General features: G+C 43.2%; 42 protein-coding genes, 6 tRNA genes, 3 rRNA genes and 6 pseudogenes (2 of these 57 only partly in view). 21 read left to right on the forward strand and 36 right to left on the reverse strand.

The genetic code is table 11. From position 1 onward, the window contains the following. The 3 genes from lipB to crcB form a co-directional block, all read left to right on the forward strand. On the forward strand, positions 1-315 hold the final stretch of the coding sequence (lipB, locus tag PXH59_RS09195) for a lipoyl(octanoyl) transferase LipB (protein ID WP_369813305.1). The gene continues 333 nt to the left of window position 1, outside the view; the window shows 315 of its 648 coding nt (coding positions 334-648); its start codon lies beyond the left edge, outside the window; it ends in the stop codon at positions 313-315. Positions 316-433: 118 nt separating this feature from the next. Further along, complete coding sequence (gene lipA / locus PXH59_RS09200; protein WP_047769191.1) at positions 434-1399, forward strand: lipoyl synthase; 966 nt, start codon at positions 434-436, stop codon at positions 1397-1399. A gap of 15 nt (positions 1400-1414) precedes the next feature. Then, positions 1415-1789: a fluoride efflux transporter CrcB gene (gene crcB / locus PXH59_RS09205; protein ID WP_047769144.1), complete on the forward strand. Its 375-nt coding sequence runs from the start codon at positions 1415-1417 to the stop codon at positions 1787-1789. Positions 1790-1869: 80 nt separating this feature from the next. Here the strand turns inward: crcB and cspE are convergent, their stop codons facing one another. Next, a complete protein-coding gene (cspE, locus tag PXH59_RS09210) occupies positions 1870-2079 on the reverse strand; it encodes a transcription antiterminator/RNA stability regulator CspE (protein ID WP_047769142.1) in 210 nt (69 codons plus the stop codon). Between the two features lie 189 nt (positions 2080-2268). Next, positions 2269-2754, reverse strand: a complete 486-nt coding sequence (locus PXH59_RS09215) for a methylated-DNA--[protein]-cysteine S-methyltransferase (protein ID WP_285811412.1) — start codon at positions 2752-2754, stop codon at positions 2269-2271. Between the two features lie 1488 nt (positions 2755-4242). Here PXH59_RS09215 and proV point away from each other — a divergent pair. The 3 genes from proV to proX are packed head-to-tail and all read left to right on the forward strand — an operon-like array spanning position 4243 to position 7616. Continuing rightward, on the forward strand, positions 4243-5445 hold the full coding sequence (proV, locus tag PXH59_RS09220) for a glycine betaine/L-proline ABC transporter ATP-binding protein ProV (RefSeq protein WP_047769135.1): 1203 nt from the start codon (positions 4243-4245) through the stop codon (positions 5443-5445). Further along, positions 5435-6613, forward strand: a complete 1179-nt coding sequence (gene proW, locus PXH59_RS09225; protein WP_083446786.1) for a glycine betaine/L-proline ABC transporter permease ProW — start codon at positions 5435-5437, stop codon at positions 6611-6613. The genes proV and proW overlap by 11 nt, the downstream gene beginning before the upstream one ends. Then, a complete protein-coding gene (proX, locus tag PXH59_RS09230; RefSeq protein WP_285811708.1) occupies positions 6606-7616 on the forward strand; it encodes a glycine betaine/L-proline ABC transporter substrate-binding protein ProX in 1011 nt (336 codons plus the stop codon). The genes proW and proX overlap by 8 nt, the downstream gene beginning before the upstream one ends. 142 nt (positions 7617-7758) lie before the next feature. Here proX and PXH59_RS09235 read toward each other — a convergent pair whose 3' ends face one another. Continuing rightward, positions 7759-7956 carry a hypothetical protein gene (locus tag PXH59_RS09235; protein ID WP_285811865.1) on the reverse strand — a complete coding sequence of 66 codons (198 nt, stop codon included), beginning with the start codon at positions 7954-7956 and terminating at the stop codon, positions 7759-7761. Between PXH59_RS09235 and PXH59_RS09240 the strand changes: the two are divergent. From PXH59_RS09240 to emrB, 5 genes and pseudogenes are all read left to right on the forward strand, one after another. After that, positions 7868-8600, forward strand: a pseudogene (locus tag PXH59_RS09240) (AzlC family ABC transporter permease). The gene PXH59_RS09235 and the pseudogene PXH59_RS09240 overlap by 89 nt on opposite strands. A 41-nt stretch (positions 8601-8641) precedes the next feature. Beyond that, entirely contained in the window at positions 8642-8977 is a 336-nt protein-coding gene (gene ygaH / locus PXH59_RS09245; protein ID WP_047769133.1) for an L-valine transporter subunit YgaH, read from the forward strand. Between the two features lie 129 nt (positions 8978-9106). Next, positions 9107-9622: a transcriptional repressor MprA gene (gene mprA / locus PXH59_RS09250; RefSeq protein ID WP_047769131.1), complete on the forward strand. Its 516-nt coding sequence runs from the start codon at positions 9107-9109 to the stop codon at positions 9620-9622. A gap of 242 nt (positions 9623-9864) precedes the next feature. Next, a complete protein-coding gene (gene emrA, locus PXH59_RS09255; protein ID WP_285811415.1) occupies positions 9865-11100 on the forward strand; it encodes a multidrug efflux MFS transporter periplasmic adaptor subunit EmrA in 1236 nt (411 codons plus the stop codon). A gap of 9 nt (positions 11101-11109) precedes the next feature. Continuing rightward, entirely contained in the window at positions 11110-12651 is a 1542-nt protein-coding gene (gene emrB / locus PXH59_RS09260; protein ID WP_285811416.1) for a multidrug efflux MFS transporter permease subunit EmrB, read from the forward strand. Between the two features lie 249 nt (positions 12652-12900). Here the strand turns inward: emrB and PXH59_RS09265 are convergent, their stop codons facing one another. The 4 genes and pseudogenes from PXH59_RS09265 to PXH59_RS09275 form a co-directional block, all read right to left on the reverse strand. Beyond that, entirely contained in the window at positions 12901-13383 is a 483-nt protein-coding gene (locus PXH59_RS09265; RefSeq protein ID WP_434223357.1) for an IucA/IucC family C-terminal-domain containing protein, read from the reverse strand. Further along, a pseudogene (locus PXH59_RS20085) lies at positions 13337-13435 on the reverse strand (IS1 family transposase); the annotation flags it as partial. The gene PXH59_RS09265 and the pseudogene PXH59_RS20085, both read right to left, overlap by 47 nt. 5 nt (positions 13436-13440) lie before the next feature. Then, a pseudogene (locus PXH59_RS09270) lies at positions 13441-13530 on the reverse strand (IS1 family transposase); the annotation flags it as partial. 296 nt (positions 13531-13826) lie between these two features. Further along, complete coding sequence (locus PXH59_RS09275; RefSeq protein ID WP_047771406.1) at positions 13827-14867, reverse strand: tRNA/rRNA methyltransferase; 1041 nt, start codon at positions 14865-14867, stop codon at positions 13827-13829. Between the two features lie 134 nt (positions 14868-15001). On the opposite strand from PXH59_RS09275, the pseudogene PXH59_RS09280 reads away from it, so the two are divergent. The 4 genes and pseudogenes from PXH59_RS09280 (at position 15002) to PXH59_RS09295 (ending at position 20488) form a co-directional block, all read left to right on the forward strand. Next, a pseudogene (locus tag PXH59_RS09280) lies at positions 15002-15674 on the forward strand (tRNA-uridine aminocarboxypropyltransferase). Positions 15675-15800: 126 nt separating this feature from the next. Continuing rightward, positions 15801-18443, forward strand: a complete 2643-nt coding sequence (locus PXH59_RS09285) for a bifunctional acetate--CoA ligase family protein/GNAT family N-acetyltransferase (protein WP_285811418.1) — start codon at positions 15801-15803, stop codon at positions 18441-18443. A gap of 204 nt (positions 18444-18647) precedes the next feature. Continuing rightward, positions 18648-20006, forward strand: a complete 1359-nt coding sequence (gene pssA / locus PXH59_RS09290) for a CDP-diacylglycerol--serine O-phosphatidyltransferase (protein ID WP_285811420.1) — start codon at positions 18648-18650, stop codon at positions 20004-20006. A gap of 122 nt (positions 20007-20128) precedes the next feature. Further along, positions 20129-20488, forward strand: a complete 360-nt coding sequence (locus tag PXH59_RS09295; protein ID WP_285811422.1) for a YfiM family lipoprotein — start codon at positions 20129-20131, stop codon at positions 20486-20488. Positions 20489-20574: 86 nt separating this feature from the next. On the opposite strand, the gene rrf is transcribed toward PXH59_RS09295, so the two are convergent. The 7 genes from rrf to rluD all read right to left on the reverse strand — a co-directional run bounded on the left by rrf (position 20575) and on the right by rluD (position 30446). Beyond that, a 5S ribosomal RNA gene (gene rrf / locus PXH59_RS09300) occupies positions 20575-20690 on the reverse strand. A gap of 79 nt (positions 20691-20769) precedes the next feature. After that, a 23S ribosomal RNA gene (locus PXH59_RS09305) occupies positions 20770-23681 on the reverse strand. Positions 23682-23872: 191 nt separating this feature from the next. Further along, positions 23873-23948: transfer RNA gene (locus PXH59_RS09310), tRNA-Glu, on the reverse strand. Between the two features lie 86 nt (positions 23949-24034). Further along, positions 24035-25577 (reverse strand): 16S ribosomal RNA (locus PXH59_RS09315). Together the 16S, 23S and 5S rRNA genes with 1 tRNA gene alongside form the textbook arrangement of a ribosomal RNA operon. A 452-nt stretch (positions 25578-26029) precedes the next feature. After that, the gene (gene clpB / locus PXH59_RS09320) at positions 26030-28603 is read right to left on the reverse strand and encodes an ATP-dependent chaperone ClpB (RefSeq protein ID WP_285811424.1); all 2574 of its coding nucleotides are present in this window, start codon (positions 28601-28603) and stop codon (positions 26030-26032) included. A gap of 129 nt (positions 28604-28732) precedes the next feature. Further along, the gene (gene yfiH, locus PXH59_RS09325; RefSeq protein WP_285811425.1) at positions 28733-29464 is read right to left on the reverse strand and encodes a purine nucleoside phosphorylase YfiH; all 732 of its coding nucleotides are present in this window, start codon (positions 29462-29464) and stop codon (positions 28733-28735) included. A 4-nt stretch (positions 29465-29468) separates the two neighbouring features. Further along, positions 29469-30446 (reverse strand): 23S rRNA pseudouridine(1911/1915/1917) synthase RluD, encoded by a 978-nt coding sequence (rluD, locus tag PXH59_RS09330; protein ID WP_047771869.1) that lies wholly within the window; start codon positions 30444-30446, stop codon positions 29469-29471. Between the two features lie 136 nt (positions 30447-30582). On the opposite strand from rluD, the gene bamD reads away from it, so the two are divergent. The 3 genes from bamD to pheA all read left to right on the forward strand — a co-directional run bounded on the left by bamD (position 30583) and on the right by pheA (position 33577). After that, complete coding sequence (bamD, locus tag PXH59_RS09335) at positions 30583-31317, forward strand: outer membrane protein assembly factor BamD (protein ID WP_285811711.1); 735 nt, start codon at positions 30583-30585, stop codon at positions 31315-31317. A gap of 455 nt (positions 31318-31772) precedes the next feature. Next, positions 31773-32108, forward strand: coding sequence for a ribosome-associated translation inhibitor RaiA (gene raiA / locus PXH59_RS09340; protein ID WP_285811426.1), 336 nt, complete (start codon positions 31773-31775; stop codon positions 32106-32108). 314 nt (positions 32109-32422) lie between these two features. Continuing rightward, positions 32423-33577 (forward strand): bifunctional chorismate mutase/prephenate dehydratase, encoded by a 1155-nt coding sequence (pheA, locus tag PXH59_RS09345; protein ID WP_285811428.1) that lies wholly within the window; start codon positions 32423-32425, stop codon positions 33575-33577. Between the two features lie 46 nt (positions 33578-33623). Here the strand turns inward: pheA and tyrA are convergent, their stop codons facing one another. Next, positions 33624-34745, reverse strand: a complete 1122-nt coding sequence (gene tyrA / locus PXH59_RS09350) for a bifunctional chorismate mutase/prephenate dehydrogenase (protein ID WP_285811429.1) — start codon at positions 34743-34745, stop codon at positions 33624-33626. 5 nt (positions 34746-34750) lie between these two features. Next, positions 34751-35845: a 3-deoxy-7-phosphoheptulonate synthase gene (locus PXH59_RS09355; protein WP_047771878.1), complete on the reverse strand. Its 1095-nt coding sequence runs from the start codon at positions 35843-35845 to the stop codon at positions 34751-34753. Positions 35846-36387: 542 nt separating this feature from the next. Here PXH59_RS09355 and PXH59_RS09360 point away from each other — a divergent pair. Beyond that, positions 36388-37731, forward strand: a complete 1344-nt coding sequence (locus PXH59_RS09360) for an anaerobic C4-dicarboxylate transporter (protein ID WP_047771879.1) — start codon at positions 36388-36390, stop codon at positions 37729-37731. Positions 37732-37845: 114 nt separating this feature from the next. Here PXH59_RS09360 and rplS read toward each other — a convergent pair whose 3' ends face one another. The 5 genes and pseudogenes from rplS to ffh all read right to left on the reverse strand — a co-directional run bounded on the left by rplS (position 37846) and on the right by ffh (position 41370). Beyond that, positions 37846-38199 carry a 50S ribosomal protein L19 gene (gene rplS / locus PXH59_RS09365; RefSeq protein WP_047771881.1) on the reverse strand — a complete coding sequence of 118 codons (354 nt, stop codon included), beginning with the start codon at positions 38197-38199 and terminating at the stop codon, positions 37846-37848. Positions 38200-38264: 65 nt separating this feature from the next. After that, positions 38265-39018 (reverse strand): annotated as a pseudogene (trmD, locus tag PXH59_RS09370) (tRNA (guanosine(37)-N1)-methyltransferase TrmD). Between the two features lie 37 nt (positions 39019-39055). Next, positions 39056-39604, reverse strand: a complete 549-nt coding sequence (gene rimM, locus PXH59_RS09375) for a ribosome maturation factor RimM (protein WP_047771884.1) — start codon at positions 39602-39604, stop codon at positions 39056-39058. Positions 39605-39622: 18 nt separating this feature from the next. Next, on the reverse strand, positions 39623-39871 hold the full coding sequence (rpsP, locus tag PXH59_RS09380; protein WP_047771885.1) for a 30S ribosomal protein S16: 249 nt from the start codon (positions 39869-39871) through the stop codon (positions 39623-39625). A gap of 137 nt (positions 39872-40008) precedes the next feature. Continuing rightward, complete coding sequence (ffh, locus tag PXH59_RS09385) at positions 40009-41370, reverse strand: signal recognition particle protein (protein ID WP_285811430.1); 1362 nt, start codon at positions 41368-41370, stop codon at positions 40009-40011. A 198-nt stretch (positions 41371-41568) separates the two neighbouring features. On the opposite strand from ffh, the gene PXH59_RS09390 reads away from it, so the two are divergent. Continuing rightward, a complete protein-coding gene (locus PXH59_RS09390; protein WP_285811713.1) occupies positions 41569-42360 on the forward strand; it encodes a cytochrome C assembly family protein in 792 nt (263 codons plus the stop codon). A gap of 52 nt (positions 42361-42412) precedes the next feature. After that, on the forward strand, positions 42413-43693 hold the full coding sequence (locus PXH59_RS09395) for an HlyC/CorC family transporter (protein WP_285811431.1): 1281 nt from the start codon (positions 42413-42415) through the stop codon (positions 43691-43693). A 241-nt stretch (positions 43694-43934) separates the two neighbouring features. Here PXH59_RS09395 and luxS read toward each other — a convergent pair whose 3' ends face one another. The 15 genes and pseudogenes from luxS to proA all read right to left on the reverse strand — a co-directional run. Then, on the reverse strand, positions 43935-44450 hold the full coding sequence (gene luxS / locus PXH59_RS09400; RefSeq protein ID WP_047771889.1) for an S-ribosylhomocysteine lyase: 516 nt from the start codon (positions 44448-44450) through the stop codon (positions 43935-43937). 158 nt (positions 44451-44608) lie between these two features. Continuing rightward, the gene (gshA, locus tag PXH59_RS09405) at positions 44609-46168 is read right to left on the reverse strand and encodes a glutamate--cysteine ligase (RefSeq protein ID WP_285811432.1); all 1560 of its coding nucleotides are present in this window, start codon (positions 46166-46168) and stop codon (positions 44609-44611) included. Between the two features lie 194 nt (positions 46169-46362). Beyond that, a tRNA-Arg gene (locus PXH59_RS09410) sits at positions 46363-46439 on the reverse strand. A gap of 81 nt (positions 46440-46520) precedes the next feature. Continuing rightward, positions 46521-46597: transfer RNA gene (locus tag PXH59_RS09415), tRNA-Arg, on the reverse strand. 81 nt (positions 46598-46678) lie between these two features. After that, positions 46679-46755, reverse strand: a tRNA-Arg gene (locus PXH59_RS09420). An 81-nt stretch (positions 46756-46836) separates the two neighbouring features. Beyond that, positions 46837-46913, reverse strand: a tRNA-Arg gene (locus tag PXH59_RS09425). A gap of 7 nt (positions 46914-46920) precedes the next feature. Then, positions 46921-47013 (reverse strand) — tRNA-Ser (locus tag PXH59_RS09430). Positions 47014-47428: 415 nt separating this feature from the next. Next, complete coding sequence (gene csrA, locus PXH59_RS09435) at positions 47429-47614, reverse strand: carbon storage regulator CsrA (RefSeq protein ID WP_010845367.1); 186 nt, start codon at positions 47612-47614, stop codon at positions 47429-47431. 247 nt (positions 47615-47861) lie between these two features. Next, positions 47862-50489, reverse strand: a complete 2628-nt coding sequence (gene alaS, locus PXH59_RS09440) for an alanine--tRNA ligase (protein ID WP_285811438.1) — start codon at positions 50487-50489, stop codon at positions 47862-47864. A gap of 362 nt (positions 50490-50851) precedes the next feature. Further along, positions 50852-51928, reverse strand: coding sequence for a recombinase RecA (gene recA / locus PXH59_RS09445; protein WP_047770457.1), 1077 nt, complete (start codon positions 51926-51928; stop codon positions 50852-50854). A 103-nt stretch (positions 51929-52031) separates the two neighbouring features. Next, positions 52032-52535 carry a nicotinamide-nucleotide amidase gene (gene pncC / locus PXH59_RS09450; RefSeq protein ID WP_285811440.1) on the reverse strand — a complete coding sequence of 168 codons (504 nt, stop codon included), beginning with the start codon at positions 52533-52535 and terminating at the stop codon, positions 52032-52034. Positions 52536-52560: 25 nt separating this feature from the next. After that, positions 52561-53757: a lysophospholipid transporter LplT gene (gene lplT, locus PXH59_RS09455; RefSeq protein WP_285811441.1), complete on the reverse strand. Its 1197-nt coding sequence runs from the start codon at positions 53755-53757 to the stop codon at positions 52561-52563. Between the two features lie 4 nt (positions 53758-53761). Beyond that, positions 53762-55910 (reverse strand): annotated as a pseudogene (aas, locus tag PXH59_RS09460) (bifunctional acyl-ACP--phospholipid O-acyltransferase/long-chain-fatty-acid--ACP ligase). A gap of 128 nt (positions 55911-56038) precedes the next feature. Continuing rightward, positions 56039-56569: a shikimate kinase AroL gene (aroL, locus tag PXH59_RS09465; protein ID WP_285811444.1), complete on the reverse strand. Its 531-nt coding sequence runs from the start codon at positions 56567-56569 to the stop codon at positions 56039-56041. A 165-nt stretch (positions 56570-56734) separates the two neighbouring features. Beyond that, on the reverse strand, positions 56735-57671 hold the 3' portion of the coding sequence (gene proA / locus PXH59_RS09470; RefSeq protein ID WP_285811445.1) for a glutamate-5-semialdehyde dehydrogenase. Its footprint extends 317 nt past the window's final position; the window shows 937 of its 1254 coding nt (coding positions 318-1254); its start codon lies beyond the right edge, outside the window; the stop codon is at positions 56735-56737.

The raw sequence follows: 57671 nt of genomic DNA on the forward strand, positions 1-57671 counted from the left end.
ACCGTAATCGAAACACTGGCGCATTTTGGCGTGGGATCTTATGCACGCCCAGATGCCCCCGGCGTTTATGTCGCAGGTAACAAAATATGTTCCCTTGGGTTGCGTATCCGAAAAGGATGCTCTTTCCACGGTCTGGCACTGAATATTGCAATGGACTTACAACCCTTTTTACGCATAAATCCCTGTGGTTATACAGGCATGCAAATGATCCAACTCAGTGACTTCGTCACCGGCGTGACCATTGAAGATGTACAACCCATTCTGGTGGAAAAATTCTGTCAGATCTTGGGATTCCAACTTATCAACGAAAGATGATATAATTTTTTAACATTTTTCAAAAAAATTTGAATGGATTTATTTGCCTCGATATTTTTTCATCACCATCAGGCAGATAAGTCAAAATCTGAAGAATATAACTGGAAGCAGCATGATTATGAGTAAACCAATTCAGATGGAACGTGGTGTCAAATACCGCGACGCAGACAAGATGGCTTTGATCCCTGTGAAAACAATTGCCACAGAACGTGAAGCACTCTTGCGTAAACCTGAGTGGATGAAAATCAAACTTCCTGCGGATTCCAGCCGCATTCAGGGTATCAAAGCGGCAATGCGCAAAAATGGGTTGCATTCTGTCTGTGAAGAAGCCTCCTGCCCTAACCTTGCTGAGTGTTTTAACCACGGAACCGCCACTTTTATGATCCTTGGCGCCATCTGTACTCGTCGCTGTCCATTCTGTGACGTCGCTCATGGCCGCCCAAATGCACCTGATGCCAATGAACCTCTCAAGCTTGCGCAGACTATCCAGGATATGGGGCTGCGTTATGTCGTTATTACATCGGTTGACCGTGACGATCTGCGTGACGGTGGTGCACAACATTTTGCTGACTGTATCACGGCTATTCGTGAAAAAAACCCATCAATTAAGATTGAAACGTTAGTGCCAGATTTCCGCGGTCGTATGGATCGAGCGCTGGAAATTCTGACCGCAACTCCCCCTGATGTGTTTAACCATAATTTGGAAAATGTGCCACGGGTTTATCGTCAGGTTCGTCCCGGTGCTAACTACGCCTGGTCATTGAAACTACTGGAAAAATTCAAAGAAGCACATCCAGATATTCCGACCAAATCAGGCTTAATGGTGGGATTAGGCGAAACCAACGAAGAAATTTTGGAGGTCATGCGCGATTTACGTAGCCACGGTGTCACCATGTTGACTTTGGGGCAATATTTACAACCAAGCCGCCATCACCTGCCAGTGCAGCGTTATGTCAGCCCCGCCGAATTCGATGAAATGAAAGAAGCTGCGTTAGAAATGGGCTTTACCCATGCTGCCTGTGGTCCGTTTGTTCGTTCTTCATACCATGCTGACTTGCAGGCCAAGGGCGTAGAAATCAAATAATCGGTTGCCACCATCATGATGAATATTTTATTTGCTGTATTTATTGGTGGTGGCCTGGGTAGTGTCCTACGCTGGCTCATCAGCCTCCGCCTGAACAGTCCTGCTTCCCCAATTGCCGTTGGTACACTGACGGCTAATTGTGTTGGTGCCTTTATCATTGGATTGGGTTTGGCCTATTTTAACAAAGCCACACATCTCGATTCGGTTTGGAAGTTCATGCTAACGACAGGGTTTTGCGGTGGGCTAACGACCTTTTCCACCTTTTCTGCCGAAGTGGTTTATCTATTGCAAGCAGGAAGAATAGGTTGGGCACTGTTTAGCATTTTGGTGAACGTGATAAGTTCATTGTTGATGACAGTATTCGCTTTTGCAGTGATGAACAAACTGTAAGGGTCTTATAACTGTCTAAAAAACAATAAGGCAAAAAAAACCCGTTATCAAAACGGGTTTTCAGAATACGGGATCCGAAGTTAGATTGCGACAACGTTTGCAGCAGATGGACCTTTCGCACCCTCAGTAATTTCAAACTCTACTTTTTGGCCTTCAGCCAGAGTTTTGAATCCGCTAGACTGAATGGCGGAAAAGTGTACAAAAACATCTTTACTACCATCTTCTGGAGTGATAAAACCAAACCCTTTGGATTCGTTAAACCACTTAACGTTACCTTTAATTTTTGACATTAAAACTTACCTTTAATAAAAAAGACACGAACTCTGTGTCACGTACAGTACAGCAAATAATATAGTCCACTGTCTGCAACATAGATCACGAAACCTATAACCGAATGTAAAAAAACACACTTTTTGTTTAATTACATTGATTGATTTTATACGCCAATGGTGATTTCACAAATAAATTAGCGTTTTATTTTAATTCTGTTTACTTTTCACCTTTCTATTCTTTTCATGATCAAGTAGCCACCTTTTGATATCCAACCCACCGGTATAGCCAACCAATTTACCATCATGTCCAATCACCCGATGACAAGGCACAATTAATGAAATAGGGTTGCGTGAATTCGCCATACCGACCGCACGACAATAATTTACCGATCCCAATGTGAGTGCCAATTGTTTATAACTCCACATTTCGCCACAAGGAATTTTACAAAGTTGCTGCCAAACACGCTGTTGGAATTCCGTTCCCTGCATACTTAAAGGAACAGTAAACGTTAGTCGTTTCCCTTTAAAATATTCTTGCAACTCTTTCGCGCACTGCTTGGTTATCACACTCTTCGATTCTAATTCTTTCTTTTCGTTGACGAAATAAATACTGGTTACTCCTTCATCGTCCGCAGTGATATGTACATAAGGCTTGGGAAATCCTTCTGGAGTATTCAGGTAATGATGATACATAAACTACCTCCATTTAATTTATTATTGAAAATTTCTGTACTAGCCTAAATCTCTCATTCATCAATTTGCAATGATGAATTCGGTTACACATCTGACAATTTGATAAAGAAACCATCGCGCCCTCTGACAATTAAAATTATGGCTCTGCCAATAAGTTATAATACTTTATTTTTAATGTTACCTCTTTGAAAAAGATTAAAACACCATATATAGATTAAAAAATTAAGTTAGCAACTACATATAGTATAAATTTCACAATTGAATTATCTCAACATAATACACATATGTTAGTTTTTATTATTATTAAATAATATAGCACCCAGAAATTTTACTAGAGGTGTTATCATTTGTGGCAAACACAGTGGTATATCATCGGTCGATTCCAGGTTAGAAAACGACAATCGGGGCTAATTGCCCTAAAAGAGATACAACACTACACTGCTGCCAATCAACTCAATGGGGCGAACAAGCCAGTTATACCCAAGCATTAACAGCGTTTACTCACAAACTGAGTGAAGATCATCTCCCAGGCAGTCAAACTTCTGCCTCTTTTTTCAACAATGACCATTTTCTATTCTTAGAATGGTGAAATGATGAATCAGGCACAATGGATTTCAATTCGTTATTTCACCCATTATTAGATATTAAATTTCAGATCTATTCACACACTGTTTATGCTCGATAAATTGCAAGTTGCAATCCGCCAGACAACACGAGGCCTTATATTTCCCCCCGCTGCGTGGGGAAATATAATACGCATCCTGAAGTGGGATTGGTATAATATAAAAACCCATTGGAAATTTATCTGTAAAATTTCAAAACATAGAAAATACATAAAATAAATATCGAACACTGAATTTCAATTCCATACCATGTGATTAATTATAAAAAAACAATAATTACAAATAACATATGCTATTGTTATACCGTTATTTATTTCCAAAAAAATCCATTTATACTCGATAAACTTCAAGTTGCAACCCGCCAGACGACGTGAGGCCTTATATTTCCCCGCTGCACGGGAAAATATAACACGCATCCTGAAGTTGGATTGGTATAAAGCCTGCAAAATTGAATCATATTCACTAATCCCACAAATATATTTATGATAAAAATTTAAACCTACCATTTTTTCATAAGCTTTTCTATGGTTAGCACATATGTCACTATACAACTCAAAAGTAAGCATAAAAAACCAAAAAATCATAAAAAACCAATGCAATACAATACAAAAAAATAAATTCATTTATGACAATGACCTTTTTTGTTATCTGAAAAAAAATCATTTACCCAGTTGAATTTCATTAAATTAATACCAAAAAATTCACTTTACCCTTTCAATATTATGTTATGAGAAAACATAACTTTTTATTAACGATATTAAATAAGGGGTTGTCTGTGCATTTTAATATGTTAGGGTATAGATTGGTAAAATAGCACCGGAGTAATTGAACACAATATATCATTCACAACAGGAAATATTATTCCATGACTGTTAAACTTGAAGTTAAGAATCTCTATAAAATATTTGGCAATAATCCGGGACCAGCATTTAAGTTATTAGCGTCTGGTCTCAGTAAAGAACAAATACTTGAAAAAACAGGTCTCACCGTCGGTGTTCAGGATGTCAATCTGGCCATTGAAGAAGGCGAAATATTTGTGATCATGGGATTATCGGGTTCCGGTAAATCCACACTAGTACGTCTTCTCAATCGTCTGATAGAGCCTACCAAAGGCCATGTACTTATCGACGGCGAAGATATTTCTACCATCACAGAAACTCAGCTACGAGACGTTCGTCGCAGCAAAATCAGCATGGTCTTCCAATCATTTGCTCTTATGCCACATTTGAATATTCTGGAGAATACGGCGTTTGGTATGGAGCTTGCAGGCGTCCCCAAAGAAGAGCGTCATCAAAAAGCACTTGAAACGCTGCAACAAGTCAATCTCGAAAACTACGCACTATCATATCCCGATGAACTTTCCGGTGGGATGCAACAACGTATTGGGTTAGCCAGAGCTTTGGCTAACAACCCCGATATTCTGTTAATGGATGAAGCCTTCTCAGCCCTCGATCCTCTCATCCGTGCTGAAATGCAAGATGAGTTACTGCGCCTGCAAGGGGAACATCAACGTACTGTGGTTTTTATTTCCCATGACTTGGATGAAGCAATGCGTATCGGTGATCGCATTGCCATCATGCAGGACGGTATTGTCGTTCAGATCGGCACACCTGATGAGATTATGAATAGCCCCGCGAATGATTATGTCAAAACATTCTTCCGTGGTGTGGATATTGGACATGTCTTCTCAGCCAAAGACATTGCCCGCCGCCGGCCAGAAACGTTGCTTCATGCCGCAACAGGTTTTGGTCCCCGTTCTGCATTGCAAGTGCTGGATAATGAAGACAGAAACTATGGCTATTTAATCGAAAAAAACCAGAAGTTTATTGGTGTAGTATCTGCCCATTCCCTGCAACAGGCACTGACAGAAAAAAAATCCATTGAACATGCCATATTGGAAAAACCAACCGCCGTTTCGGCAGAGATTCCGCTGAATGAATTGATATCCACTGTTGCGCAATCTCCCTGCGCCGTCCCTGTCATAGATGGCAATAGCCGTTATTTAGGTGTCATTTCCAAAGGAATACTGCTACAGGCCTTAGATAAGGAGGCACCCAATGGACAATAAATCTCCACAGACAATCACTGATCCCACCAATAACAGTGATCCCTGGATGGACAGTAGCACCGCTGCTCCTGCATCAAACCACGATTGGCTGAATACGTCTGCAACCCATATTCCGCCAGAACACTTTCATTTCATGTCACCTTTTCAGCATAAGCTAATTCCGTTTGATTCATGGGTGACCAGTATCATCGATTGGGTTGTCGTACATTTCCGGCCTGTTTTTCAAGTCATCCGTATTCCGGTAGATTTTGTCCTCACGGGTTTTGAGCAGTTCCTGACGACATTGCCCCCTCCCATCACCATTTTGTTTTTTGCGTTACTGGCCTGGCAAATTGCAGGGGCAGGAATAGGCGTGATCGCTTTAATTTCACTGATTATGATCGGTGCCATTGGAGCATGGTCAGAAGCGATGATAACCATGGCTCTGGTGCTAACCGCCCTACTGTTCTGCCTTATCATCGGGCTTCCTCTTGGGATCGGGTTGGCCCGCAATGAACGACTCGCCAAAATTGTTCGCCCCTTGCTGGATGCCATGCAAACCACGCCGGCTTTCGTTTATCTCGTTCCCATCGTCATGCTGTTTGGCATAGGTAATGTACCCGGCGTCATCGTCACCATCATTTTTGCGTTACCGCCTATTATTCGCCTGACAATTTTGGGAATAAAACAAGTTCCATCAGATTTAATTGAAGCCGCCAGATCATTTGGGGCCAGCCCGCGGCAGATGTTGTTCAAAGTTCAACTGCCACTGGCAATGCCGACAATTATGGCGGGTGTGAATCAAACGTTGATGTTAGCGCTTTCCATGGTCGTCATTGCTTCCATGATTGCGGTTGGCGGCTTGGGGCTGATGGTATTGCGCGGTATTGGCCGCCTTGATATAGGATTGGCCGCCGTTGGCGGTACAGGCATTGTCATTCTTGCCATTATCCTTGATAGACTGACGCAATCCTTGGGTAAAAGTCAGCGCACCAGAGGGAAATACTGGTATCACTCTGGGCCAATAGGATTACTTTACCTGCTTTTTATCTCAATTCGCTCAAAGAAAAAAACCGTCCATAAAAATCATGCCAGTCAAAATAATACGTCCAAAACGCGACCCACTCTGGCAACAAAAGGAGGAAACAATCATGCGCATAATCACCTTATGCAACGAGATCATGAATAAGAGGATCATTTTGGGAACCTTCCTGATAGCATTCATGGGTCTTTCCTTATCGTCAGCCGCATCTGCAACTGAGCTTCCCGGTAAAGGTATCAGTGTGCAACCGCTACAAAGTACAATCAGCGAAGAAACCTTTCAGACTTTGATTGTCTGCAGCGCATTAGAAAAACTCGGCTATGATGTCAAACCGATCAAGGAAGTTGATTATAACGTCGCTTACACTTCCATTGCTGCAGGTGATGCCACCTTTATGGCTGTCAGTTGGGTACCGCTCCATGACGTCCCATATAAAGCGGCCGGAGGAGATAATATCTTCTATCGCAAGGGAAATTACGTCGTCAATGCGGCTCAAGGGTATCTGATTGATAAAAAAACCGCAGAGAAATATCACATCACCAATATCGCTCAATTAAAAGATCCTAAACTTGCCAAACTATTTGATACGAATGGAGATGGAAAAGCAGATTTGACAGGTTGTAAGCCAGGATGGGGATGTGAAAGCGCAATCAACCATCACTTAACAGCTTATGGATTAGAAAATACCGTGAAACAAAACCAAGGCAATTATGCGGTCATGATGGCTGACACTATCGCCCGCTATCGGGCAGGTAAACCCATCCTTTATTATACCTGGACACCTTACTGGGTGAGTGATGTACTGAAACCTGGAAAAGATGTCATTTGGCTGCAAGTTCCCTTCTCTGCTACCGGCGAGGGAGAACCCCTCAATACCCAGTTGCCTAACGGCCGTAACTATGGTTTTCCCCCCAGTTCCATGCGCATCGTGGCAAACAAAGCGTGGGCAGAAAAGAACCCTGCTGCGGCAAAACTTTTTGCTGTTATGACCTTGCCTATTACTGATATTAGTGCTCAAAATCGTCTTATGCATAGCGCTAAAATTTCAGAAGCTGATATTAAGCGCCAAGCTGAAGACTGGATCAAATCACACCAGAAAACGGTAGACAGTTGGCTAAAAACAGCCAGAAAAGCCGCTAATAAAGCATAAATTAACTTTACCTTCACTACCTTCACTCTGCTCTGCATATGATAGCCGTAAAAATGTTAACAAAAATTTACGGCTACCCAGTGTACACTCTTTCATCACCATCAATCCTTTGGTTCTTAATGACATTATTTAAATAATTTATCTATTTCATATTTTCACTTTCGTCATATTTTGTTAAAGTTATTTCATCTGTTAACAAAAAAACAAAATTCTCTATGCCAATACCTGATAAATCTATACCTGATATACCAATATCGGTTACATCAGAATCTGAGAAACCGCTACCCAGCAAGGCTTCTTCATTTAGAGAAGGTATTTTTGATAGTCTCCCAATCGCCATTGGTTATATTCCCATCTCTTTTGCATTTGGTTTAAGCGCAACTAAACTGGGGTTTACCCCCATAGAAGCCATCTTTTTTTTCATGTGTCATTTATGCTGGTGCCAGCCAGTTTGTCATCACCGCTTTACTAAGCGCAGGAATGTCATTGTGGTTTTCTGCGCTAACCGTAATGGCAATGGATATCCGCCACATTTTGTATGGCCCGGCCTTACGTTATCGCATCAAACAAAAATTATCGGAAAAGAAAACCGTAATTTGGGCTTTTGGCCTGACTGACGAAGTTTTTGCCGCAGCAACAGCCAAATTAATTAAAGACCAACGAAGCTGGAGCGAAAACTGGATGGTTGCCATTGCAATATGTTCCTGGCTCTCTTGGGTGCTGGGTACTGTAGCTGGGGCCATACTGGGTAATGGCTATTTGAACTCTTATCCCGCCATTGAAGCTGCCATGATATTTATGCTTCCGGCCCTATTTTTAAGTTTTTTGTTAGCCTCTTTCAAAAAACAAAATACCTACTGTGTTACCGCTGCTTTATTAGGCGCATTAATAGGGATCACATTCTTTTCAATCCCCATTGCCATTTTTGCAGGGATTACGAGTGGATGTTTAGCTGCACTTTTGCAAACTAAAAATGCATGCTGAATACCTTACCTAATTAATATATTACATACTTAGCTCATTATATGATTGATAATAAAATACTTCTTATCGGACTTATTGTCGGTGTGGCCAATTTTTTATTCCGCTATCTTCCTCTGCGTTTGGGCGTTAACCACTTACCGACAGAAAAAAAGGGGAAAATGAGCATCATACTCGACAGCATTGGTATTGCATCAATTTGTTCACTCCTTATCGTCTCAAGCATTCCTGACGTCATGAAGGAGCACAGCAAACTTTTTCCGACCCTCATTGGCGGCCTAACCATCTGCCTATTTTTCTACAAAACTCGAAGCATCATTATTTCAACACTGTCTGGTGCCGTAGCCTTTGGAATAGCATTCAAGCTATTTATGAATTAGGTATCAATATCAAAAGAAATGTGATGATAATAAATAACTATAATTGCTAAATTTAACTTTTAATATAGTATTTGTATGGTTTTTAACAAAAGTTACTTTACCGGTTGAAACTAATAAGGTATCTAAACAATGGAAAGTTCATTCACTCCCACAGAAGAGTTACTTAATTGCCGTGTAGCGCAGCAAAAAAGTTTACCCTACCAAGAGATATTACTCACCCGCTTATCCATGCATGTCCAAAGCAGGCTTCTGGAAAATCGAAACAACATGCTGAAAGCACAAGGAATCAATGAAACCTTGTTTATGGCTCTGATGATTCTGGATACCAAAGAAAGCCGCAGCATTCAGCCATCAGAACTCAGTGCTGCATTAGGCTCTTCCCGTACAAATGCAACCCGAATTGCAGATGAATTAGAAAAGCAGGGCTGGATAGAGAGAAAGGAGAGCCATAATGATCGTCGTTGTCTCCATCTCCATCTCACAGAAAAAGGTTCAAATTTCTTGAATGGTTTACTTCCACCACAGCATGAATGCCTGGTTAAGCTTTGGTCTATCCTGGATTCAGAGGAGAAAAAACAGTTAGAAAAATTGATGAGAAAGGTTTTGGGGCAATTAGATAATATTGGGGATTGTTTAAGTAAGTAATTGCCTTTCTTCTGGACGGTTTTGAACTAAGAAAACATGTTATAGCAACATTTTCTAAAAAAAACTTTTCTACCAGCCTGTATCATCAGATACTTCGTATGGCTGATTATTATCTTCAGATAATACTTAAATCCATATCGTTCGTCTCTTCCAGTAGTGTAAGCGCACACTACTGGAAACGTGTTTTGTCCTGTCGGGCCACACAATTAATCATAAGTTAAAAACAAATATGGGGACTCTCCATGAGTATTAGTGAGAAAGCATCACTTCCGTCTAGCGAAAAAACGCTATCCTCAAGCGAAAAACACTCTTCTGCAAAGGTGAAAACAAAAAATAGAACTAAAAAACAGAAACGCCGCCATATCATTACGTTATTGACGTTATTTTTCCTTCTGCTTGGGGCTGGCTATAGCGTTTACTGGTTTCTCACTTTACGTTACTACCAAGAAACCGAGAATGCCTATGTTACAGGTAATCAAATACAAGTCATGTCGCAAATTGCAGGCAGTGTCGTGACTGTTAATTTTGACAATACTGATTTTGTGAAAAGTGGTCAGCCCCTTGTCCAACTCGATCCCCGTGACGCTGAATTGGCTCTGGAAAGAGCCAAAAATGAATTAGCCAATACTGTCCGAATCACTCATCAACACATGATCGACAGTAAAAGATATCAGGCCATCATTGAGCTGAAAAAAATTGCTCTCAGAAAAACCCAAAGTGATCTCAATCGAAGGGAAATATTGGGAACTCAGAATCTGATTGGTAAAGAAGAGTTGCAACATATGCGCGAAACGGTCTCTGCTGCCCAAGCTGATTTGGATGTCGCAATAGCTCAATATAAAAGCAATCAAGCCATTATTCTGGATACTCCGCTGGAAAAACAGCCAGCTATCGAAAAAGCGGCCTCCGGTGTTCGTGATGCCTGGCTCGCCTTGCAGAGAACCAATATTGTCAGCCCTGTTGATGGTTATGTCGCCCGCCGTAGCGTTCAGGTAGGTTCCCGTATCAATACAGGGACACCATTGATGGCGATTGTACCTGTCAACAATATGTGGATTGAGGCCAATTTCAAAGAAACCCAACTGGCAAACATGCGAATTGGACAGCCCGCTACAATCGTCAGCGATTTCTATGGTGACGATGTTGTCTATACCGGCAAGGTTGCAGGCATTGATATGGGAACCGGGAGCGCCTTTTCTCTATTGCCCGCGCAAAATGCCAGCGGAAATTGGATTAAAGTTGTACAGCGTTTGCCTGTCCGTATTGCGCTGGCTCCTGAACAGTTAAAACATCATCCTTTGCGCATTGGGTTATCAACAAAAGTCACCGTGGGCACAGCGAACACTGATGGAACTGTACTGGCAACCACCGGCCGTACCCTTCCGGCCTATCAAACCAATGCGTTGACGATAGATATGGCTTCTGCAAACAAAATAGTTACTGACATTATTAATAGTAATTCAGGAAACCAAATTTAAGGGGGCGTCATGGTAACAAGAGAACCGTTTACAGGTGCGAAACTCGCCCTTTTGACAATTATTCTTTCAATGGCGACTTTCATGCTTGTTCTCGACTCTACCATTGCTAACGTCGCCATACCGACGATTGCGGGTAATCTAGGGGCATCAAGCTCGCAGGGAACATGGGTGATTACCTCCTTCGGTGTCGCAAACGCAATATCCATACCTATTACCGGCTGGTTAGCGAAGCGTTTCGGTGAGGTAAAATTGTTCCTCTGGTCTACCGCAATTTTTACTCTTTCATCCTGGCTATGTGGCCTTTCCAACAGCCTCGGTATGTTAATTTTCTTCCGCGTTATGCAAGGGTTGGCCGCAGGCCCTGTACTCCCCCTTTGCCAAAGTTTGTTGTTAAATAACTATCCACCCGCGAAACGTAACATGGCATTAGCGCTATGGTCGATAATGATCGTTGTTGCCCCTATTTGCGGACCTATCCTTGGCGGTTATATCAGTGATAACTACCACTGGGGATGGATCTTTTACATCAATATCCCTCTTGGTATCGCAATTATTTTTATCATCATGCAGCTATTGCGTGGCCGGGAAACGAAAACAGAAATCCGCCCCATTGACGCTACTGGACTGTTCTTGCTGGTGATTGGTATTGGCAGCCTGCAAATTATGCTTGACCAAGGCAAGGAACTTGATTGGTTTAATTCCACCGGGATTATTATCCTTACTATTACTGCTGTTATCGCACTTATTTTGCTGATCATATGGGAACTGACGGATGATCATCCGATAATCGATCTATCCCTGTTTAAGCTACGCAATTTTTCCATTGGTACACTGAGTATTAGTCTCGGCTTTATGATGTACTTCGGTTCGATTGTTTTACTGCCACAGCTATTGCAAGAAGTTTACGGCTATACCGCAACCTGGGCTGGCTTTGCAGCCGCACCGATAGGATTGCTGCCACTGTTATTATCACCTGTCATTGGCAAATTTGGCCATAAGATAGACATGCGCTATATCGTGACATTTAGTTTTATTACTTATGCTATTTGCTTCTATTGGCGGGCATATACCTTTGAACCTGGCATGGGTTTCGCTGCTACTGCATGGCCTCAGTTTGTTCAAGGGCTTGCCATGGCCTGTTTCTTTATGCCGTTGACAACCATTACATTATCAGGACTGGCTCCAGAACAAATGGCCTCAGCTTCCAGCCTGTCAAATTTTACCCGTATATTGTCGGGTTCAATTGGGACATCCCTCACCACCACAATGTGGACACAACGTGAATCTATGCACCACTCGAACCTTACGGAGTACATCAACCCATATAACCCGAATTATCAGCAAATGCATCAGCAATTAGCTCAATTGGGCATGAATGATGAACAAATATCAGCTTATCTGGCAAAACAGATCACTCATCAAGGGTTAATTATCTCTGCCAATGAGATCTTTTGGCTTTCTGCGGGGATATTCCTCGCCTTGACGCTATTGATCTGGCTGGCAAAACCGCCTTTTTCTGCCGGAGGTAAAGATCACGGCGGAGCACATTAAGCTTATGACATTGAATAGGCAGGTTTTAACGGGAGTATTTGCTCCCGTTAGAAAAATATTGCCGATAACAACACCCTGTCGCCATCGCAACGTATTCCTTAACCAATGGCTTATAGTGAACAAGTGGAGCATCATCAATGAGATAAAAAACCCCACTTTTGTCAGCTGTCTCTTAAATTAAGCCTAAAATTCAAAAAGACTTCTCTGTCAGTGAGGTTTAATCATGTGAAAAGAAAAACAATTTCTCAATTACATATTACTTTCAGGCTTGTTAGCAAACCGAGCAATTGGATTAGCTAAATTGTCCCCAAACTTAAAACTCTGGGCGGGATCAGACAAATCAAGCATCTGGCGATTGTTGGCAATTTGCAATCGATTTAAACAACAACGTTTAATTTCTGGGGTAAACAGGTCATAACGTTTAAATTGTTGGCTAAACTCTGGATGCAGGGATTGGTAATCCAAAATACAATCCGCTACCCTGTGCCAAAATTGTTCCTGCACATATCCTGCCTGCTCATCAAGGATTGTCGCCAGATAACGAAATACACCATCGAATACATCGGACAAAATCGTCAATGTTTTCATTTCCTCTGGCATATTAACCTTCACCCGGCTAGCTTTTTCCGGCAACTCCGCATCAGGGTTCATGACTAGGGTCACGTATTCAACCCGTTGAGCCGCCTTAAATAGAGTATTCCCTTTTGATAAAAGTGCCGATAACTTTGTCATGCCTCCCCGGGGATTTTGAGTAACCGAGTGTTTTACGGTTCAACAATTTGATTATGGATAGCGTTGATGCCCTGCATCGCCTTTACCGTGTTTTTTGACGAATTCAGTTTGCTGGCAAAATCGACATTTTATTTCAACCGTCGCCATTTAATCTCTCCGAAAAAAGAGCGATGATACACAATCATCAACGGGTTGAATGCGTGACCCAAATATCTAAATAAATATCTTCACTCTAAAATAATAACAAATGTTTTTATTTATATTTTCTAACATATTTCTATAAGAACTAATAAAAATAGTTTCAATAAATGAAGGGGTATAAGATAAGGCCTTGTCTAACAAACAAGGCCTTATTAAGGATGGGGAAATTAAACTATCTCTTTGTATTTCCAAGCCACTATTCTTCGACAAAATGGCAGCTTGCGATTTATTTCAGGTATAAATTAAACCTTATTCTGGCGCCACCATTCCGCCAGCATAATACCTGTTGCAACAGAAACATTCAGACTTTCTACCCGACCCGTTCCACCAATAGAAAGACGAATGTCACCATCTTCCCAAATGCTGTCACTTAGTCCGTCACTTTCCTGACCCAATACCAAGACTATTTTTTCTGGCAATGTTGCTTGTGCCAGTGTTGTACTACCTTTATGACTTGATGTGGTCACAATTGTATAGCCTTGATTACGGAATTGATTTAGCGTAGCTGTGAATCCATCCGCATCAATGCCTTTGATGTGTTCAGCACCGCCTTCTGCTGTCCGAACAGCTGCACCTGATTCCAACAGCGCTGTATCCTGTAAAATCACACCCTGTACGCCAAAATGCGCACAACTACGCATAATGGCGCCGAGATTATGTGGATTGCCTACGTTTTCCAATGCCAACACACAATCTTTCGCGGGTGCCTGCTGCAAATAGGTTTCCACATCCAAACCATTGCGTTTCTTAATCAGGAAACATACGCCACCGTGGTGCTCTGTACCTGATGCTTTAGATAGCTCTTCGTCGTCAACTACATGGTAAGCTTTGCGATTTGCCGCCATCCACTTCAATGCATCACGAAAACGCGGCGTGACCGATTGAACAAACCAGGCCCGAACAATCGCATCAGGACGGTTCTGGAACATTGCCTGACAAGCATTTTCCCCATAGATACGAGTTTCTTCCAAACGCTGACGACGAAGCTGTTCAGGATCAATGTTGCTTTTGCCGCTAATGCCCTGGTGCTCTGGACTAAGAGATTCACCCTCTGGACGGGAGATAGTCTTCCACGGAGAACTCTCTCCTGAGCGCACTGGGCGTTCACTACCACGACGGCGGTCACCCTGATCACGCCCTTTACCAAACGGACGGTTATCACTCTTACGGCTGTCACTGTTTTTACGACGATCGCCGCCTTTACGGTTATCGTTATTGTCCTCATTATTGCGAACATACATTACTTTGACTTTGCCGTTCTTACCACTATAGGAATCGTTCATTTATTTCTCCAACTGCGTTATGGCGCGAAGATTACCCGATGTACGCGCCCGAAGCTACCTCTGGTAACGACAATCCATTAAAATATCCGCTAATTTTTTACTGATTTTATCCACGAACATGTCTGAGTTCTTAAATGAGAAATAACAACGCCGTTTATCAGCTTCGCCAACGCCGCCTTGCCCGTTCTACCCGCCCTTTTCTGGCAAGAGGATGCCGGGTGCCGCGTTGCCTGCATTGTTTATTACCCCAAAAAAAAATGTCTGTGTGAGATGATTTCACCTGCAAATGCGCAAAGCCGTTTCTGTCTCATCATGTTCGATACTGAGCCGATGAAACCCAGTAATACAGGAAAGTTGATTGCAGATATTCTGCCTGATACATGCGCTTTTCTTTGGTCCAGAACCGAGCCTGACCAACAACTGCTCGACGTCGTGCGTGATCCTACCCGACAACCCTATTTGATCTTCCCAGACAGTTATGCTGCGCCTCCTCGTACGGTGTATCAGAAGATCCCAGCTAACCCAAAACCACCGCTGTTCATTATATTGGATGGCACCTGGCCTGAAGCAAGAAAAATGTTTCGCAAAAGCCCATATTTGAATGATATTCCCCTGTTGTCTATCAATAATATCGCCAAAATGAACTATTTACTTCGGGTGCCCTCCAGAACAGAACAACATTGTACTGCCGAAGTTGCGGCGGCGGCATTAGAATTAGCTGGGGATATTGAAGCGTCACAATCATTATTGAATCATTTTAATCACTTCCGTGAACAATATTTGGCAGGAAAATCTAATCATCTGTAGGAATAACTCACAGTAATGCTTGACAAGCCGCGCTAAAGTCACTGAGGGTGGCTAAAGTTATTCGTGGTAATTGTTTAATCAACAGTGATTGTTTATTGATGTGATAACTGATAAGGAACTCCAGAAATGAGCCAGCGCGGACTTGAAGCATTATTACGCCCTAAATCTATCGCCATTATTGGTGCTTCTGAAAAGCCAGAAAAAGCCAGTTCAGTGTTGATGAGAAATTTGTTAATGGGTGGGTTTACAGGACCTATTCTCCCCGTAACACCACACAAATATGCCGTTCTGGGTGTGTTAGCCTATCCTTCTATCGATAAATTACCATTAACGCCTGACCTTGCTGTGATCTGTACTCATCACAGCCGTAATTTGTCTTTACTAGAGCAACTGGCCCAACACGGATGCAAAACTGTCATTATTTTATCCTCTCCGCCATCACAATTTACTGAATTAAAACAGTGCAGCCAGAAACATCATCTTCGAATTCTGGGACCAAATAGCCTGGGCATTTTAGCCCCCTGGAGTGGGCTAAATGCCAGTTTTTCCCCGATCCCTATCCTTAAAGGTAAATTGGCTTTTATTTCACAATCAGCAGCAATATCCAACACAATTCTGGACTGGGCCAACCATCGTAATATTGGTTTTTCGTATTTTATTGCCTTGGGTGACAGTGTTGATATTGATATTGATGACCTGCTCGATTTTTTAGCAAGAGACAGTAAAACCAGTGCCATTTTGTTACATCTCGAACATATCAGCGATGCCCGCCGTTTTCTTTCTGCTTCCCGAAGCGCTTCACGCAATAAACCGATTCTGGTTGTGAAAAGCAGTCGTACCCGGCAAGTTCAGAAGTTACTGGGAGAACAACAAAATTTTGATGCTGCTTATGACGCAGCCATTCAACGTGCCGGATTACTGCGTGTACAAGATACACATGAAATGTTCTCCGCAGTGGAAACATTGAGTTTTATGCGGCCATTACGCGGAGAACGTTTATTCATCGTCAGTAATGGGGCCGCACCCGCGGCAATGGCACTGGATGAATTATTTAGGAGAACTGGCAAGCTCGCTATATTAGGTGAGGAAACGATCAATGGATTGTCTGGCATACTTCCAGACACGCTGCTTTTACGTAATCCATTGGATATCGGTGATGACTCCTCTACCGAACGATATATTGCTGCACTCAGGTTACTTTTGGATAGTCATGATTATGATGCCTTACTGTTAATCCACTCTCCCAGCGCCATATCCCACAGCCAAACTACAGCGGTTCGGGTTATACAAACCATTAAAGAGCATCCTCGTGGAAAATGGCTCACTATTTTCACTAATTGGTGCGGAGAATATTCTTCATTGGAAGCCCGACGTCTGTTCAGTGAGGCAGGTATCCCAACTTATCGGACGCCAGAAGGTGCCATTACTGCCTTTATGCATATGGTGGAATATCAGCGAAATCAAAAACAACTGAAAGAAACGCCATCCTTACCCATTGGTATTACATCGAATACGGCTCGTGCCCATGAGTGTATACAGAAAGCCCTTGATAATGGGAATGTCCGACTGGATACCCATGAAGTACAACCTATTCTTGATGCTTACGGTTTAAATACTTTACCAACCTGGATCGCTCATACCAGCGATAATGCGGTTAAGATTGCAGAAAAAATTGGCTATCCCGTGGCATTAAAACTCCGCTCCCCTGATATTCCACATAAGTCAGAGGTTCAGGGAGTGATGCTTTATTTACGCAATGCTGATGAAGTTAAAGCCGCAACACAAGCGATTATTGAACGTGTCAAACAAAACTTCCCACACGCCAGGATCCATGGATTATTAGTACAGAGCATGGCTAATCGGGCTGGCACACAAGAACTGAGAATTGCTATTGAGCAAGACGAGATATTTGGTCCCTTAATCATGCTAGGCGAGGGAGATATTGATTGGGTACATGAAACACAGGCGGCTGTCGCTCTTCCTCCCCTTAATATGGCATTGGCCCGATATCTGGTGATTCAGGCAATTAAGGGGGGCAAAATAAAATCTGGCGGTTCACTTTTGCCACTGGATATTCTTGCCCTCAGCCAGTTATTGGTCAGAGTATCGAATCTTCTGATCGATTGTCCTCAAATTACTCGTATGAATATCCATCCACTGCTTGCATCAGGTAATGAGTTCACTCTATTAGATGTGACAATGGAGTTAATGCCGGTAACAGGCGATCCCCGCAATAGACTAGCTATCCGGCCTTATCCTAATGAACTGGAAGAAACTATCTATATCAAAGATAGTTTTGAATGTTTGCTACGACCAATCCTGCCGGAAGATGAGCCTTTGCTGAAAGAATTTATCGGTCAAGTAACAAAGGAAGATCTTTATTATCGCTATTTCAGTGAAATTAACGAATTTACTCATGATGATCTTGCAAACATGACCCAAATTGATTACGACCGTGAAATGGCATTCGTCGCGATCCGCTATCCAGCAACAACACCTGAAATTATTGGTGTCGCTCGTGCTATGGCAGATCCCGATAATATCGAAGCTGAATTTGCGATATTGGTCCGATCAGATCTAAAGGGGATTACGTTAGGCTATCAACTTATGACTAAACTGATTAACTATACAAGAGAACATGGTATTCAGGCACTAACAGCCATCACTATGCCTGAAAACCGTAACATGATCCAACTTGCGAAAAAACTTGGGTTTGCCATTGATATACAGTTAGAAGATGGCGTTGTTAATCTTACATTGACACTCTAGCAAAATATAAATTCAACATACATCTCGTGATGAGTAATAAAAAATGCTCACTCCGTGATAGATCGCACAGTCTTAAAGCAATCAGCTCAAGACCGTTAATTCATACTCACAATAGACCAAACTAATGGTATCATCGCCAGATCATTTTGATTCATACACCTTATGATGGTATTAACGCCATCTAGACTAAGAGAAAAACGCACTGTGATGTTGTCCAAATTTAAACAAGCAAAACACCAACAACACCTTGCACAACTGCCTAAGCTACCACAATCAGTTGCTGATATTGTGACACTTTATGAATCTAAAGTGTTTCGCAGCACCTTATTGGAGCATATAGCAAATGCCCAAAAGCATATTTATATCGCCGCGTTATATTTAGAAAACGATGATGCAGGACAGGATATTTTGACTGCATTATATGTCGCTAAACAAAAACGCCCTGAGTTAGACATAAAAATCCTGGTTGATTGGCATCGTGCTCAACGTGGCCGCATTGGTGTAGAAGCTGCGGCAACAAATGCAGACTGGTACTGCTCCATGGCTGAAAGCTACCCTGATGTCAGCATCTCCATCCTGGGTGTCCCAGTGAATACACGCGAAGCATTGGGAGTTTTACATCTGAAAGGCTTTATCTTTGATGATACGGTTATTTACAGTGGGGCCAGTATTAATGATGTCTATCTGCACCACCATGAAAAATACCGTTACGATCGTTATCATTTGCTGCATAATACAAAACTTGCCCCAGTCATGAAGCAATTTATTGATGATAGTATTATTAGCGCTGAAGCCGTAAAAAATTTGGCCTGCCACAATCGTCCTCGTAGCCTTGAAATTAAAAATTTGATCCGTCAATTTCGTGCTTCATTGAGGAATGCCGAGTATCACGTTGAAAATCAAGCATCCAATGAAGAATTGGCGGTAACCCCCCTTGTGGGATTGGGCAAAAAAAATCTGCTGAACAAAACAATTTGTCATCTCATGTCTTGCACTGAAAACAAGCTGGTTATTTGTACACCTTACTTCAATTTACCCGCAGTATTGGTACGTTCAATATCCCGACTACTCCGCCAAGGAAAGCAAGTTGAGATCATCATTGGAGATAAAACAGCTAATGATTTTTATATTCCACCAGAAGAGCCATTTAAGATCATTGGTGCATTGCCTTATCTGTATGAAATTAACTTACGCCGATTCACTAGTCGGCTGCAAAAGTTTATCGATAGCCAGCAATTAACTATCCGGTTATGGAAGGATCAAGACAATACTTATCACTTAAAAGGGATCTGGGTTGATAATAAATGGCAATTAATTACGGGTAATAATCTTAATCCTCGGGCATGGGGATTGGATCTGGAAAATGCCATTCTTATTCATGATCCTCACCAAGAGATGCAAGAACAACGTGCCATGGAGTTGGATTGTATCCGTACTCATACAAAAATTATCCACAATTATCAGGAGCTGGAAAATATCCAGATCTATCCTGTTAAGGTACGCAAACTGATACGACGCTTGCGCCGTATTCGGGTAGACCGATTAATCAGCAGGATATTGTAGAATACTCAACTAATTAATAAATAATTATCATTTTTTTGAATCCCCTCTCGCTATTGCCTGGGGGGATTTTTGCGCCTTATTTATCAAACAGCTATGATTTAAAAAAATAAATCATGGCGTAAATGACGATGAAAAAAAACATCATCACTCTGATAAGAAATATATTAATAATTTCTCCTATCCTACTAAATACTGCTTGCTCCAATATTCGTCTGGCAAATGACAACTGGACAGGAAAAGATAAAGCGCAACATTTCTTATTTTCTGCAATTGTCGCTGCTGCGGGCAATGCTTATGGTGATCGTCAACATTGGGGACATCGTGAAAGTGCACAATTTGGTGTATTGCTATCCGTTAGTATTGGTGCAGCAAAAGAACTTTATGATAGCCGCCCATCAGGAACAGGCTGGAGTTGGCATGATATTGCTTATGATATAGCTGGAGCGATAGCAGGTTATAGTTTATATCAATCCGTGAAGTGATTTTTAACCTTCTATTTTTATTTTCTAATAGCCTCCAAACGCAGAAAAGCCATCCGGTGACGGATGGCTTTTCTGACTAAATGAATGTCTGGCCGTGTCCTACTCTCACATGGGGAGACCCCACACTACCATCGGCGCTACGGCGTTTCACTGCTGAGTTCGGCATGGGGTCAGGTGGGCCCACCGCGCTATTACCGCCAGACAAATTCTGTCTTCAATCCCGAACAAGCTGCTTTTCATTCTGAAACCCTCTCAAATCCCCAAAACACCTTCGGTGTTGTCAGGTTAAGCCGCACGGCTCATTAGTACCGGTTAGCTCAACGTCTCGCAACGCTTACACACCCGGCCTATCCACGTCCTCGTCTCGGACGGTCCTTCAGTACCCTCAAAGGAGTAAGGGAAGACTCATCTTAAGGCAAGTTTCCCGCTTAGATGCTTTCAGCGGTTATCTCTTCCGCACTTAGCTACCGGGCAATGCCATTGGCATGACAACCCGAACACCAGTGGTGCGTCCACTCCGGTCCTCTCGTACTAGGAGCAGCCCCTTGCAATCTTCCAGCGCCCACGGCAGATAGGGACCGAACTGTCTCACGACGTTCTAAACCCAGCTCGCGTACCACTTTAAATGGCGAACAGCCATACCCTTGGGACCTACTTCAGCCCCAGGATGTGATGAGCCGACATCGAGGTGCCAAACACCGCCGTCGATATGAACTCTTGGGCGGTATCAGCCTGTTATCCCCGGAGTACCTTTTATCCGTTGAGCGATGGCCCTTCCATTCAGAACCACCGGATCACTATGACCTGCTTTCGCACCTGCTCGAGCTGTCACTCTCGCAGTCAAGCTGGCTTATGCCATTGCACTAACCTCCTGATGTCCGACCAGGATTAGCCAACCTTCGTGCTCCTCCGTTACGCTTTGGGAGGAGACCGCCCCAGTCAAACTACCCACCAGACACTGTCCGCAACCCGGATAACGGGCCGGCGTTAGAACATCAAACATTCAAGGGTGGTATTTCAAGGATGGCTCCGTGCAGACTGGCGTCTGCACTTCACAGCCTCCCACCTATCCTACACATCAAGGCTCAAGGTTCAGTGTCAAGCTATAGTAAAGGTTCACGGGGTCTTTCCGTCTTGCCGCGGGTACACTGCATCTTCACAGCGAGTTCAATTTCACTGAGTCTCGGGTGGAGACAGCCTGGCCATCATTACGCCATTCGTGCAGGTCGGAACTTACCCGACAAGGAATTTCGCTACCTTAGGACCGTTATAGTTACGGCCGCCGTTTACTGGGGCTTCGATCAGGAGCTTCTCGCCAGGCGATAACCCCATCAATTAACCTTCCAGCACCGGGCAGGCGTCACACCGTATACGTCCACTTTCGTGTTTGCACAGTGCTGTGTTTTTATTAAACAGTTGCAGCCAGCTGGTATCTGCGACTGGCCTCAGCTCCGGACGCTCGGTCCTTCACCTAACGCCAGCGTGCCTTCTCCCGAAGTTACGGCACCATTTTGCCTAGTTCCTTCACCCGAGTTCTCTCAAGCGCCTGAGTATTCTCTACCTGACCACCTGTGTCGGTTTGGGGTACGATGAGCACTAATCTGAAGCTTAGGGGCTTTTCCTGGAAGCGGGGCATCAGCAACTTCAGCACCGTAGTGCCTCGTCATCGTGCCTCAGTGCTGTGGATAACCGGATTTGCCTGATTATCCCACCTACACACTTAAACCGGGACGACCGTCGCCCGGATTGCCTAGCCTTCTCCGTCCCCCCATCGCAATTATTGCCCGTACAGGAATATTAACCTGTTTCCCATCGACTACGCTTTTCAGCCTCGCCTTAGGGGTCGACTCACCCTGCCCCGATTAACGTTGGACAGGAACCCTTGGTCTTCCGGCGAGCGGGTTTTTCACCCGCTTTATCGTTACTTATGTCAGCATTCGCACTTCTGATACCTCCAGCAAACCTCACAGTTCACCTTCAACGGCTTACAGAACGCTCCCCTACCCAGCAACACATTCGTGTCGCTGCCGCAGCTTCGGTGCATGGTTTAGCCCCGTTACATCTTCCGCGCAGGCCGACTCGACCAGTGAGCTATTACGCTTTCTTTAAATGATGGCTGCTTCTAAGCCAACATCCTGGCTGTCTGAGCCTTCCCACTTCGTTTCCCACTTAACCATGACTTGGGGACCTTAGCTGGCGGTCTGGGTTGTTTCCCTCTTCACGACGGACGTTAGCACCCGCCGTGTGTCTCCCGTGATAACATTCTTCGGTATTCGCAGTTTGCATCGGGTTGGTAAGTCGGGATGACCCCCTAGCCGAAACAGTGCTCTACCCCCGAAGATGACTTCACGAGGCGCTACCTAAATAGCTTTCGGGGAGAACCAGCTATCTCCCGGTTTGATTGGCCTTTCACCCCCAGCCACAAGTCATCCGCTAATTTTTCAACATTAGTCGGTTCGGTCCTCCAGTTAGTGTTACCCAACCTTCAACCTGCCCATGGCTAGATCACCGGGTTTCGGGTCTATACCCTGCAACTTAACGCCCAGTTAAGACTCGGTTTCCCTGCGGCTCCCCTATACGGTTAACCTTGCTACAGAATATAAGTCGCTGACCCATTATACAAAAGGTACGCAGTCACCCTGATAAATCAGGGCTCCCACTGCTTGTACGTACACGGTTTCAGGTTCTCTTTCACTCCCCTCGCCGGGGTTCTTTTCGCCTTTCCCTCACGGTACTGGTTCACTATCGGTCAGTCAGGAGTATTTAGCCTTGGAGGATGGTCCCCCCATGTTCAGACAGGATATCACGTGTCCCGCCCTACTCTTCGAGCTCACACAACACACCACTTCGGATACGGGGCTTTCACCCTTTACTGCCGGCCTTTCCAGACCGTTCTCCTGAGGCGTGTCATGCTGATGGCTCTGGGCTCCTCCCCGTTCGCTCGCCGCTACTGGGGGAATCTCGGTTGATTTCTTTTCCTCGGGGTACTGAGATGTTTCAGTTCCCCCGGTTCGCCTCATTAACCTATGAATTCAGTTAATGATGGTGCAACGGATTGCACCGGGTTTCCCCATTCGGACATCGCCGGCTGACAGCGCTTCATATCAGCTCACCGGCGCTTTTCGCAGATTAGCACGTCCTTCATCGCCTCTGACTGCCTAGGCATCCACCGTGTACGCTTAGTCGCTTAACCTGACAACCCGAAGGTGTCTTCGGATTGACGGGTCTGAGAGACTCACCCGTGCTGATGATTTCATCGTCACGGGCTGTTTCAAATTTTCAGCTTGTTCCAGATTGTTAAAGAGCTAATATTGCTAAACCGACGCGCACGTCCGCTTAACAATATTTCGGTGGCACCGTCTTTCACCCGATACCTGAGCAAGATGGCGTCCCCTAGGGGATTCGAACCCCTGTTACCGCCGTGAAAGGGCGGTGTCCTAGGCCTCTAGACGAAGGGGACTCAAAGTCTTCTTCGCAGACGCTTGCTCTGCTTTATTTCATCAGACAATCTGTGTGAGCACTGCACCAAAAACTACTATCTTTCGGTAAGGAGGTGATCCAACCGCAGGTTCCCCTACGGTTACCTTGTTACGACTTCACCCCAGTCATGAATCACAAAGTGGTCAGCGCCCTCCCGAAGGTTAAGCTACCGACTTCTTTTGCAACCCACTCCCATGGTGTGACGGGCGGTGTGTACAAGGCCCGGGAACGTATTCACCGTAGCATTCTGATCTACGATTACTAGCGATTCCGACTTCATGGAGTCGAGTTGCAGACTCCAATCCGGACTACGACAGACTTTATGAGGTCCGCTTGCTCTCGCGAGGTCGCTTCTCTTTGTATCTGCCATTGTAGCACGTGTGTAGCCCTACTCGTAAGGGCCATGATGACTTGACGTCATCCCCACCTTCCTCCGGTTTATCACCGGCAGTCTCCCTTGAGTTCCCACCATCACGTGCTGGCAACAAAGGATAAGGGTTGCGCTCGTTGCGGGACTTAACCCAACATTTCACAACACGAGCTGACGACAGCCATGCAGCACCTGTCTCACGGGTCCCGAAGGCACTTCCGCATCTCTGCAGAATTCCGTGGATGTCAAGAGTAGGTAAGGTTCTTCGCGTTGCATCGAATTAAACCACATGCTCCACCGCTTGTGCGGGCCCCCGTCAATTCATTTGAGTTTTAATCTTGCGACCGTACTCCCCAGGCGGTCGATTTAACGCGTTAGCTCCGGAAGCCACAGCTCAAGGCCACAACCTCCAAATCGACATCGTTTACAGCGTGGACTACCAGGGTATCTAATCCTGTTTGCTCCCCACGCTTTCGCACCTGAGCGTCAGTCTTCGTCCAGGGGGCCGCCTTCGCCACCGGTATTCCTCCACATCTCTACGCATTTCACCGCTACACGTGGAATTCTACCCCCCTCTACGAGACTCTAGTCAACCAGTCTTAGATGCCATTCCCGGGTTAAGCCCGGGGATTTCACATCTAACTTAATTGACCGCCTGCGTGCGCTTTACGCCCAGTAATTCCGATTAACGCTTGCACCCTCCGTATTACCGCGGCTGCTGGCACGGAGTTAGCCGGTGCTTCTTCTGTGGGTAACGTCAATCACAGGGTGTATTCAACCCTGTGCCTTCCTCCCCACTGAAAGTACTTTACAACCCGAAGGCCTTCTTCATACACGCGGCATGGCTGCATCAGGCTTGCGCCCATTGTGCAATATTCCCCACTGCTGCCTCCCGTAGGAGTCTGGGCCGTGTCTCAGTCCCAGTGTGGCTGGTCATCCTCTCAGACCAGCTAGGGATCGTCGCCTAGGTGAGCCATTACCCCACCTACTAGCTAATCCCATCTGGGTTCATCCGATGGTGTGAGGCCCGAAGGTCCCCCACTTTGCTCTCTCGAGGTTATGCGGTATTAGCCACCGTTTCCAGTGGTTATCCCCCTCCATCGGGCAGATCCCCAGACATTACTCACCCGTCCGCCGCTCGCCGGCAAAGAAGCAAGCTTCTTCCCGCTGCCGCCCGACTTGCATGTGTTAGGCCTGCCGCCAGCGTTCAATCTGAGCCATGATCAAACTCTTCAATTAAAGTGTTTGATGCTCAAAGAATTCTGACTGTCCGTTCATAATGAATTAACTGTTCAGTCACTCTTCAAGACTTTTTTAATCTTTTTCGCCTTTCGGCGTCAGATAGTGTCTTGTGAGTGCCCACACAGATTGTCTGATTAATTTGTTAAAGAGCGTTGGCAACCGGGCGTCTCTTCCGGGTTGCGAGACTGCGTATCTTACGCTTTCCTCTTTTCGTGTCAAGCCTTATTTCTCAGGCCTTTTCACGTTGTCATCCCGACCGGTTTGTGTGTTTGTCGTGACAACGGAAGCGCATTATAGGGAGTTTTATGATACTGGCAATAGTTATTTTAAAAAAAAGACTTCAACCGATTATTTATCACCCAAAACACCCGGATTTGTTGTTTTTCCAATCTATAAAAAGAAAAAAGAGGTGCAAAAACACCTCTTAAAAACTTTTTAAGCAGCCAATATTATTGGTTTGCAACAATACGATTGTCTTCCAACTCCAGAATCACTAATTTACCTGGAATCAATTTGCCAGAAAGAATTTGCTGGGCCAGTGGGTTTTCAATCTCTTGCTGGATAGCCCGTTTCAATGGACGAGCCCCATAGACAGGATCAAAACCAGCTTCGCTTAGTTTTTCCAGCGCGGGAGGTGTTATCTCCACTTGATAACCATGATCTTCCAAACGCTGGTATAAACGCTGCAATTGAATATTCGTAATAGATTTCAGATGTTCTTTTCCTAATGGGTGGAACACAACAACCTCATCAACCCGGTTGATAAACTCAGGCCTGAAATGGTGACCAACCACCTCCATCACCATATCTTTCATACCTATATAATCCAGTGAGCCAAAGCGCTCCTGAATCATATCGGAGCCTAAGTTAGAAGTCATAATCACAACCGTGTTACGAAAATCAACCGTTCTGCCCTGACCATCAGTCAACCGGCCATCATCCAATACCTGCAATAAGATGTTGAAAACATCTGGATGAGCTTTCTCTACCTCATCCAGCAAAATGACCGAATAAGGACGACGGCGCACCGCTTCTGTCAGATACCCGCCTTCTTCATATCCAACATAGCCGGGAGGCGCTCCCACCAACCTTGAAACGGCATGTTTTTCCATAAACTCTGACATATCAATGCGCACCATGGCATCATCACTGTCGAACAAGAAATTAGCCAATGCTTTACATAATTCTGTTTTCCCCACCCCTGTCGGTCCCAGGAACATGAAAGAACCGATTGGACGATTGGGATCAGATAATCCCGCTCTGCTACGACGAATTGCATTCGATACGGCATCAACAGCTTCATTCTGCCCTATCACACGTTTATGCAATTCTTGCTCCATACGCAGTAGCTTATCCTTTTCGCTTTCCAACATCCTGGATACAGGGATCCCTGTCCAGCGCGCGAGTATTTCAGCGATTTCAGCATCTGTGACTTTGTTACGCAGCAGCTTCATATGACGATTTTCTGCTGTTGTTGCTGTCGCCAGACGTTTTTCCAATTCCGGAATTTTTCCGTACTGAATTTCAGACATTTTAGCCAAGTCACCACTACGGCGAGCTTTTTCTAATTCAATACGGGCATTTTCTAATTCAGCTTTAATATTCTGAGTACCACTAAGTTCAGCTTTTTCCGCTTTCCACTCTTCTTCCAATTCAGAATATTCACGTTCTTTTTCTGCCAATTCTTCGTTCAGCATCTCTAAACGTTTTTTACTGGCATCATCAGACTCTTTTTTCAGTGCTTGCTGCTCAAGCTTTAATTGAATAACACGACGCTCAAGGCGATCCAGTGCTTCTGGTTTAGAATCCATCTGCATACGCAGACTTGCCCCTGCTTCATCAATGAGGTCAATGGCTTTGTCAGGCAGCATACGATCAGAAATATAGCGATGAGATAATGTTGCAGCCGCTACGATGGCCGGATCAGTAATTTGGACGTGATGATGCAACTCATATCGCTCTTTCAGTCCACGTAAAATAGCAATCGTGTCCTCAACCGTAGGTTCTGCCACATAAACTTTCTGGAAACGACGCTCTAAGGCTGCATCTTTTTCTATATATTGACGATACTCATCAAGTGTTGTTGCCCCGACGCAATGCAGTTCTCCACGAGCCAGAGCGGGTTTTAACATGTTACCGGCATCCATTGCGCCTTCGGCTTTGCCTGCGCCTACCATGGTATGCAATTCATCAATAAACAGAATGACTGAACCTTCCTGTTTGGCAAGATCGTTCAAAACACCTTTCAAACGCTCTTCGAATTCACCACGATATTTAGCACCGGCTAATAACGCGCCCATATCAAGAGACAGAACACGTTTGTTTTTCAGCCCTTCTGGAATTTCACCATTAACAATACGCTGAGCCAAACCTTCGACAATCGCGGTCTTCCCGACCCCTGGTTCACCAATGAGGACAGGGTTATTTTTGGTTCGGCGCTGCAATACCTGAATAGTTCGACGAATTTCTTCATCACGCCCAATTACAGGATCTAATTTGCCTTGTTCAGCACGCTCAGTCAGATCAATAGTATATTTCTTTAACGCTTGGCGCTGATCTTCTGCGCCTTGCTCATTTACTTTTTCACCACCGCGCATTTGCTCTATTGCCTTAGTGATTTTATCTTTGGTTGCTCCCGCCGCTTTCAACATGTCACTTAATGTTCCACGTTCTTCTATCGCGGCCAGAACATAGAGTTCAGAAGAAATGAAGTTATCACCTGATTTTTGGGCAAGTTTGTCACACAGGTTTAAATAACGTCCCAGTTCGTTGGATACCTGCACATCTCCACCATTGCCTTCTACTTTCGGCAATCGGTTCAGAGCCTGATTCAGTTGATCATTGAAGCTTCCCGTATCCACCCCTGCCGAGGCCAATAAAGGACGTACTGAACCACCTTCTTGATTAATTAATGCACTCATCAAGTGGATAGGTTCGATGAATTGATTATCACGCCCTAATGCGAGGGATTGGGCGTCAGCGAGAGCAAGCTGGAATTTATTGGTAAGACGATCCAGACGCATAACACCTCCAATACTGGTCAGAATTTGCTACTGGAGACTAGATAAGGCCATTCCTTAAATATTCAAGGTCTTCTGTAAAGTTAATTGGAAACTTACCGCTATACGTCAAAGATCGTCCTGTAAAGTAGGTTATCGCAACCAGATTAAAGTTGCCATTCGCCCTGTATTACCATCACGACGATAGGAGAAAAAGTTTTTTTCCTCCGTGACAGTACATGCGGCTCCACCAAAAATGTCTGTTATTCCTACTGACTGCAACTTTAATTTAGCCAGTAAGTAAATATTTGCCAGAAACTTATCGCCATAAGGCGTGAAAGCGTGTTCCAGATCAGGATTGGTTGCGATGAAAGCTTCCCTAACCTCACATCCCACCTCAAATTTTTCAGGGCCAATAGCAGGCCCCAACCACGCACGGATCATGTCAGGTTTTGCGCTAAATCGAGACACGGTATTCTCCAACACTCCGGCGCATAATCCGCGCCATCCTGCATGAGCCGCCGCGACTTCATCACCAGAAATACTGCAAAAAAGAACTGGTAAGCAATCTGCTGTCATCACAGCACAAACCTGATCAGGGATATTCGTGTAAACGGCATCAGCCTGATTATTCACCAATGGCTGACCATCAAGTGTGATAACACGTATTCCATGTACTTGCTCCAACCATATAGGCTGCTGCGGCAATTGGGCATATTCAACCAACAGCGTTCTATTCCGTTCCACGTATTCTGGAACGTCCCCAACATGATTACCCAGATTTAAACTGTCATATGGGGACTGGCTTACTCCGCCTAAACGGGTAGTACTGCAAGCGCCAACATTATCAGGCTGTGGCCAATCAGGAAAAATCAGTGGTGTCATTTACCTACCAATCCATCTCATCTTTGAAAGTTTCAGCATCCGCTTTCATCACTTCAATCAACTTAACCATGTCGTCCGGTAATGGCGCATGCCATTCCATCTCAATTCCAGTGATCGGATGGTAAAGACGTAACATGGTTGCATGCAATGCCTGGCGATCAAAATTGCGCATCATCTCGCGAAATTTATCAGAAGCCCCTTTTAAGGGACGAGGTCGCCCACCGTACAGAGGATCACCCACTAACGGGTGTTTTATATGCGCCATGTGCACCCGAATTTGGTGTGTTCTGCCTGTCTCCAAACGCAAACGCAATCGGGTATGCGCCCGGAAATGTTCCATAACACGATAATGGGTAACAGCAGGTTTACCCATAGGATGTACTGCCATGTGTGTCCGTTTTGTTGGATGGCGGGAGATAGGTTCTTCTACCGTTCCTCCAGCCGTCATACATCCCAAAGCAACCGCTTCATATTCACGGGTTATTTCACGTAATTGTAAAGATTCCACCAAACGAGTTTGTGCCGGAACGTTTTTTGCCACAACCATTAGCCCTGTCGTATCTTTGTCAAGACGATGAACAATACCTGCACGGGGAACATCTGCAATTTCAGGATAATGATATAACAAGGCGTTCAACACAGTACCGTCAGGATTACCTGCCCCCGGATGAACAACCAAATCACGTGGTTTATTGATGACCAAAATATCGTCATCTTCATAGACAATATTCAGTTCGATATTCTGTGGCTCCCAACGCGTATCTTCTTCAATGATAGCGTCAACGGAAATTTCTTCACCGCCCAGGACTTTTTCTTTTGGTTTGCTAATTAATTTGCCATTAACTTGAACTTTATTATCCAAGATCCACTCTTTTATACGTGACCTGGAGTAATCAGGGAACAATTCAGCCAATGCTTGATCTAAACGTTGACCTAGCTGAGATTCAGCGACTATTGCATTAAGTCGGATTTGTTGTGCCATTATAACTTCTATATTTTACGTTGAGTTTTGACGGCGAGGCCGTTTCATTTAAAATAGTGTGCTATTGTAACTCATATTTTGCCGGGAGCTTCACGGACAGTCTCCCAGAAAACACTCAGAGGATAATCAACACGTGATGATTCGCATGAAATATCTGGTGGCAGCGACCACATTGAGCCTGGTTCTATCTGGATGCTCTAACAATAAGGATGCTGTTCCTGATATCCCGCCATCTCAAATTTATTCAATTGGGCAGGAAAAACTGCAAGAAGGTAACTATAAATCGGCTATCAAACAATTGGAATCCCTTGATAACCGATATCCTTTTGGCCCGTACTCCCAGCAAGTTCAACTTGATCTGATCTACGCCTATTACAAATCAGCGGAATACCCGCTGGCTCTCGCATCCATTGACCGTTTCATGCGTCTGAATCCAACCCACCCTAATATCGATTATGTACTCTATATGCGTGGTTTGGTTTCGCAAACTCTGGATGATGACAGTCCATTACAAGGGCTATTCGGTATTGATCGTTCAAATCGTGATCCTGAACATGCCCGTGCTGCATTCCGTGATTTCAACCAACTGGTGCGCTATTACCCAAACAGTCAATATTCAACTGATGCTACCAAGCGGTTAATATTCCTCAAAGAGCGTTTAGCCAAATATGAACTTGCAGTTGTGCAATATTACACTAAACGCAATGCTTACGTAGCTGTTGTCAATCGAGTAGAACAAATGCTACGAGACTACCCTGATGCTAATCCAACCCGGAAAGCACTCCCTTATATGATGTTAGCTTATAAAGAATTAGGATTGACGGCTGAAGCCAATAAAGTGGCACAGCTGATCGCTGCCAACCCTGTATAAAATCTCATCCCATCAGATTTGAACAAGTGAGCAAAAACAGTAGCTAAATGGCTGCTGTTTTTTATCTACTCGTTGAAGTTGCCAGGGTTGTTATTGTCAGAAATATCACTACTAAAAGTGTGATTTTTATAAGACTTGTTTTTTGCTCTGTGTATTATTTATACAAAATAACTGAATACATTAGCGCAATTTTTGTCATGTTTGGCTATATTTTCACCTTGAAAACAATGAAAGCTTTGTAATTATAACGTAATTTAATAATCCCAAAACTGACCAATAATGACGCATAACTCTTTTCTTCGCAACAAATATTCTCCATATCTTCCCTGGCTATCACAATTCCATCACTTACTGCCAAAATCACTCAATAAAAGTGATTTAGATCATTCTTTTTATACAAAATGGCGCTATGCTGAATGCACCAGAGACGGAGTAACATCTAAAGAGGTAACTATATGTTAGTGAACATTACCAGCAAACAAATGGAAATTACCCCCGCAATTCGTAGCCATGTAGAAGACCGTCTAAGTAAGTTAAGCAAATGGCAAGTTAATCTAATAAATCCACATATCGTACTATCAAAAGAACCGCAAGGATTCTTGGTTGATGCCACAATCGGCACACCGAATGGCACGTTAGTGGCCAGCGCTAAACATGAAGATATGTACGCAGCAATCAATGATCTGCTGACAAAATTAGAGCGCCAACTCAATAAAGTGCAGCATAAAGCAGAAGCTCGCCGCACAGATAACAGTGTTAAAGAGTCTAATAATCTCAACTTAGAAGTATAATCCCCCCTGATTTTTGCCCTAACGCGCTCAATGAGCGCGTTTTTACTGCCTGTTGACACTTCAAGCTAAATAGGTTAATTAAAATACATTATTGAAACCATAAAGTAGCATGCTAACAGGTCAAATGATTATCAAACCGTCTTTGTTATTTTTCTTTTTTTCCACCTTCTCATAAGGAGGTTGATTCGTTTCAAAGAAAATTTAAGAAGACGAATAAAAACCTCCCATCAACAGGGAGGTTTTTTGTTTTACTGATCAAAAAGATATCTATGATGCACAGGCTACACTCATAATAAGAATGTCAGGAACATATTATGGAAAGAGACTTAGTGAGTTTACGAGAAGAAATTAGTCATATTGATGCGGAATTGTTGGATCTACTTGCTAAACGCCGACAATTAGCCAGTGACATCGCCCAAACAAAACTGCTCGATCATCGCCCTATCCGAGATAAAAACCGTGAACGAGAATTATTGAATACATTGATAAATAAAGGAAAGTTACGCGGATTAGATGGATTTTACATTACACGATTATTTCAGATGATCATTGAGGATTCTGTTCTCACCCAACAGGCGTTATTACAACAATATCTGAATCAGACACCTTACGATTCTGCCCGTATTACTTTTTTAGGGCCAAAAGGTTCATATTCTCATATTGCAGCCCGACAATTTGCTGCTCGTCACTTTAATCAGTTGGTTGAGTGCAGTTGTCACAAATTCTCAGATATTTTCTCACTGGTTGAGATTGGTCAGGCTGATTATGGCATCCTGCCACTGGAAAATACCAGTTCAGGGGCAATCAATGAGGTTTATGATTTATTGCAACATACCCCCTTATCCCTTGTTGGAGAGATAACTCTGCCAATCAACCACTGTCTATTGATTGCCGGGCAAACTGATATCTCAAGGATAAAAACCGTTTATAGCCATTCCCAACCTTTTCAACAATGTAGCCAATATCTCAATAGATATCCTGACTTGAATATTGTCTATTGTGAAAGCACTGCTGCTGCTATGCAAAAAGTGGCTGAACTTAACTCACCAGAAATAGCCGCATTGGGTAGTGAAGCAGGCGGCACTCTCTATGGATTACATGTTTTAGAAAATAATTTAGCGAATCAGCAAGAGAATAGCACTCGCTTTATTGTTGTTGCCCGCAAACCTATTGACGTATCCGATCAAGTTCCTGCCAAAACCACATTTATTATGTCAACCGGACAACAAGCAGGAGCATTGGTTGATGCTCTCATTATCCTAAAGAAACATGATATCCCCATGCGTAAATTGGAGTCTCGCCCAATAAACGGCAAACCGTGGGAAGAGATGTTTTATATTGATGTGCAAGTCAATCTGCGCTCCATGAAAATGCAACATGCATTGAAAGAATTGACGGAAATTACGCGTTTGCTGAAAGTGTTAGGATCTTACCCATCAGAAAATGTCATTCCTATCGATCCTATCTAAAGTAAAAAACGAAACCGGATGTTTCTATCCGGTTTTAAAATAAGACCTATACTCGGTTGTCACTAGCCTGCTGTAAAAGCACTCGACTTTCCTTCATAAATCGAGCTGCTTCATCACCAAACCAACCACTCACTTGGTTAAAGCTCTCAATAAAAGCTGACTTATCTTGTTGTTCCAAAATTTCCAGCACCTGCCCGAAACTTTGGTAATAGCCACGTATAAGTGCAATATTTTCAGGACTAGACATAATAATATCAGCATACAGTTGGGCATCTTGTGCAAATAATCGTCCTACCATCGCTAGCTCCAATCGATATATCGGTGAAGACAGCGAAAGTAATTGCTGTAAGTCGATATCTTCCTTTGCAAGATATCGTCCGTAAGAGAAGGTAGTGAAATGACGCAACGCCTGAATGAAACTCATATTTCTATCATGCTTCTCTGCGATGATGGGGTACAACCTCGCTCCCCATACTGAAATCTGTTCCAAAAACCATTGGTATGACTCTGGATAGCGCCCATCGCAATACACAACCACTTGTTTCGCAAAGCTACCTATATCTGGCCCAAACATAGGATGTAACCCTAAAACAGGCCCTTTATGTACTTCAAGCATCGCACTTAACGGTCTTTGTTTGATTGAAGCCAAATCAACTAAAATGCACTGTTCTGGTAAAGGAGGCAATCGACGGATAATCTTCTCTGTCAAGTGAATGGGAACACTGACGATCACCATCCCTGCTCCAGCCAATATATGTTCGGCGTTATCCCAATCGTCAGCTTCGAGCACCCTGACTTCATAGCCAGACAACGTCAACAATCGACTGAATAATCGGCCCATTTTGCCTGAACCACCTACAATGACCACAGGTCCTAAATGAGTGGCGAGTTTTTTAAAGCCTTTGTTATTCTCACTGACATAAGACTCCCGCATAATTCGGCGCAAGATATCTTCAATTAAATCAGGCGGAATTCCCATATTTTCCGCCTCCTGACGGCGGGAAGCCAACATAGCAGCCTCCCTATCAGGATCATAAATCGGTAAGCCGAGTTGACTTTTAACTTCACCAACTTGCGCGACTAAATCCATTCTTTTCGCCAGCAACGATAATAAGGTTTTATCTACCTCATCAATTTGAGTCCTTAATTGTGACAATTCTGTCGTCATATTGATTATCCTGCTTTTTCCATCATTATGTTTCGATTAGCCAAATGTGGAGCGATTTGTTGATACAGTTTTCTCAATATTTGCTCCGTAGTCTGCCAGTTAATACAGGCGTCTGTCACCGAAACACCATATTCCATCTCAGAACGAGGCTGCTCGGAGGATTGATTGCCCTCATTAATATGGCTTTCCAACATAATTCCAATGATGGATTGATTTTTGGACATCATCTGTTCAATAACAGAATCCACAACGATACTCTGGCGACGAAAATCTTTATTGGAATTACCATGACTGCAATCAATCATCAGTGATGGTATCAGCCCTGCTTTAATCATTTGGCGTTCACAATCAGCAACGTGTTCTGCACTGTAATTCGGCACGGCACCACCACGCAATATCACATGTCCATTCGGATTACCCCGAGTGTGCAACAAACAAACCTGACCTGACTGATTTATCCCCATAAAGCGATGAGGCATTGCTGCTGCTTTCATAGCATTAATCGCGGTATTTAAACTACCATCTGTGCCATTTTTAAATCCGACTGGCACAGACAACCCTGATGCCATTTCACGATGAGTTTGAGATTCAGTTGTTCTAGCGCCAATTGCTGACCAGCTAAATAGATCCCCTAAGTATTGTGGATTATTGGGATCAAGTGCCTCATTCGCCAAAGGCAATCCCATTTCTACCAGATTCAACAACAGGCGACGGGCAATATGCAGCCCCGCATCCATATCAAATGAACCATCCATATAGGGATCACTAATTAGCCCTTTCCAACCAACAGTTGTACGAGGCTTTTCAAAATAGACACGCATAACAATATACAGACAATCACCCAATTCAGCAGAAAGCGCTTTCAAACGACGGGCATAGTCCAAGGCTGCATCCACATCATGAATTGAACATGGACCACATACCACTAATAAGCGAGGATCACGATGCTGAATAATGTCAGCGATAGTATTACGCGCGTTTGTAATGGCATGTCGATCACGGCTATTCAACGGATATTTCCGTTTCAGCTCTTCCGGTGTGATGAGGACTTGCTCATCAAGGATATGAACGTTATTCAGAGCGTCTTTTTGCATGATCATTTCTACCTGCCTTGTCTGTTTAATATGTGTCTAAGTGTCTGTTGGATAACATACCATGAGTCGTAAAGAATACAATCCAAAATCGTAAATATTTCCCACAAACTGTAAATATTAATTTACATCAAAATGCAAGATCCATTGATATAGTGGAGATACTAACAAGCCATTGAATTTTATTTTCATGTCAAAATATATAAACAATCATTAAAGTTAACGCATTGTAAATAATAATTTACAATAACATCAAAATAGAAATAATTGATTAACTATCTGCGTATAATTTGTTACACAAATAAATATCTTTATAAATCAAATAATAAAAACAAGATCTCAATCTCATTTTTATATAAATATTCTAATAATATTAATATGTGTTTTTAATGTTTCCAAGAAACTATAAACCAATATTTATAAACAATAGCTATATCCAATAGATCTAAAGCTATGACTAATAGCTTACAAATGAAGTTATAAGTCATACAGATACAAAAATCGGTATGACCAACTTCTATTTATTTTTCAAATATTTATTAAGGATAGATATGATAACGCTGCAATTTACTATAATAATCATATGCTTATTGATAGGTACGCGTTATGCGGGAATGGGGTTGGGACTGATCAGTGGTATTGGGCTTTTTATACTGACTTTTGTCTTTGGTTTGGAACCCGGTAAACCCCCCGTTGATGTAATGCTGACTATTCTTGCTGTTATCGGTTGCGCATCCGTTTTACAAACAGCAGGTGGGCTAAATGTTATGATGCAGTTTGCAGAGCGCTTACTGCGTCGTCACCCGCAACATATCACCATTTTGGCACCACTGACCACTTGGATGCTCACTTTTCTTTGCGGTACTGGTCATGTGGTTTATACCATGTTTCCAATCATTGGCGATATTGCCTTGAAAAAAGGGATTCGCCCTGAACGGCCAATGGCTGTTGCTTCTGTCGCTTCCCAAATGGCAATTACCGCTTCTCCTGTATCTGTCGCCGTTGTTTCTTTGGTGTCAATTATTGCTGCCAGTCATGGTATTGGGCAGGCGTACGGGATCTTGGACATTTTGGTTGTTTCAATACCAGCATCACTCACTGGAGTCATACTTGCTGCATTATGGAGCCTACGTCGAGGAAAAGATCTTGATCAGGACGAAGAATTCCAGGCGAAAATCAAAGATCCAAAGCAACGTGAGTTTATTTATGGTGGGTCTGATACTCTATTGGATCAAGTCTTTCCTAAGCAGGCTTATTGGGCAACCTGGGTTTTCTTTGCCGCAATTGCCGTTGTAGTCTTGCTCGGTGCATTCACCGAATTACGTCCTTCTTTTGAAGTAAAAGGTACACTAAAACCCCTTTCCATGAATCTGGTGATCCAGATGATGATGTTAATTGCAGGCTCCATTATATTGATGGCCTGTAAAGTCAAAACCAGTGAAATCGCCAATAGTGCCGTGTTCAAAGCAGGTATGGTTGCGATTTTTTCTGTTTTTGGTGTGGCATGGATGAGCGATACTTTCTTCCACTCACATTTAGGTGAATTAAAACTAATCCTGGAAGATGTGGTTCAGGCACAGCCGTGGACTTATGCCCTTGTGCTGTTTTTAGTATCAAAACTGGTTAACAGCCAAGCCGCAGCCTTAACAGCTATTGCACCAATGGGATTACAGCTTGGGGTTGATCCTAAGCTTCTGATCGCTTTCTTCCCTGCCGCCTATGGCTATTTTGTTTTGCCTACTTATCCAAGCGATTTGGCTTGTATTGGTTTTGACCGTTCAGGTACAACAAAAATTGGGAAATTCATTATCAACCACAGCTTTCTTTTACCAGGATTGATTGGCGTCAGTGGTGCCTGTACAGTAGGGTATGTATTAGTCAGTACGTTTATGTAACTCACTGTGCCCTTACCAGGCTTACGACTGAAAAAATAAGTTTCCTGATTTAGAATGTAAAAAGGCCAGCATATCCGCTGGCCTTTAATAACTTTCGGATGTAGCAAAAGCGTATTATCTTGCGTTCAGACGCTCTTTAATACGAGCTGCTTTACCAGAACGCTCACGCAGGTAGTACAGTTTAGCTCTGCGAACAGCACCACGACGTTTAACACTGATGCTGTCTACGACTGGGGAGTGAGTCTGGAATACACGCTCAACGCCTTCGCCGTTAGAAATCTTACGAACAGTGAATGCAGAGTGCAGACCGCGGTTACGAATCGCAATAACCACGCCCTCGAATGTCTGCAGACGCTTTTTAGAACCTTCAACGACCCATACCTTAACTTCCACGGTGTCACCCGGACGGAATGAAGGTACGTCTTGCTTCATCTGCTCTTGTTCAAGTTGTTTAATAATGTTGCTCATAATAACTCTCTTACCCTAGGTAAACTGATATATCAAAGATATCCCTTCGGCGGGATATGTCTGGATTAATTCGTTGCCTGATCTTGATATTCCCGTTGGAACTCAGATAGCAACATCCTTTGCTCGTCAGTCAGAGCTAGGTTTTCTAGAAGTTCGGGCCTTCTTAACCAGGTTCGGCCCAGCGACTGTTTCATTCGCCAGCGATTAATTTCTGCATGGTTTCCCGACAGCAAAACTGGGGGAACTTCCATACTATCTAACACTTCAGGGCGAGTATAATGGGGGCAATCCAACAATCCATCAGCGAATGAGTCTTCTTCTGCCGATGCTTGACGCCCTAATACTCCCGGAATAAACCGCGATATCGAGTCAATCATCGTCATTGCAGGAAGCTCTCCCCCCGCTAAGAACGTAATCACCGACAGACCATTCTTCGTCAATTTCGGTTTGGATGATACGCTCATCAATACCTTCATAACGCCCGCAAACCAGAATTAATTTCTCATTTGCTGCCAGTTCACAAACTCCCTGTTGATCGAGTTTGCGTCCCTGAGGTGAAAGATAAATCACCTTTGCACCATCACCTGTAGAAGCTTTAGCTGCATGAATGGCTTCCCGTAATGGTTGCACCATCATCAGCATGCCTGGACCACCGCCATAAGGGCGATCATCAACAGTACGATGCCGGTCGTAGGTAAAATCCCTTGGATTCCAGCATTCGATACTCAACAGGCCATTTTTTACTGCCCGACCAGTTACCCCGTAATCGGTTATTGCGCGGAACATTTCAGGAAACAGGCTAATAACCCCAATCCACATACTGCGTCCCACTCATTTAAGCCGTTTTTACCGGAGATTAAAAACCAGGATCCCAATCTACCTCAATAGTTTTGGTAGCGAGATCGACTTTCTTGATAACCTGCCCATCAAGAAACGGAACCAGCCGCTCCTTGATACCGAATGCATCTTTCAGGTTTGCTTTTATTACCATCACATCGTTAGAACCCGTTTCCATCATGTCATGAATGGTCCCAAGGTTATAACCGGCTGTATTTATTACTTGGCAGCCAATAAGGTCTTTCCAGTAATAATCACCCTCATCCAGTTCTGGTAATTGGCCACAATCCACCACAATTTCACAGTTAGTGAATAAATTCGCCGCATCCCGATCGTCAATGTCTTTGATTTTGACGATAATATCTTGGTTATGATATTTCCATGCTTCCAGTTCAATGTGTTGCCACTGGCCTAAGCGTTGAATAAACCACGGTTGATATTCAAAAATGTCTTCGGCATGTTCGGTGGAAGAAAAAACTCTGAGCCAACCACGAATGCCATATGCAGACCCTAACTTCCCCAATACAATTGGCTCAACAGGGTGCTTCAGACCAGATTGTTTGCTCATTGTTACCACCGCGACAGATTAAGCTGCTTTCTTAGCGTCTTTGATCAGTGTAGCAACACGATCAGACACAGATGCACCCAGACCAATCCAATGTTCGACACGATCCAGATCTAAACGCAGAGTTTCTGCTTTTCCTGAAGCGATTGGGTTGAAGAAACCAACACGCTCAATAAAACGACCATCACGCGCATTGCGGCTATCGGTCACGACTACTTGATAAAACGGACGCTTTTTTGCGCCGCCACGAGCTAAACGAATTGTTACCATAACATCCTCATTAGTTAGCAAAACAACCAGACTCCATCGAGGAATGGAGTCCGGTTGTCCATTTAAAAGCCCGAAAATTTTACTCACTTTGGCGCAAAAAGCAATCCAAAGAACATTTTCTTTCGCAACTTTGTTGATTATCGCCCCATAAATCCCGGTGGCAGCATACCTTTCATGCCTCGCATCATTTTTGCCAAACCACCTTTCTTCATCTTTTTCATCATACGCTGCATTTCATCAAACTGTTTCAGCAAACGGTTGACATCCTGCACCTGTGTGCCCGATCCCATCGCAATACGGCGCTTACGGGAACCTTTGATGATTTCTGGTTTTTCACGCTCTTTACGCGACATGGAATTAATGATGGCTTCCATTTTAACCAGAATTTTGTCATCCATTTGAGATTTGACCGCATCAGGGATCTGCGACATACCCGGCATTTTGTTCAACATGCTAGCCATTCCGCCCATATTACGCATTTGTTTAAGCTGTTCAAGAAAATCGCTTAAATCAAAGCCGTCACCTTTTTTCAGTTTGGACGCCAATTTTTCCGCTTGGGTATGGTCAACTTTGCTTTCAAGCTCCTCGATCAGTGAAAGCATATCTCCCATGCCCAGAATGCGGGATGCAATGCGATCAGGATGGAAAGGTTCTAATGCATCCGTTTTTTCACCAACGCCGAGAAATTTGATAGGCTTACCCGTGATATGGCGGATGGAAAGCGCAGCACCGCCACGTGCATCACCATCTACTTTCGTCAGAACAACCCCGGTTAATGGTAATGCTTCATTGAATGCTTTTGCTGTATTTGCCGCATCTTGACCTGTCATTGCATCAACAACAAACAGGGTTTCAACAGGATTAATAGCTGCATGAACCGCTTTGATTTCATCCATCATAGCTTCATCAACATGCAGACGGCCTGCTGTATCGACTAACAGTACATCATAGAATTTCAACTTAGCATGTTGGATTGCTTTATTGACAATATCAACAGGCTTTTCCTGTGGATCTGAAGGGAAAAAGTCAACTCCAACTGTTTCAGACAAGGTTTCAAGCTGTTTGATCGCCGCAGGTCGGTATACGTCAGCAGAAACAACCAAGACTTTTTTCTTGTTTTTCTCTTTCAGCAATTTACCTAATTTAGCAACGCTGGTCGTTTTACCTGCACCTTGCAAACCAGCCATAAGAACCACCGCAGGAGGCTGTGTGGAAAGGTTCAGTTCACTGTTAACCTCTCCCATCGCCGTAACCAATTCATTTTGAACGATTTTGACGAATTCCTGACCTGGAGTCAGACTTTTGTTAACCTCATGCCCTACAGCGCTTTCTTTGACTCGTGCAATAAAATCGCGCACGACAGGTAATGCAACATCCGCTTCGAGCAAAGCCATACGAACTTCGCGCAGCGTATCTTTAATATTATCTTCAGTCAGCCGTCCACGACCGCTGATATTGCGCAATGTGCGCGATAGTCTGTCAGTTAAATTATCAAACATTGTCTCAGCTCAGATATCTACAGGTGGGTCTACCTGTATGGCAAATTTCGCAAATTATAGCACGATGATTATGTGATCTCTGCAAAGAGATTCCCAAGTATGATTAACAACGGTTGGAGGCTACTCCTGCTAGCGGTATACTTAAATTTCAGGTTTAATCCATACCCAATGGATTCCATTGTGAAAACGATAAACGTTATGCTGATATTTTCAATTATTGCTTTACTTACCTATCTCATTAGTCTGACGCTCATCGTACCAGGTTTATTGCGCCAGCAAAACAGTTATCAAAAACTGGCACTTTCTTTTGCCGTTGTAGCGTTAGTCGCCCACGTGATTGCATTAAAATACCAAATTTTTCATGTTAGCAGCGGGCAAAATCTCACTTTATTGAATTTAGGCTCAATTGTTAGCTTGCTTATGTGCATCATCATGACAGTCGTTGCTTTCCGTGGACGTGCATGGTTTTTACTGCCGATTGTTTACAGCTTCGCCATGATCAATTTGATACTGGCTAGCATGATGCCGGGAGAATTTATTACTCATCTTGAAGGTAGTATCGAATTATTTATTCATATTGGGCTGGCATTACTTGGCTATGCTACTTTACTCATTGCCGCGCTTTATGCATTACAACTGGGTTGGTTGGATCATCAGCTTAAAAAGAAAAAACTCACATTTACCTCGGGTATTCCCCCATTGATGACAATTGAGCGGAAAATGTTTCACATTACCCAAGTTGGTGTAATTTTACTAACATTGACACTCTGTACTGGCATCATGTACATGGATGATATTTTCAGTAAAGAAAATATCCATAAATCTGTTTTATCTATCATTGCATGGTTTATTTACGTTATTTTGCTTTGGGGGCATTATCATGAAGGATGGCGTGGCAAACGTGTTATTTGGTTCAATTTGATTGGCGCATTTATTCTAACACTGGCTTTTTTCGGTAGCAGGCTATTACAGGAAATGATGGTTTATTAATAAGTTAATTTATCATCGCTAATTTGTATAATTATTAGGAAGGAATTCTGTTTTGGAGAATGTCTCAACAAGCACACTGATTATAATTCTTGTTGTTATGGTTATTGTTTCAGCTTATTTCTCTGCCTCTGAAACTAGCATGATGACAATCAACCGATATCGTTTACGCCATCTGGCTAAACAGGGGAACAATCCCGCACGCAGGGTGGAATCTCTGCTGCGTTATCCAGACAGACTCATTAGCCTGATACTTATCGGTAATAATCTTGTCAATATTTTGGCGTCCTCTCTTGCTACTATCGTTGGTATGCGACTCTATGGCGATGCCGGTGTAGCCATTGCAACAGGTGTACTCACATTCATTATTCTTATTTTTTCTGAAGTAATGCCAAAGACCATCGCAGCGCTTTACCCTGAAAGAATTGCATTCCCAAGTAGCTTCCTGTTACGCCCGCTAGAAAAAATTATGCTGCCCCTTGTTTGGTCATTTAATAAGATCAGTTTGCTGTTTATGCGCTGTTTGGGTATCAAAACCGCTAATATCCGCAATGATGCTGTCAGTAAAGACGAGCTACGCACAATTGTAAATGAACCAAACGTCAATCTATCACGCCGCCATCAAGATATGCTGCTCTCAATATTAGACCTTGAGAAAGTCACCGTTGGTGACATTATGATCCCACGTAATGAAATTGTCGGCATTGATATTAACAATGATTGGAAGTGCGTTATCAGGCAACTGACACACTCCCCACATGGACGTATTGTGTTATATCGTGACTCCCTTGATGATGCTATCGGTATGCTCCGAGTACGTGAAGCCTATCGACTGATGATGGAGAAAAAAGAATTTACAAAAAGAAATTTACTCAAAGCCGCAGATAAAATCTACTTTATCCCAGTTAGCACTCCCTTAAATATTCAACTTATTAATTTCCAACGTAATAAACAAAAAGCGGGTCTGATCGTTGATGAATATGGCGATATTCAAGGATTAGTGACTGTCGAGGATATTTTGGAAGAAATTGTCGGCGATTTTACCACTTCTATGTCACCAACTCTGGCAGAAGAGGTTCTGCCGCAAAGTGACGGCTCCGTTCTGGTTGATGGCACAGCCAATATACGTGAATTAAATAAGGCTTTCGGTTGGGCACTTCCCGAAGATGGTCCAAGGACAATGAATGGAATGATTCTGGAAGAACTAGGTGAAATTCCTGAATTAAGCGCTAACGTGCAGATTAATAAATACAATTTTGAGGTTCTTGCGGTGCAAGATAATGTTATCAAGCAAGTTCGTGTAACGCAGATAAACCCAAATACGAATAAAGTATAAAATTAATTCAGTGAATAAGTTAACCGCTATAATACACTCGGATTAATACTCAATCTAATCTGTCTATGTAACCAAAGGAAAATAATTAAAAAATCTGATAATTTTAAAAATATAGAGAGAAAAGAACACCAATTCAGGGCTAGCAGAATAAGCTAGCCCCTCAATAATATAAAGCAGATCTGACTACTTAACCAAGTGTAATAATCGTTGAGATACCGCATCTTATACAATATCTAACAAACTAAACTTGAAGCTCCACCAGTTTTTCTTCAGGCAGTGCCAATTCATCGTTATAATTGACACGAACACCAGAATCAAGGATACGCTGAGCAATATCTTGAGCTTCTTTCAATGAGTGCATTTCATATGTACCGCACTGATAAATGTTTAATTCTGGGATCTGATTCTGATCTTGAACTTTTAGCACATCTTCCATTGCCGCTTTCCAAGACTCAGCCACTCTCAATTCTTCTGGAGCACCGATTAAGCTCATATAAAAACCAGTACGACATCCCATTGGAGAAATATCAATGATTTCAACACCATCACCGTTCAAATGATTGCGCATAAAACCTGCAAACAAATGCTCAAGTGTGTGAATACCTCGTTCTGGCATCACTGCTTTATTAGGAACACAAAAACGTAAATCAAATACTGTGATAGTATCGCCGTGAGACGTGTTCATTGTCTTGGCAACTCTAACAGCAGGTGCAGCCATACGAGTATGGTCAACTGTAAAACTATCCAATAAAGGCATAATACTACCTCCTGAGGTATCAGATTTTTTACGAAGATTTTTTCAGATAAATGAAACCTTTTCATTTTCGGCTAGTCATAAGATATGAAGACGCGCAAAAATTGTTATCATCCCTATTCTCTAAGATATTTTATTTGGCCACCTGTGGTGGCTTTTTTTTAACGCCCAGCATGAAGTTTTAAATACCCTTCAAAGTTCATGTTATCATGCTGTTCAAGATCATGCTGGCGTGACACAGAAGCTTCACGCTCAACAGAAAAATTTTCATCATTCAAAATTGAATAATATTCTTCAATCAATTCGTTATGATACTGGCCTGCCAGTTCCAACCCAAAACCAACTATCCCCTGAGATTTCATCTTGTCCAGGACACGTGCTGAAAACGTTAGTGATGGATCTTCAAACATATTAACCAATTCTTTACAGACTGATTGATATTGGGTCCCTGAACAGGCATCCAGGACTTCAGCAACTCGCTCTAAATCCCTGAATAATTCTTGTCCCACAATCTTAAGCGGTTGTTGTTCAACCCCATAACCAAGACCAATAGACAACCCTGGTTTACGCCCTTCTAAGATAACTTTATTCCAGTTTCCACGACAACAGGCAAGTTCCTCATTTCCCATTTCAGGGGCATCAGCCAGAGCACACCATATCAAAAATAAGTCAAGAAAACGAATTTGCGTCTCATCGACCCCAATAGAGGAAAAAGGATTAATATCTAAAGAACGCACTTCAATATATTCTATACCACCTCTCAATAAAGCATCTGAAGGTGATTCTCTCTCTTTCGTGACTCGCTTTGGACGAATGGGTGCATACAACTCATTTTCAATTTGAAGAACATTAGTATTGAGCTGTAAGTACTTATCTCCTTTTTTGATACCGATTGCCGCAAATTCTTCAGATGGCTTATGAATTGCTTTCTTAAGCCCCTCTATATAGGTATGAAGATGATTAAAAGTAATATTCAGATCACTTTGCGATTTGTTGGTATACCCCAGGTCACTCATCCTCAACGAAGTCGCATAAGGCAGGTAACAAGTCCCTCTTTCTGTTTTCTCAAAAGATAATGCTGTATTTCGTCCACGTAAGAATGAAGAACAGATTGCCGGAGATGCACCAAATAAATAAGGGATCACCCAGCCAAAGCGGTAATAATTGCGGATCAAACGAAGATAGCCATCTGAAATCTGCTCTTTTCCTGTTTCAGCGTCTTTAATACCTAACCACGCCTGCCAAAAACTCATTGGCAGAGAAAAGTTATAATGCACTCCAGAAATTGTTTGCATTAATGCGCCATAACGACTCTTTAATCCTTCACGATACAAGGTTTTAAAGCGGCCCAGGTTAGACGTACCATATTGAGCCAAAGTGATATTTTCTTCTTCATCGATAAAACATGGCATACTTAAAGGCCACATTTTTTCATTATTCAGATTCCGAGCGGTATAGATATGCAAATCTTTAAGGAAAGCAATGGTTCTATCTATATTACTATCGACAGGGGTAATAAACTCCAATAGAGATTCAGCGAAATCAGTTGTAATCCATTTATGCGTTAAAGAAGCACCAAGTGATTTTGGATGCTCTGTCTTAGCTAAATGACCGTCTGGAGTAACACGCAATGTTTCACGTTCAATGCCTCGGCAAATACCGTTTAATACGGTTGGGTTTGCCTCTAACCATGACAATGCTTTTGATACGTCCGGGATCAATTTGTCCTCCCGTGGAGTTTAAAAGATTATTACTAAAAGTTCACTTTATATGAAACAAGTCAAGTTGTCGCTGATTACATAGAGGTAGCAATGCACTTCCGCACAAATTATAAACAGAATTAATAAAACAAATGTGATTTTTGAACGGAAATAAAAAGAAAAACCCCCGCCTTATCAAAGCAGGGGTTTTAAAATGGTGCATCCAGGAGGATTCGAACCTCCGACCGCTCGGTTCGTAGCCGAGTACTCTATCCAGCTGAGCTATGGATGCGTTGTCGGTTTTCTATTTCTGATCAGGCGCTAATAATTGCCTGACTAGAATTGAGATACCTAAAAAATCGCGGTGTTTAAATGGTGCATCCAGGAGGATTCGAACCTCCGACCGCTCGGTTCGTAGCCGAGTACTCTATCCAGCTGAGCTATGGATGCGTTGTCGGTTTTCTATTTCTGCTCAGGCGCTAATGATTGCCTGACTAGAATTGAGATACCTAAAAAATCGCGGTGTTTAAATGGTGCATCCAGGAGGATTCGAACCTCCGACCGCTCGGTTCGTAGCCGAGTACTCTATCCAGCTGAGCTATGGATGCATTGTCGGTTTTCTATTTCTGCTCAGGCGCTAATGATTGCCTGACTAGAATTGAGATACCTAAAAAATCGCGGTGTTTAAATGGTGCATCCAGGAGGATTCGAACCTCCGACCGCTCGGTTCGTAGCCGAGTACTCTATCCAGCTGAGCTATGGATGCATATTAATGGCGGTGAGGGAGGGATTCGAACCCTCGATGCAGCTCTTAACCACATACTCCCTTAGCAGGGGAGCGCCTTCAGCCTCTCGGCCACCTCACCATTTTTAAAACCTGCAACTTAGAAGTTTCCACTTCGTAGCTCTTCGAATCTTTTCTTCAAGCTCTTCGTCGCTGCGATGGCGCACATATTACTTTCCCTGCCTGATAAGTCAAACAATTTTTCGAAACTTTTTTCCAACTGAACACTTAGCGCACAAAATGCTTGATCTGCCACCTAAGAGACTGTTTTATCAACAATGAAATTGTCTAAGGATCGTTAAAGTTTATGAAAATAATTATTCATCTCTATAGCCTCATGAACGATGCTTTTTCAACAGATAGAAAATAAAAAGACATGAGAAAATAGAATCAAGGTGTAAAAAAGAGATAAACATAAAAAGAGAAGTAGAAAGAAGAAAACAAAAGGGAGTAGAGTAGCGCCCAAGTCTTAAAAAAGCGTGGACGCCATTCTTGAATTAAAAAGTTGTGGGCTGAGATTTCTCCGCCTGAATCCGTTGATAAATTTCTTCACGGTGAACAGAAACTTCCTTGGGCGCATTTACACCAATGCGAACTTGGTTGCCTTTAACTCCCAGTACTGTGACTGTTACCTCATCGCCTATCATGAGCGTTTCACCAACTCGACGAGTCAGAATAAGCATTCTTTGCTCCTTGAAAATTTAAAAGAGTCGGGTCTCTAGGTTTCCCCGCTATTATCCATCAAACACCGTGAAAACGTAAAGCAATGATATCTACTTAAAGTATAAGCAGTTTTGAACACATTTCCTATATCTATAGGATAGCTAAAATATAAGTATGTGCCCAACATTTCAACAATTTCACAACAAAAAACATTTGGCACCATAAAAAAATACTTTCATGGTGCCACTGCTGTCACGGCAATACCAACTATAACCGCAATGTTACCCACTCTTCTACACTAGCTAATGCGGAAGGAAGAGCTGTTATATCACTCCCACCAGCCTGAGCCAGATCAGGGCGTCCCCCTCCTTTACCGCCAACCTGTTGGGCAACAAAAGAGATTAAATCGCCTGCTTTTATTCTAGCAGTCAAATCCTTCGTTATACCAACAATTAGACTGACTTTATCACCAGTCACTGTAGAAAGCACAATAATTGCTGATTCTAACTGATTTTTTAGATCATCAACCATCGTCCTAAGCATTTTCGGTTCTATATCACCTAATTGTGTCACCAGTAGACGAACACCTTGGATTTCCTTGGCTTGGTTTGCCAAGGAAGAACTTTCCTGGACTGCTTGCTGAGATTTCAACAGTTGCAGCTCTTTCTCCAACTGTTTCGTTCTGTCCAGTGTCGTTCTCACTTTCTCATTCAGACTACTGATATCACTTTTCACCAGATGAGCGATGTCTTGCAGTAAATCAGCCTGCTGATAGATAGAGTTTAATGCAGCTTGCCCTGTAATAGCTTCAATACGGCGAATTCCTGCGGCTGTACCTGATTCACCGGCTATACGGAACAAACCTATATCACCTGTGCGACTCGCATGAGTACCACCGCATAGTTCGGTAGAAAAGCCTCCCATGCTAAGTACACGCACTTTTTCGTCATACTTCTCGCCAAACAGCGCCATAGCACCTTTGGTTTTTGCTTCTTCCAGCTCCATTAATTCTGTAACAATTGGCGAATTTTTGCGAATCTCTTCATTCACCAAGTTTTCGACTTGACGGATCTGTTCTGGCTTCATCGCCTCAAAGTGAGAGAAGTCAAAGCGCAGATACTTATCATTTACCAAAGAACCTTTCTGGGCAACGTGTTCTCCCAAAATTTGACGTAATGCCGCATGTAATAAATGGGTCGCTGAGTGATTCAAACGAATCGGACCTCTGCGCCCCCCATCAATTTCAGCATTAACTGTATAATTAACGCTCAAACTACCACTGATCAATTTACCAATGTGCCCTATTGCCTGAGCATATTTTTGTGTATCGACGACGTCGAATACCCCATTGTCATTCGACAATTTACCCGTATCACCAACCTGTCCACCAGATTCAGCGTAGAATGCCGTTTTATCAAGTATAATAATTGCTTCTTCACCAGCGTGAATTTGCTCAACGGCTTGGCCATTGCGGAAGAGAGCAATAACAGTAGCTTGCTGTGAATTATGCTCATAACCACAAAAATCACTGCGTCCATCAACTTTGATCAGTTCATTGTAATCAGTACCAAAGCCACTGGATTCACGAGCACGACGACGCTGGTTTTCCATCGCCGCATCAAAACCCGCTTCATCTACTTTGATATTACGTTCGCGGCAAACATCCGCAGTCAGATCAACAGGGAAACCATAGGTATCATACAAGCGGAAAGCGGTTTCACCATCGAGCGTATCATCAGATAATTTAGCCAGCTCTTCATCCAGCAACTGCAAACCACGTTCCAAAGTACGAGCAAACTGTTCTTCTTCGGTTTTTAATATCTGCTCAACCAAAGTCTGCTGCTGTTTCAGCGCTTCACCCGCCGCACCCATGAATTTAATCAATGGTGCAACGAGCTTGTAAAAGAAGGCCTCTTTTGCCCCCAACATATTGCCATGACGAACAGCACGGCGAATGATACGGCGAAGTACATAGCCACGGTTTTCGTTGGATGGAATAACCCCATCGCAAATCAGGAACGCACATGCACGGATATGGTCTGCAACAACACGCAAAGATTTATTGGTAAGATCTGTCGCTCCTGTCACTTCTGCAACCGAAGCAATTAAGCTTTGGAATAGGTCAATCTCGTAGTTAGAGTTAACGTGTTGCAAGACGGCTGTGATACGCTCCAGTCCCATGCCGGTATCAACGGAAGGTTTTGGCAACGGCTCCATAGTGCCATCGGCATGACGGTTGAATTGCATGAAAACGATGTTCCAAATTTCAATATATCTGTCACCGTCTTCTTCTGGGCTGCCTGGAGGCCCCCCCCAAATATGTTCACCGTGGTCGTAGAAAATTTCCGTACAAGGGCCACACGGGCCAGTATCCCCCATTTGCCAGAAATTATCTGACGCATATGGTGCACCTTTATTATCGCCTATACGGATGATTCTTTCTGCTGGAACCCCGACTTCTTTATGCCAAATGTCATACGCTTCATCGTCTGTCTCATAGACAGTAACCCACAGTTTTTCTTTTGGCAGGTTAAACCATGCTTCGCTGGTCAGTAACTCCCATGCGTATTTAATTGCATCTTGCTTAAAATAATCGCCGAAACTGAAGTTACCCAACATTTCGAAAAAAGTGTGGTGGCGGGCTGTATAACCCACATTTTCTAAATCGTTATGCTTACCGCCCGCACGAACACAGCGCTGAGCCGTTGTTGCTCTAGAATAAGGCCTATTATCCAATCCTAAAAAGACATCTTTGAACTGGTTCATCCCTGCGTTGGTGAACAACAATGTTGGATCATTGGTTGGCACCAACGAGCTGCTTGGCACTATCTGGTGCCCTTTAGTATGAAAAAAGTCAAGAAACGCCTGACGGATCTCAGCGGTGCTTTTGCTCATAATTGTCCCGAAATCAAGCTGAAAAAACAGATTTATGAATGGTTGAGATGGTATATCGCATCACCATTTCAACTCACGAATAAATTAAAGTAGGGTTAAGATAGAGTGTCTTCCATAAGAAGTAAAATCCCATATAAATCCATTCGCTTTCCCGCATTGTAATTCGTCTGGGAATTTTCTGAAAGTCTGTTCGTTATACCTGTTTCAATACGCCTATTTCAAGGATGTTTATTTCCTCTATAAAAACAGACATAACAGACATAAAAGCAAAAACCACACCCGATATGGTTGTGGTTTTTAAAAGCTAAGTCAGTTCTATATTATGACCAAAATAAGGAAGTTAAATTAATAACGAAAAGTCATTAAAACTCTTCGGGATTCACTTCTTCGCCATTTTCTTCAGAATCTGTCACATAATCCGTGGCAGCACTGCTGAACCCGCCTGTATTATTCAACAGTAAATCACGCAGTTTCTTATCTAACTCGGATGCAATTTCTAGATGTTCTTTCAAATAGATGGTGGCATTAGCTTTACCTTGTCCAATTTTATCGCCATTGTAGCTATACCATGCACCTGCTTTTTCCACCATTTTGTGTTTAACACCCAGGTCGATTAATTCACCAAAAGTATTAATACCTTCACCATAGAGAATTTGGAATTCGGCTTGTTTAAATGGTGCAGCAACTTTGTTCTTGACCACTTTCACACGCGTTTCGCTACCCACCACTTCGTCGCCATTTTTCACTGAACCAGTACGGCGGATATCCAAACGGACAGATGCATAGAATTTCAATGCATTACCACCAGTAGTCGTTTCAGGGTTGCCAAACATGACGCCAATTTTCATGCGGATCTGGTTGATAAAGATCAACAGGGTATTTGAATTTTTCAAATTCCCCGCCAATTTACGCATAGCCTGGCTCATCATACGTGCCGCCAGGCCCATATGAGAATCGCCAATTTCACCTTCAATTTCTGCTTTCGGTGTTAATGCGGCAACAGAGTCAACAATAATCACATCAACAGCACCAGAACGTGATAAGGCATCACAGATTTCCAATGCCTGTTCACCCGTATCAGGCTGAGAACACAACAGATTATCAATATCTACGCCCAGTTTTTTCGCATAAACTGGATCAAGAGCATGTTCGGCATCAATAAAAGCACAAGTTCTGCCTTCACGCTGGGCAGCGGCAATAACTTGCAGTGTCAGCGTTGTTTTACCGGAAGATTCTGGCCCGTATATTTCAACAATACGCCCCATTGGCAAACCACCTGCACCCAATGCAATATCCAGTGACAGGGAACCGGTAGAGATGGTTTCAACATCCATTGAGCGATTTTCACCCAAACGCATGATGGAACCTTTACCAAATTGTTTCTCAATTTGGCCCAGCGCTGCTGCTAGTGCTTTTTGTTTGTTTTCATCGTTAGCCATATTTACTCCTTCGCAAGCAATGAAGGGGCTGCCTCACTGCTGATAAACTGTTTTTGATACCAAAGTGCCGTATGATTATACTGTATAATCATACAGTATCAAGCTAATTTTTTACAATTTCTTCCAATAAGGTTTTTAAAGAAAAAATGACGGCCTGTAGACGCACGGCATTACGATCACCTGAAAAATGCTGGCGATAAGTTACAGTCTGGATGTTTTTATCAACATAAAAGGCAAACCCAAACCAAACTGTGCCGGTTGGTTTTTCTTCACTCCCTCCCGCAGGACCAGCAATACCACTGACAGCAACAGAAATATCGGCCTTAGCGACAGTTAATGCTCCTGCTGCCATCTCTTTTACAACCTGCTCACTTACTGCACCAAATTGCGCTAATGACTCTGGTAAAACCCCCAGCATTTCATGTTTAGCGTCATTACTGTAAGTCACAAAACCACGATTAAAATAGGCCGAACTTCCCGTAATATCTGTGATCACTTTAGCTATCCAACCTCCTGTGCAAGATTCTGCACAGGTCACGGATAATTTTCTCTGTTTTAATCTCTTTCCGAGTTCAATACTAAGCTGGTTGAGAATTTTTTCATCCATAACAGGCCTTCAACTCTATAAGAAATTAATTTTTCCGAAGCAGATCCCAAATCCATAGCCCCCCAATTGCCAAAGAAAGCAAAATACCAAAGCCAATGCCAACCGCAACGACCGAAGCTCCCAATATGATGGAAACCGAATAAAGCCCCAGCATTACCAGCATAGCACTATTTTCGCCCAGATTTTGCACAGCAACAGCTTTACCTGCTCCCATTGAATGCTTTCCATGTTCTTGCAATAGCGCATTTAATGGAACGATAAAAAGCCCACCAAATACCCCAAGGACGATCAAAATTAAGTAGGAAAATACTATTGATTGCTGAGTAGCAAAAAGAATGACCATGAACCCGATTAAGACCCCCGCAGGCATACAGCGACGCACAGTTTTCAATGTAATAAACCGCGCCGCCAAACCTGCTCCAACAATGATACCAATCGCAACTACTGCATTCATCAATGTCGGAGTCGTATTACCATCAATCCCCAGTACCACAGGAACCCATGCCACCAACAGGAAGCGCAGTGTGATACCCGCCCCCCAAAACAGGCTCGTGCCTACCAGCGAAAAACGTGTTTCCTGATTACGCCAAAGTGAAGTACAAACCGCGATGAAATCCACCAACATTTTTTTAGGATTCCACCCCTTGCCTTCACGAGCCGCCGCCAGACGAGGTATATAGAAATTAGATATGACCGCCGCACCATACAATAAGGCACAAAGCCCTAATGCCAATATCAGACTGATATCAGAAAGGAAACCGCCAGCAACTGAACCAATCAAAATAGCTGCGATGGTAGAAGCTTCCATCATGCCATTGGCTTTTACCAAACGCCCACCATCAGTCAACTCCCCCAAGATCCCATATTTAGCAGGGGAATAAGCCGCCGCCCCAATTCCTACTAAGGTATATCCCAGAAAAGGATTCATATCGATACAGATGCTGATGGCCCCAAGCAATTTGACGCCATTAGAGAAGAGCATGACACGCCCTTTTGAAAACCGATCAGCAATTTGCCCCACAAAAGGGGCAAGTATGATATAAGTCAGGACAAAAACAATTTGCAGTACTGGCCAACTCCATTCGGGATAAAATTCCGCCTTTAATTGAGCCAGAATGGCAAAGAACAGTGCATTATCAGCAAAAGCAGAGAAAAATTGTGACAGCAATACTGCTTTCATTCCGCGAGTTAACAGCGGTTGAGTTTCCACAGTAACATCCATTTCTTTACCCCTGTTCAGCCATTTCTCTTAGTGTGACAAAATCCGGTTTGCCACTGCCAAGCAAAGGAAGCTGCTTCATATAACGAATATCTCGTGGAACCGACAACTCCGGCATCCCGATTTCACGTGCCACTCCCAGCATTCTGTTTCTATTTAGATTCACATCTGTTGTGAACAATACTAGTGCTTCGCCTTTGCTTCGATCACTTCTGGTTGTAGCCGCATGTAGCGCATCCGTAGATACGTGAAAAGCTATTAGTTCTACCGCTTCGAGAGAAACCATTTCCCCTGCAAGCTTGGCAAAGCGTTTCACACGTCCTTTGATCGTACAGAAACCCTCTTTGTCAATCGAAATGATATCGCCGGTATCATACCAGCCGACTTGTTTATTCCCTTCTTCGTCTTCAGCAGATGGTTGCTCCAAACGATCAGGCGCTTCAACCCGCAGATATCCTTTCATGACATTTGGCCCACGTAGCTGCAAGCGCCCCCCTTCTTCAATGCCCTGTACCGGCAACAAACGCGCTTCCATGCCAGGCAAGATCCGCCCGACAGTTCCTGGTTTTGCTGCCATCGGTACATTGATTGCCACTACCGGTGCACATTCTGTCACGCCATAACCTTCCAGAATACGGATACCAAATTTATCCTGCCAAACGCGTTTGGTGTTTTCTGATAGTTTTTCTGCGCCAGCCACCACATAGCGCAGACGGGCAAAATCATAAGGATGGGCAAAACGAGCATAATTGCCTAAAAAAGTCGATGTTCCGAACAAAACGGTACAATTACAGTCATAAACCAGCTCAGGCACAACACGATAATGTAGCGGACTTGGGTAAAGGAATACGCGACTGCCTGTCATTAATGGAGTAAATAGGCCAACTGTCAGCCCAAAAGCATGAAACAGTGGCAAAGAGGACATAAAGCGATCCCGTGGAGTAAAATCAGCAATTGTTTTTATCTGCTCAACATTCGCCAATAGGCTGGTATGGCTGTGGACAACACCTTTTGGGGCACCTTCTGAGCCTGAAGTAAACAGGATCAATGCATCATCCTCCGGCTTTTGCGCAACCAAAATGGCTTTGGAAGGGAAAATTAAATGCCACAATATCCACAGCTTATCTTCCCGCGTGATTGTCTCTTTCAAATCTTCGAGATATACCCAATTGGCTTCAGTCACCTGTTCTGGCAGATGAGTCAATTGTCCTTTTTCCAGAAATTGGCGGGATGTTACGATGGTTTTGATAGTTGCAGCCTGCATAGCATTCTTAATGCCGCTGCTTCCTGCCGTATAGTTTAAAAGCGCCGGCACTCGTCCCTTTAACGAAGCGCCATATAGGGTAGCCGCCATTGCGGTCGCATTTGGCAACAGCAGGCCAATTCGTTCACCTTCTTGTGTAAAACGTTCTAAGATTCGGCTGATAGCCAATATTTTTTTTCAGCAATGAGTGATAGCTATCTTCTTTAAAATTCACATCTTCAATGCAGGGCTTAAAGCGGCCAAAGCGTTTTTGCGCAGTAAGATAAGCGCTGAACAACGTCTCCTTTGGGCGTGTCTGCATTCTTACTTCCATCATAATGGCATGGAGGTGTTCTCCTGCTAAACGACGACGTGTTGTTGAATCAGGTGCATCTGGCATGGGCAGATCGACGGCCGGTAAAATCTTGAGGGTGATTTTCGGGAACCAGTGCAATTTCATAATCCCTTTTAACCGAGCAAAAATCGTTTGTTCTGCACCATCAATTCGGATTGCTACTACTTTTGCGCCTGATTTCGCGGCAATAAAAGCGGCGCCATCATAAATTTTCATAAGGGAGCCGGTTATGGTGATCCTCCCTTCGGGGAAAATCACAAGCGGGCGCCCTTTATCCACTTCTTTGACCAATGTCCTGACTGCCATTGGATTGGTAGGATCCAGAGGCACAACATCCGCATAAGGTTTGATAAATTTGAGAAAACCGTGGGTTGCAATATTAGAATAAACAGCAAATACAGGCTTTATTGGCAGGAATAGTCCAATTAACAAGCCATCCAGAAACGAAACATGATTGGGAGTAATAATGCATTTAGGGTGTTGTAACTGCTTGATATCACCTTCGATTGTAACCCTGAAGAGTACACGAACAAGTATCCGAATAAAATTTAAGAGCATATCCATATCTCAAATATAATTAATAAAATTAAAGTGAGTAAATAGAATGATACTATAAGTTGTACAAGCAATTTGTTATATAAGATTTTCCTTTCTGTTAGAAAATAAACTCAAACATCCTCAATATATCAAATTAGTTTATTTTTCTGGTTTAAAACATAAGATTTAACGCAAGATACGATATCTTCTGTTGCAAGATTAGCATCGACAATGAAATTAGCACACGCCCGGTATAATGGCTCCCTTTCAACCAATATTTCTTCCATTTCTTCTATGATGGATTTCCCTGTCAGGCTGGGGCGCTGTGAATTTTCTGGATTAAGAGATAACCGTTTACTCAAAACTTCTGCGGATGCCTGTAAATAAATCACAATGCCATTTTGTTGCATATACTGGCGATTCTCAGACGACAATATCATTCCTCCGCCGGTTGAAATGACACGCTCACTTTGACTAACCGCTTGTAACGTTTGGCTTTCTAATTTTCTGAAATGTTCCCAGCTATATTGTTCAACAAGTTCAGCTATCGTCATTTTACTAATAGCCTGAATACTTTCATCAGTGTCAACAAATTTATACGACAACGCTTCAGACAACAACTTACCTATTGTCGTCTTCCCTGCACCTCGTGCACCTACGATGAATAGAGTTTGTTTCATTTCGTTGTTTTCCCAAAGAGTTTTAAAATTAAGCCTGAGTGCAAAGTATAGTAACTAAATATTTACACTCGTGTAAAAAGATATTTTTAATGGGGCAAAAAGCCACACTTAAAATTAAGTGTGACCTGACATAGTTCAACAAAGTCTAACTAAAACAGAACATAATCAACTACGGGGTAAATAATCACCATAGCCAATCCACTTATACGTTGTCAGTGCATCAAGCCCCATTGGACCTCTGGAGTGTAATTTCTGAGTACTGACCGCCACTTCAGCTCCCAAACCAAATTGCCCCCCATCTGTAAAACGCGTACTGGCATTCACATATACTGCGGCAGAATCCACATGGCGCACAAAGTAATCAGCTTGCTGCAAAGATTCGGTCAGGATCGCATCAGAGTGAGCTGTACCATAAGTACGAATGTGCTCAATAGCGCGATCGATGTCACTCACAATCTCCACATTCATATCTAAAGATAACCATTCATCGCAGTAATTTTCTTCTGCAACTTCAACAACCGTTGCAGGGCCATCTTTCAGCAATTCCATCGCTGATTTGCCCGCATGCAATGTCACCCCCTGTTCTTTCATTCTGATACTCAAAACTGGCAAGAAATCGGCGGCTATCTTTTCATGCACTAACAACGTTTCCAGTGAATTACAGGCACTCGGACGCTGAACTTTCGCATTAGTAATGATTTCCAGTGCTTTTGCAATATTGATGGTTTCATCCACAAATGTATGACAAACCCCAATACCGCCAGTAATCACGGGAATAGTTGATTGTTCCCGGCACAATTTATGTAACCCAGCCCCACCTCGGGGGATCAACATATCAACATAACGATCCATTTTCAGTAATTCAGCGACCAATTCACGATCGGGTTTATTGATAGCCTGAACCGCAGCTGCCGGTAACCCACTTTGTTCCAGTGCCTGCTGGATAACTTTAACCATAGCTTGATTTGTATGATGAGTCTCTTTGCCACCACGCAGTATCACCGCATTACCGGTTTTCAGGCATAAAGAGGCCACATCGATGGTAACATTGGGACGAGCTTCATAAATCACACCAATCACACCCAACGGAACTCGGCGACGG

This window comes from Xenorhabdus bakwenae, assembly GCF_030272115.1.
GTDB lineage: Bacteria > Pseudomonadota > Gammaproteobacteria > Enterobacterales > Enterobacteriaceae > Xenorhabdus > Xenorhabdus bakwenae.

Coding starts and splice junctions, on each gene's coding strand:
- clpB (WP_285811424.1), bottom strand. CDS start 28,603: ATGCGTCTGGATCGTCTTACCAATAAATTCCAGCTTGCTCTCGCTGAC.
- mprA (WP_047769131.1), top strand. CDS start 9,107: ATGGAAAGTTCATTCACTCCCACAGAAGAGTTACTTAATTGCCGTGTA.
- crcB (WP_047769144.1), top strand. CDS start 1,415: ATGATGAATATTTTATTTGCTGTATTTATTGGTGGTGGCCTGGGTAGT.
- bamD (WP_285811711.1), top strand. CDS start 30,583: ATGATTCGCATGAAATATCTGGTGGCAGCGACCACATTGAGCCTGGTT.
- PXH59_RS09235 (WP_285811865.1), bottom strand. CDS start 7,956: ATGGCGATTGGGAGACTATCAAAAATACCTTCTCTAAATGAAGAAGCC.
- ygaH (WP_047769133.1), top strand. CDS start 8,642: ATGATTGATAATAAAATACTTCTTATCGGACTTATTGTCGGTGTGGCC.
- emrB (WP_285811416.1), top strand. CDS start 11,110: ATGGTAACAAGAGAACCGTTTACAGGTGCGAAACTCGCCCTTTTGACA.
- PXH59_RS09285 (WP_285811418.1), top strand. CDS start 15,801: ATGAGCCAGCGCGGACTTGAAGCATTATTACGCCCTAAATCTATCGCC.
- pheA (WP_285811428.1), top strand. CDS start 32,423: ATGGAAAGAGACTTAGTGAGTTTACGAGAAGAAATTAGTCATATTGAT.
- PXH59_RS09355 (WP_047771878.1), bottom strand. CDS start 35,845: ATGATCATGCAAAAAGACGCTCTGAATAACGTTCATATCCTTGATGAG.
- lplT (WP_285811441.1), bottom strand. CDS start 53,757: ATGGATGTTACTGTGGAAACTCAACCGCTGTTAACTCGCGGAATGAAA.
- PXH59_RS09360 (WP_047771879.1), top strand. CDS start 36,388: ATGATAACGCTGCAATTTACTATAATAATCATATGCTTATTGATAGGT.
- luxS (WP_047771889.1), bottom strand. CDS start 44,450: ATGCCTTTATTGGATAGTTTTACAGTTGACCATACTCGTATGGCTGCA.
- tyrA (WP_285811429.1), bottom strand. CDS start 34,745: ATGACGACAGAATTGTCACAATTAAGGACTCAAATTGATGAGGTAGAT.
- ffh (WP_285811430.1), bottom strand. CDS start 41,370: ATGTTTGATAATTTAACTGACAGACTATCGCGCACATTGCGCAATATC.
- pncC (WP_285811440.1), bottom strand. CDS start 52,535: ATGGATGAAAAAATTCTCAACCAGCTTAGTATTGAACTCGGAAAGAGA.
- PXH59_RS09295 (WP_285811422.1), top strand. CDS start 20,129: ATGACGATGAAAAAAAACATCATCACTCTGATAAGAAATATATTAATA.
- yfiH (WP_285811425.1), bottom strand. CDS start 29,464: ATGACACCACTGATTTTTCCTGATTGGCCACAGCCTGATAATGTTGGC.
- proX (WP_285811708.1), top strand. CDS start 6,606: ATGAATAAGAGGATCATTTTGGGAACCTTCCTGATAGCATTCATGGGT.
- rpsP (WP_047771885.1), bottom strand. CDS start 39,871: ATGGTAACAATTCGTTTAGCTCGTGGCGGCGCAAAAAAGCGTCCGTTT.
- cspE (WP_047769142.1), bottom strand. CDS start 2,079: ATGTCAAAAATTAAAGGTAACGTTAAGTGGTTTAACGAATCCAAAGGG.
- proW (WP_083446786.1), top strand. CDS start 5,435: ATGGACAATAAATCTCCACAGACAATCACTGATCCCACCAATAACAGT.
- PXH59_RS09390 (WP_285811713.1), top strand. CDS start 41,569: ATGCTGATATTTTCAATTATTGCTTTACTTACCTATCTCATTAGTCTG.
- emrA (WP_285811415.1), top strand. CDS start 9,865: ATGAGTATTAGTGAGAAAGCATCACTTCCGTCTAGCGAAAAAACGCTA.
- csrA (WP_010845367.1), bottom strand. CDS start 47,614: ATGCTTATTCTGACTCGTCGAGTTGGTGAAACGCTCATGATAGGCGAT.
- PXH59_RS09215 (WP_285811412.1), bottom strand. CDS start 2,754: ATGTATCATCATTACCTGAATACTCCAGAAGGATTTCCCAAGCCTTAT.
- alaS (WP_285811438.1), bottom strand. CDS start 50,489: ATGAGCAAAAGCACCGCTGAGATCCGTCAGGCGTTTCTTGACTTTTTT.
- raiA (WP_285811426.1), top strand. CDS start 31,773: ATGTTAGTGAACATTACCAGCAAACAAATGGAAATTACCCCCGCAATT.
- aroL (WP_285811444.1), bottom strand. CDS start 56,569: ATGAAACAAACTCTATTCATCGTAGGTGCACGAGGTGCAGGGAAGACG.
- rimM (WP_047771884.1), bottom strand. CDS start 39,604: ATGAGCAAACAATCTGGTCTGAAGCACCCTGTTGAGCCAATTGTATTG.
- rluD (WP_047771869.1), bottom strand. CDS start 30,446: ATGGCACAACAAATCCGACTTAATGCAATAGTCGCTGAATCTCAGCTA.
- PXH59_RS09265 (WP_434223357.1), bottom strand. CDS start 13,383: ATGACAAAGTTATCGGCACTTTTATCAAAAGGGAATACTCTATTTAAG.
- recA (WP_047770457.1), bottom strand. CDS start 51,928: ATGGCTAACGATGAAAACAAACAAAAAGCACTAGCAGCAGCGCTGGGC.
- PXH59_RS09275 (WP_047771406.1), bottom strand. CDS start 14,867: ATGAACGATTCCTATAGTGGTAAGAACGGCAAAGTCAAAGTAATGTAT.
- lipA (WP_047769191.1), top strand. CDS start 434: ATGAGTAAACCAATTCAGATGGAACGTGGTGTCAAATACCGCGACGCA.
- proV (WP_047769135.1), top strand. CDS start 4,243: ATGACTGTTAAACTTGAAGTTAAGAATCTCTATAAAATATTTGGCAAT.
- rplS (WP_047771881.1), bottom strand. CDS start 38,199: ATGAGCAACATTATTAAACAACTTGAACAAGAGCAGATGAAGCAAGAC.